General features: G+C 46.5%; 49 protein-coding genes (1 of these 49 running past the window's edge). 16 read left to right on the top strand and 33 right to left on the bottom strand.

Annotated elements, in window-relative coordinates:
* From EKO24_RS00435 to EKO24_RS00380, 12 genes are all read right to left on the bottom strand, one after another.
* Nucleotides 1-1,315, bottom strand: the beginning of a protein-coding gene (locus EKO24_RS00435) for a glycosyltransferase (RefSeq protein ID WP_127027677.1). Its footprint begins 1,319 nt before the window's first position; 1,315 of the gene's 2,634 nt are visible here — the first part of the coding sequence; the start codon lies at nucleotides 1,313-1,315; its stop codon lies off the left edge, out of view.
* A gap of 11 nt (nucleotides 1,316-1,326) precedes the next feature.
* Nucleotides 1,327-2,082 (bottom strand): cellulose biosynthesis protein BcsQ, encoded by a 756-nt coding sequence (bcsQ, locus tag EKO24_RS00430; protein WP_127027678.1) that lies wholly within the window; start codon nucleotides 2,080-2,082, stop codon nucleotides 1,327-1,329.
* Entirely contained in the window at nucleotides 2,083-2,265 is a 183-nt protein-coding gene (locus EKO24_RS00425; protein ID WP_127027679.1) for a hypothetical protein, read from the bottom strand.
* Nucleotides 2,266-2,289: 24 nt separating this feature from the next.
* Complete coding sequence (gene bcsG / locus EKO24_RS00420) at nucleotides 2,290-3,879, bottom strand: cellulose biosynthesis protein BcsG (protein WP_127027680.1); 1,590 nt, start codon at nucleotides 3,877-3,879, stop codon at nucleotides 2,290-2,292.
* Nucleotides 3,876-4,064: a hypothetical protein gene (locus tag EKO24_RS00415; protein WP_127027681.1), complete on the bottom strand. Its 189-nt coding sequence runs from the start codon at nucleotides 4,062-4,064 to the stop codon at nucleotides 3,876-3,878. Before EKO24_RS00415 ends, bcsG begins: the two co-directional genes overlap by 4 nt.
* Before the next feature lies 1 nt (nucleotide 4,065).
* A complete protein-coding gene (locus EKO24_RS00410) occupies nucleotides 4,066-5,646 on the bottom strand; it encodes a BcsE family c-di-GMP-binding protein (protein ID WP_127027682.1) in 1,581 nt (526 codons plus the stop codon).
* A 29-nt stretch (nucleotides 5,647-5,675) separates the two neighbouring features.
* Entirely contained in the window at nucleotides 5,676-6,284 is a 609-nt protein-coding gene (locus EKO24_RS00405; RefSeq protein WP_127027683.1) for a tetratricopeptide repeat protein, read from the bottom strand.
* Nucleotides 6,271-10,338, bottom strand: coding sequence for a cellulose synthase subunit BcsC-related outer membrane protein (locus EKO24_RS00400; RefSeq protein WP_127027684.1), 4,068 nt, complete (start codon nucleotides 10,336-10,338; stop codon nucleotides 6,271-6,273). Before EKO24_RS00400 ends, EKO24_RS00405 begins: the two co-directional genes overlap by 14 nt.
* Before the next feature lie 702 nt (nucleotides 10,339-11,040).
* Nucleotides 11,041-11,397: a hypothetical protein gene (locus EKO24_RS00395; protein ID WP_127027685.1), complete on the bottom strand. Its 357-nt coding sequence runs from the start codon at nucleotides 11,395-11,397 to the stop codon at nucleotides 11,041-11,043.
* Between the two features lie 325 nt (nucleotides 11,398-11,722).
* Nucleotides 11,723-12,955 carry a tetratricopeptide repeat protein gene (locus EKO24_RS00390; protein ID WP_127027686.1) on the bottom strand — a complete coding sequence of 411 codons (1,233 nt, stop codon included), beginning with the start codon at nucleotides 12,953-12,955 and terminating at the stop codon, nucleotides 11,723-11,725.
* Between the two features lie 99 nt (nucleotides 12,956-13,054).
* On the bottom strand, nucleotides 13,055-14,149 hold the full coding sequence (locus EKO24_RS00385; protein ID WP_127027687.1) for a family 8 glycosyl hydrolase: 1,095 nt from the start codon (nucleotides 14,147-14,149) through the stop codon (nucleotides 13,055-13,057).
* Nucleotides 14,136-16,343, bottom strand: a complete 2,208-nt coding sequence (locus EKO24_RS00380) for a cellulose biosynthesis cyclic di-GMP-binding regulatory protein BcsB (protein ID WP_161990535.1) — start codon at nucleotides 16,341-16,343, stop codon at nucleotides 14,136-14,138. Before EKO24_RS00380 ends, EKO24_RS00385 begins: the two co-directional genes overlap by 14 nt.
* A gap of 229 nt (nucleotides 16,344-16,572) precedes the next feature.
* Here EKO24_RS00380 and argB point away from each other — a divergent pair, with 229 nt between their 5' ends.
* Nucleotides 16,573-17,460 (top strand): acetylglutamate kinase, encoded by an 888-nt coding sequence (argB, locus tag EKO24_RS00375; RefSeq protein WP_127027689.1) that lies wholly within the window; start codon nucleotides 16,573-16,575, stop codon nucleotides 17,458-17,460.
* A gap of 389 nt (nucleotides 17,461-17,849) precedes the next feature.
* The gene (locus EKO24_RS00370; protein WP_127027690.1) at nucleotides 17,850-18,185 is read left to right on the top strand and encodes a phage holin family protein; all 336 of its coding nucleotides are present in this window, start codon (nucleotides 17,850-17,852) and stop codon (nucleotides 18,183-18,185) included.
* Nucleotides 18,186-18,256: 71 nt separating this feature from the next.
* Here the strand turns inward: EKO24_RS00370 and EKO24_RS00365 are convergent, their stop codons facing one another.
* The 4 genes from EKO24_RS00365 to EKO24_RS00350 are packed head-to-tail and all read right to left on the bottom strand — an operon-like array spanning nucleotide 18,257 to nucleotide 23,770.
* Complete coding sequence (locus tag EKO24_RS00365; protein ID WP_127027691.1) at nucleotides 18,257-20,845, bottom strand: EAL domain-containing protein; 2,589 nt, start codon at nucleotides 20,843-20,845, stop codon at nucleotides 18,257-18,259.
* Entirely contained in the window at nucleotides 20,842-21,306 is a 465-nt protein-coding gene (locus EKO24_RS00360) for a hydrogenase maturation protease (RefSeq protein ID WP_127027692.1), read from the bottom strand. The genes EKO24_RS00365 and EKO24_RS00360 overlap by 4 nt, the downstream gene beginning before the upstream one ends.
* Complete coding sequence (locus tag EKO24_RS00355) at nucleotides 21,297-22,826, bottom strand: nickel-dependent hydrogenase large subunit (protein WP_127027693.1); 1,530 nt, start codon at nucleotides 22,824-22,826, stop codon at nucleotides 21,297-21,299. The genes EKO24_RS00360 and EKO24_RS00355 overlap by 10 nt, the downstream gene beginning before the upstream one ends.
* 2 nt (nucleotides 22,827-22,828) lie before the next feature.
* Nucleotides 22,829-23,770, bottom strand: coding sequence for an NADH-quinone oxidoreductase subunit B family protein (locus EKO24_RS00350; protein WP_127027694.1), 942 nt, complete (start codon nucleotides 23,768-23,770; stop codon nucleotides 22,829-22,831).
* Nucleotides 23,771-24,243: 473 nt separating this feature from the next.
* Between EKO24_RS00350 and EKO24_RS00345 the strand changes: the two genes are divergently transcribed.
* Nucleotides 24,244-28,077, top strand: a complete 3,834-nt coding sequence (locus EKO24_RS00345; RefSeq protein ID WP_127027695.1) for an EAL domain-containing protein — start codon at nucleotides 24,244-24,246, stop codon at nucleotides 28,075-28,077.
* A 93-nt stretch (nucleotides 28,078-28,170) separates the two neighbouring features.
* Here EKO24_RS00345 and EKO24_RS00340 read toward each other — a convergent pair whose 3' ends face one another.
* The 5 genes from EKO24_RS00340 to EKO24_RS00315 all read right to left on the bottom strand — a co-directional run bounded on the left by EKO24_RS00340 (nucleotide 28,171) and on the right by EKO24_RS00315 (nucleotide 38,586).
* The gene (locus tag EKO24_RS00340; protein WP_127027696.1) at nucleotides 28,171-28,503 is read right to left on the bottom strand and encodes a hypothetical protein; all 333 of its coding nucleotides are present in this window, start codon (nucleotides 28,501-28,503) and stop codon (nucleotides 28,171-28,173) included.
* Nucleotides 28,504-29,024: 521 nt separating this feature from the next.
* The gene (locus tag EKO24_RS00335) at nucleotides 29,025-29,396 is read right to left on the bottom strand and encodes a transposase (protein ID WP_206667181.1); all 372 of its coding nucleotides are present in this window, start codon (nucleotides 29,394-29,396) and stop codon (nucleotides 29,025-29,027) included.
* Nucleotides 29,397-29,784: 388 nt separating this feature from the next.
* Complete coding sequence (locus EKO24_RS00330) at nucleotides 29,785-30,228, bottom strand: hypothetical protein (protein WP_127027697.1); 444 nt, start codon at nucleotides 30,226-30,228, stop codon at nucleotides 29,785-29,787.
* Nucleotides 30,229-30,757: 529 nt separating this feature from the next.
* Complete coding sequence (locus EKO24_RS00320; protein ID WP_127027699.1) at nucleotides 30,758-31,120, bottom strand: hypothetical protein; 363 nt, start codon at nucleotides 31,118-31,120, stop codon at nucleotides 30,758-30,760.
* 17 nt (nucleotides 31,121-31,137) lie between these two features.
* A complete protein-coding gene (locus EKO24_RS00315) occupies nucleotides 31,138-38,586 on the bottom strand; it encodes an NHL domain-containing protein (RefSeq protein WP_143733128.1) in 7,449 nt (2,482 codons plus the stop codon).
* Nucleotides 38,587-39,101: 515 nt separating this feature from the next.
* Between EKO24_RS00315 and rdgC the strand changes: the two genes are divergently transcribed.
* The 3 genes from rdgC (at nucleotide 39,102) to EKO24_RS00300 (ending at nucleotide 41,528) form a co-directional block, all read left to right on the top strand.
* Entirely contained in the window at nucleotides 39,102-40,010 is a 909-nt protein-coding gene (gene rdgC / locus EKO24_RS00310; protein WP_127027701.1) for a recombination-associated protein RdgC, read from the top strand.
* 658 nt (nucleotides 40,011-40,668) lie between these two features.
* The gene (locus EKO24_RS00305) at nucleotides 40,669-41,133 is read left to right on the top strand and encodes a peroxiredoxin (protein ID WP_127027702.1); all 465 of its coding nucleotides are present in this window, start codon (nucleotides 40,669-40,671) and stop codon (nucleotides 41,131-41,133) included.
* 20 nt (nucleotides 41,134-41,153) lie between these two features.
* A complete protein-coding gene (locus EKO24_RS00300; RefSeq protein WP_127027703.1) occupies nucleotides 41,154-41,528 on the top strand; it encodes a VOC family protein in 375 nt (124 codons plus the stop codon).
* An 89-nt stretch (nucleotides 41,529-41,617) separates the two neighbouring features.
* Here EKO24_RS00300 and EKO24_RS00295 read toward each other — a convergent pair whose 3' ends face one another.
* The 3 genes from EKO24_RS00295 to EKO24_RS00285 all read right to left on the bottom strand — a co-directional run bounded on the left by EKO24_RS00295 (nucleotide 41,618) and on the right by EKO24_RS00285 (nucleotide 43,955).
* Nucleotides 41,618-41,893: a SemiSWEET transporter gene (locus tag EKO24_RS00295; protein WP_127027704.1), complete on the bottom strand. Its 276-nt coding sequence runs from the start codon at nucleotides 41,891-41,893 to the stop codon at nucleotides 41,618-41,620.
* Between the two features lie 21 nt (nucleotides 41,894-41,914).
* The gene (locus EKO24_RS00290) at nucleotides 41,915-42,130 is read right to left on the bottom strand and encodes a DUF1289 domain-containing protein (protein ID WP_127027705.1); all 216 of its coding nucleotides are present in this window, start codon (nucleotides 42,128-42,130) and stop codon (nucleotides 41,915-41,917) included.
* A gap of 145 nt (nucleotides 42,131-42,275) precedes the next feature.
* The gene (locus EKO24_RS00285; protein WP_127027706.1) at nucleotides 42,276-43,955 is read right to left on the bottom strand and encodes a DUF342 domain-containing protein; all 1,680 of its coding nucleotides are present in this window, start codon (nucleotides 43,953-43,955) and stop codon (nucleotides 42,276-42,278) included.
* Nucleotides 43,956-44,545: 590 nt separating this feature from the next.
* Between EKO24_RS00285 and hisB the strand changes: the two genes are divergently transcribed.
* From hisB to EKO24_RS00235, 10 genes are all read left to right on the top strand, one after another.
* Complete coding sequence (hisB, locus tag EKO24_RS00280; RefSeq protein WP_127027707.1) at nucleotides 44,546-45,139, top strand: imidazoleglycerol-phosphate dehydratase HisB; 594 nt, start codon at nucleotides 44,546-44,548, stop codon at nucleotides 45,137-45,139.
* A gap of 40 nt (nucleotides 45,140-45,179) precedes the next feature.
* Nucleotides 45,180-45,824 carry an imidazole glycerol phosphate synthase subunit HisH gene (gene hisH / locus EKO24_RS00275; RefSeq protein WP_127027708.1) on the top strand — a complete coding sequence of 215 codons (645 nt, stop codon included), beginning with the start codon at nucleotides 45,180-45,182 and terminating at the stop codon, nucleotides 45,822-45,824.
* Nucleotides 45,825-45,920: 96 nt separating this feature from the next.
* Entirely contained in the window at nucleotides 45,921-46,655 is a 735-nt protein-coding gene (gene hisA, locus EKO24_RS00270; RefSeq protein WP_127027709.1) for a 1-(5-phosphoribosyl)-5-[(5-phosphoribosylamino)methylideneamino]imidazole-4-carboxamide isomerase, read from the top strand.
* Nucleotides 46,656-46,657: 2 nt separating this feature from the next.
* A complete protein-coding gene (hisF, locus tag EKO24_RS00265; protein WP_127027710.1) occupies nucleotides 46,658-47,431 on the top strand; it encodes an imidazole glycerol phosphate synthase subunit HisF in 774 nt (257 codons plus the stop codon).
* On the top strand, nucleotides 47,428-47,820 hold the full coding sequence (hisI, locus tag EKO24_RS00260) for a phosphoribosyl-AMP cyclohydrolase (RefSeq protein ID WP_127027711.1): 393 nt from the start codon (nucleotides 47,428-47,430) through the stop codon (nucleotides 47,818-47,820). Before hisF ends, hisI begins: the two co-directional genes overlap by 4 nt.
* Nucleotides 47,817-48,134 carry a phosphoribosyl-ATP diphosphatase gene (locus tag EKO24_RS00255; protein ID WP_127027712.1) on the top strand — a complete coding sequence of 106 codons (318 nt, stop codon included), beginning with the start codon at nucleotides 47,817-47,819 and terminating at the stop codon, nucleotides 48,132-48,134. The genes hisI and EKO24_RS00255 overlap by 4 nt, the downstream gene beginning before the upstream one ends.
* Before the next feature lie 67 nt (nucleotides 48,135-48,201).
* A complete protein-coding gene (gene tatA / locus EKO24_RS00250) occupies nucleotides 48,202-48,417 on the top strand; it encodes a Sec-independent protein translocase subunit TatA (protein WP_127027713.1) in 216 nt (71 codons plus the stop codon).
* A gap of 5 nt (nucleotides 48,418-48,422) precedes the next feature.
* On the top strand, nucleotides 48,423-48,794 hold the full coding sequence (gene tatB, locus EKO24_RS00245; protein ID WP_127027714.1) for a Sec-independent protein translocase protein TatB: 372 nt from the start codon (nucleotides 48,423-48,425) through the stop codon (nucleotides 48,792-48,794).
* On the top strand, nucleotides 48,781-49,593 hold the full coding sequence (gene tatC, locus EKO24_RS00240; RefSeq protein WP_127027715.1) for a twin-arginine translocase subunit TatC: 813 nt from the start codon (nucleotides 48,781-48,783) through the stop codon (nucleotides 49,591-49,593). Before tatB ends, tatC begins: the two co-directional genes overlap by 14 nt.
* 304 nt (nucleotides 49,594-49,897) lie before the next feature.
* Entirely contained in the window at nucleotides 49,898-50,101 is a 204-nt protein-coding gene (locus EKO24_RS00235) for a cold-shock protein (RefSeq protein WP_127027716.1), read from the top strand.
* 70 nt (nucleotides 50,102-50,171) lie between these two features.
* Here the strand turns inward: EKO24_RS00235 and EKO24_RS00230 are convergent, their stop codons facing one another.
* From EKO24_RS00230 to EKO24_RS00190, 9 genes are all read right to left on the bottom strand, one after another.
* Nucleotides 50,172-50,600 (bottom strand): NINE protein, encoded by a 429-nt coding sequence (locus tag EKO24_RS00230; RefSeq protein ID WP_127027717.1) that lies wholly within the window; start codon nucleotides 50,598-50,600, stop codon nucleotides 50,172-50,174.
* A 72-nt stretch (nucleotides 50,601-50,672) separates the two neighbouring features.
* Entirely contained in the window at nucleotides 50,673-51,116 is a 444-nt protein-coding gene (locus EKO24_RS00225; RefSeq protein ID WP_127027718.1) for a universal stress protein, read from the bottom strand.
* Nucleotides 51,117-51,124: 8 nt separating this feature from the next.
* A complete protein-coding gene (locus tag EKO24_RS00220) occupies nucleotides 51,125-51,637 on the bottom strand; it encodes a hypothetical protein (protein WP_127027719.1) in 513 nt (170 codons plus the stop codon).
* Between the two features lie 66 nt (nucleotides 51,638-51,703).
* Complete coding sequence (locus tag EKO24_RS00215; RefSeq protein WP_127027720.1) at nucleotides 51,704-53,587, bottom strand: ATP-binding cassette domain-containing protein; 1,884 nt, start codon at nucleotides 53,585-53,587, stop codon at nucleotides 51,704-51,706.
* Nucleotides 53,588-53,679: 92 nt separating this feature from the next.
* Nucleotides 53,680-54,072: an MAPEG family protein gene (locus EKO24_RS00210; RefSeq protein WP_127027721.1), complete on the bottom strand. Its 393-nt coding sequence runs from the start codon at nucleotides 54,070-54,072 to the stop codon at nucleotides 53,680-53,682.
* Between the two features lie 93 nt (nucleotides 54,073-54,165).
* Nucleotides 54,166-54,696: a YcxB family protein gene (locus EKO24_RS00205; protein WP_127027722.1), complete on the bottom strand. Its 531-nt coding sequence runs from the start codon at nucleotides 54,694-54,696 to the stop codon at nucleotides 54,166-54,168.
* Nucleotides 54,697-54,764: 68 nt separating this feature from the next.
* Complete coding sequence (locus tag EKO24_RS00200) at nucleotides 54,765-56,066, bottom strand: NAD(P)/FAD-dependent oxidoreductase (RefSeq protein WP_127027723.1); 1,302 nt, start codon at nucleotides 56,064-56,066, stop codon at nucleotides 54,765-54,767.
* Nucleotides 56,067-56,469: 403 nt separating this feature from the next.
* Entirely contained in the window at nucleotides 56,470-56,715 is a 246-nt protein-coding gene (locus tag EKO24_RS00195; RefSeq protein WP_127027724.1) for a hypothetical protein, read from the bottom strand.
* A 264-nt stretch (nucleotides 56,716-56,979) separates the two neighbouring features.
* Nucleotides 56,980-57,363 (bottom strand): hypothetical protein, encoded by a 384-nt coding sequence (locus tag EKO24_RS00190; protein ID WP_127027725.1) that lies wholly within the window; start codon nucleotides 57,361-57,363, stop codon nucleotides 56,980-56,982.
* Nucleotides 57,364-57,671 lie beyond the last annotated feature (308 nt).

The raw sequence follows: 57,671 nt of genomic DNA, 5'->3' as shown, positions 1-57,671 counted from the left end.
AAGACGCATCCCAGATATCGTTATCATCCTGAACCGCCCCATAAAACAAACTGCTTTCAGCCTTAATACGGCCAAGATTGCGTTCAACTCGATCAGGAAAATAGCAGTGATGATGTGGCGTCTGAATAATGGCGAGATTTTTATCCCTTAAAAACCATCCCATCGTCAATTGTAAAAAAGATCGTGCTGGAATATGTCCGCAATCAAAAACTGCCACATACTCGCTTTTGGTTAACGTTAAAGCTTGGTTAATATTACCGGCTTTTCCATGAAGATTATTATCCCGCGCAAGATAGCCTACGCCTATTTGCTCTGCAAGCTCTTGAATCGGAGAGCGTTTACCGTCATCGAGAATAAAAACGTTAAGCTTATCTTCCGGCCAATCAATACTTAACGCAGCCAAAACCGTTGTTCTAACGATATTGATATCTTCGCGATACGTTGGGATAAAAACATCCACACTAGGCCAAAAATATAAATCACCAGGTAGCGATACTGGTTTCCGCTGCAACGGCCATACAATTTGAAAAAAGCCGGCCAATAATACAAACCAAGTATAAGTTTCGGCACAGATTAAAATAACGCCAAAGAAAATATCAACGCTGCTATCGATATTTAATGTAGAAGTATATCGCCACCACAAGTAACGAGAAGAAACAATTATTGACAGGCTAACCAGCATCAATTTAGGTAAATAACCAAAAATAGAATGGGCCGCTATCGCAACAAACCATAAAGAAAAAATAAAGGCAATTTGAGCAGAAACATCAAACGGTATCGTAATAGCAATACACGCAAAAAGAAAAACGAAGAGCACGTAAATATAAGGCTCGAATTTCACATCATAATTCTCAATTAACCGATCAATTTCTCCGAGCAGCCACTTGGCCGCCTTGCTAAGCCCTGCAAATGGTAAGAGAACTGCATCCTTAATAATATTTAAAAAACGAAAAATACGGTTTAAGTTGAATAAAAAAACATCACAGGCCGTTTTTGTCTGAATGGTTGCCAGCCACAATGTTTGAATAATAAAGCGAACGGCATCCGCGAATGTTGGCGTTGCCCAATTAATATGGGGAAATAATTTTTTCAGGGAATGAAAAGCTTTTACCCTTTGCGACTGATGGCAAAAAAGCAACACTGAAATAAAAACGGCCAATCCTATCCATGTTCCAATAAACTGATTTCTATCATTAAAAAACAGCTTTTTGAACGCTAACCATTCTTTAACAATAATTGGCTGAAAAATAATAGATAGAAAAATCACATCTACAGGTGACTTTATTATCTTGTTGAATGGGTTAGCCGCGAGCATAAGTTTTAGATCTAATGATTAAAATAACTCATCAACCAGATCGATATCCTTCTAAATTCTTTTGCTGACGCGGAATCCGGTGCATGCAACGTCACTGTCGTTTTATGTGCGAATGCTTCTTTAACATTCTCATCGAAATGAATACTGACGGGAATTATTTTATCTACGAGTATATTTTTCAATACCAGCGCCATTTCTTGATCTATTTCACTATCCGCCATTAACTTACTTATTAAATAAAATGACTTATTACTGAGCGATAAATCATCACCGATATAATCCGATTGTATCGAATTAATCAACTGTGAAAAACAAGCGACACTTGGCTCGAGTACTCTTAAAATAATATCGCTGTTATTTAATGCTTGAGTGCTTAAAGTATTTAGCTCGCTTGCAATATTTAAAATAATCCAAGTATTATCCGGCAAATCAAGCGCATTTAGTTGGTCAATTAGCCAATTTTCATTAATGCAATTCGTTAGTAAAGATTGATAACTCTGATAATTAATTTGACCAAAGGGAATAAAGCGGACGCCCTGTTCGCACTGGAACCCTGCGCTATTCCATGATCTTTGCTCGACCATATTCAATGCCCAGCCTGAAGCATCTTCCCAATCCATATTAAAATGCAACCGTAACAAATTACTTGGATTTAAATCAAAAACGAGAACATTTTGATCTAAATCCTGAAGAATCCGCGATACATTAGCGACAATTGTTGATACGCCCACGCCTGAACGCATACCTTGAACACACAAAATAGACATTTAGATAGTTCTATCTTTCCGGTTAGCTGAATTTTTGACTACAAACGACATAATTTGATCTACAAGCGGCCATTTTTTTTTGATCTTTGTAACAGCTTCATTTTCTTTAATTTCAATATAATTATTAGCTTTAATATTTGCGCTTTTGAGTAATTCATTAGCGTCATTATTTTCCCATTTCATAACCTCTCCATTGCCGCTTATCGGTTATTCTGTATATTTAACCCATTCATCATTATTAAATGAGTAGTAATAGTTTTTATTATATTGCATAACTATTGAACCTTCATTTTCTGAAAGCATAGGAGTTTCGGGAAGATTATTAAGCATTTTTTCAGGATCAAATTCATTTTTACCATACACATCATTTTCAAGCAGTTGATTTACAAGATGAGTAATTGCGAAGAAACTGGTTTGTTGAGTAACATGTTTTTGTTCCCCGATTCGCTTCATATTATTACCGATCACCTTCAAACCGACAGGCACATTGGTCACAGCAGGGCTAGGTAATTCCCGCATTCCGGAAATCTGCATCTTATCCCCACGAATATTCGCGCCATGTTCCGGCACAAATAAAACCACAACCGGACGATTGGATTTTTTTAATCCATCCAAAATTTCATACATATCGTCGAGCAATGTAACCAACCTTTGTTCATAGGTTTCAGGCGACTTCAACTGCGTGTTACTCACAAGACTAATACCATCATGCAGGCTGATCGTATTATAGAAAGTGAATTTTTTGTTTTCCTTATGTTGTTCGCGCTCTTGCAACCAACGGGAAAGAATCTCTTTATCCCGATAAATAGGCGAGCTATCAAAGTTTAATAGATAAGGATTTAACTTATATTGAATAGGGCTGGCATCCATCCCGCCTTTGTCTTTAATCAGCGATAAGAAATTATCAAACATACCGTCGTGGTTCAGCATTAGCTCGATATCAAATCCCACACTTTTCAGATTTTCCAGCAACGAACATTGCGGGTCCAGCTTGTTAGTTAAAAGATCTGCATGTGATTTTTGCCCGCAGTTTGCTTGAAATAAACGGACAATTGCAGGCCCGCTATAGGACGTAGCAGAATTAAAATGATCAAAAACAATATCAAACTCTTTAAACAGTTTATGGTTTTCCTGCTTGAAATACTTAACATCGTCCCACGCCAATGAACAGATACTTAAAACTAGAATATCAAACTCACTTTTAACTGCTATATCCTTATTTAGCGATGCTTTTAAATTAGATTGTTTTTCAAAAAATTCTTTTTTATAACTGTTGAGCTGCTCTGTTATCGTTGCACTTGATGGACTGGCGGCATTTGTTTCACCAGCGGCCGCATTATCAACAGTTTTATTTATAGGAGAAAATGATAGATGGCTATTTATGAACTGCAAATACACGATTGCAGCGATTACCAATACGTTAATTCGCAGTATTTTATAGAATGTAAAATAAAATACCGTAGTAATAAAAAATATTAACAGAAAATTTAACGACACAAACCGCGTGAGCAGCTCAAACAGATAGCCTGTATCGAATTGTGAAAGCTGGTCGGCCTGGGCCAAGGCACGTGACAAAGGCGGCAAATAAGAATCATCATAAAAAAGATAACTCCCTATCAGAATAGCAGCGATTTGCTGAAAAACAGATAGAACTTTATTTCGCGCAGGAATAATTAAAAAAGCGATGAAGGCAATATTTCTTAAGAAATTAAACTCAATAACACCGCCGATAAATAGAACCAGTTTGACGATAAAATATATATTCCAAACACCTAAATTAACTTCACTCGGTTTCACTTGCTTTCCTCGTTATGATTACCGAAGAAATATGAAAAATCGACGGTTTGCACTACCTTTGGCTCTCTATTAAATTTCTCTATTATTTTTAATAGAAAAGATCCTATTTCTTTTATAGTTAAACCCAGGCCAACGCCAGCCAATAGCGAGATAATAATGGTGATAATAAAATCGTTAATATTCATGTTAGTTAATTTTCAAAGAAAGCGGTAACGATATAGCCTGCTTCCTGCCTAATTGGCTTCTTGATTCTAAAATATTTATCACTGGCTGAAAATATTCGCTGGTTTCTTGTTGATCGTACTTCTCTGCAGAAATATTTATCAGTTCATTCCTAATTTCATCACCATACAGAAATAATTTCTCCTCTAAAAACAAGTCGGCAATAGGCAGTAAAAACAATTGAGATAATAGGTTTTTTATTTCACCCTGCTCGCATTGAAATAAGAATAAATATAGATAACTTTTAGTATACGTAAATATATCACCGCTACGGTTTATTTTTATCTGCGCAATTATCTCATCAATCGGGATAGCTTTATTCAATGATAATTTAAGCAATGATGGAGCTATTTGCATTTGTTCAGCACAATCGACTAAAGTCTTTACCTGCCCAACAAAGTCCACAATAGTTAGATAACCTTTCCCATATCTATTCAAATTAACTTGAAAAACGTCTTCTATTTTATTCGGAAAATCACGAATTAAATAACTTCCTTGTATAGCATAAACAATAGCAATGAACCTTGAAAATGAGACATTATAAGGAACGACTAAATTTGCCCCCGAATTGATAACAAACTTCTCTTCGATACTCCTTAGACACGGCTCCGTTTCCCTTAAAATAATCTTTAATCCTCCGCCATGGTTCCGCCTTAAACTAATAACATAGGCAGCAAGAAAACTAACATCCATATTAGTATCGATATAAACAATAATTGTAGCTCCGCCACTATCTCCTATAATAAGATTATCTAATATATCAAATGAATGTATAACTTCCCATTTGCGTGGGAATATCTCATGCACTGCATCTTCAGATTTGACAACCACAACATGGTTACTAACTTGCGATAGCGTTAAAGTATTTTTCTTTATATCCGGTTTTAACTGATTAGCCTCTGCGACAGATATTAGATTATTTGCTTCGTCAAACAACAAATCCAAAAAAACATTTGCCTGCACGGATGAACATAAGTGCCAGAACGCTAGCTCATATTTAATTTTAAAAACATCAATCTCTATATTGGCCAAGCCATTCAAGATATGGTTCGACTTTAAAAACTTATCTTTTATAAAGCCACCAGCCATATCGCCATGAACAACCCAAATACATGTCTTTTTATGCTGTATTAACCAGCTCTGCCATATCAATAAAATGGCTGATAATTCATCATTCGTAACAGCTTTAAAAACCTCTTGATCAATATCAATCAAGATTAGACCGACAGCCCCGAATATTTCTTTTTCCATATTACGTCTAATCTTTCTAAATAAATCTTTACTATCACGCATGCGGACAACATTCAGGAGCAGATTTCCCGAGTCGTAAATATTAGATATTTTTCGATTAATTTCAGGCTCCACATTAAACAACTGGCTTCTTTCCTCAAAAGAAATCAAGGCTGTTTTTGCGCTGGAATTATGAACAACAGTCTGCAGTAAAACCGACTTAGCAAAAGAAAATGTTGGCACTGTTACTACAAATAAACCAGGCAAATCTATTGCTCCATAACACGAATCCAAGCCTCTAATTCCAATCAACATGCGCCTTACTCCGGATTAATCAATACGAATTATTTTTCTGACAACGGAGCATACGCTGATGGCGTTGTGCTAATAGATGTTGGAGAAACTACCTTTTCGTTTGTATTTTCTATAGAGTTGATATTATCTTTGTCAGCAGCCTTAATTACCGTAGTAATCTTGTTTTCAGTTTTATCAAATAGATGATCAATTATGTACAAATTTTTTAACGGTTCTCGGTTGCTATCTTTTGCTCCAAGCTCTTTTTCATAAATACCTCGTGCAATTTCGGCATAAATAGCGTTTAAATTTTCATAAACTAATGCATAGCTGGGATTATTTTTGAACGCCGATTGCAATATATCTTGCGCTTTAATGTAATTGCCTTGCACGGCATAAATATATGCCAAGTTATTATATGGTTCGGGAAAGGTCGGATATTCTTTAGTTAATTTAGAAAAAACGGCGGTTGCCTGTACATAGTTTTTATCGTGAATCAATGCTAAGCCTTGGGCAAATTGCCCCTGCATTTCTTTGTCGATGGCAAAAACGCTTGTACTATGCAATAAAATTAAAACAAGAAAAAACTTTCTTAGTGACATTGTTATTAATATATTTTCTAAATTAAATGGAGCGACGGTTATTCTAATAGCTGGCAAAAGTTTCAGGTACTATCGGCGGTGTTTCAATCGACTTCCAATGCTCATTAAAATCATACTTCATATACAAGCCTATATTGCTTGGATTATAGAAAGGCGAACGTTGTATTTGAATCTTTGCGCCAATTGACCAATGATCAGTCAGTCGTTTTTCTACGATTGAGCTAATACCATAGCTTGTCGCATTACTGCTTCCGCCAACATAAACCGGAGATATGCCTGTTATGCCCTGTTGTGATTCGGCCAACAGTTGTAAATCGGGGTTATTCGGGTAGTAAGGCGCGTCGTCGACCTTTGATACTGAGTACGCTCCCGATAGTCTTACTGAATAAGACCATCCGCTGTATCGTCCATAAACCGTTATAGGCAGCGAAATAGACGCGTATGATTGCGGACTGAAATATCCTCCATGCCCAAAAGTAAGCTCATCCTGAAAGGACTTGTAGCTCATGTAAAGCGTATTCAAACCTAAATCAACGTTAGCCATATTGCTTGGATCTTTCCATACTCCCCAATACGTTCCAATCTGCCCCATGAATTTAGTATTATCTTGAATATTTTCGCCTGTAATTTTGTGGTACTGCCAACTTGACCAAACGCCTATTGGACTGCCGTTATCAAAACCTAAATTGAAGCCCACACCTGTCTGCCTGGCACCACCCCATACTTTCTTAGTATTAGGATCGACAAGTCCCGCATAAGATAACGTGGTATTCGTTACCGGCCTTCTGGACGCAACAACCGCCCATGAAAAAGCATCAATATCACCGTCTAGGCGCACGCCACCGACAACATCCGTCACCAAAAAATTCTCGGGCGTTCTGCCAATATCAACTTTCCAGTTACTGCCTATCCAACCTATGTTGTAACCTACTCCCTGCGCTTGCATCGTGGCCTGCTGTTGACCGCAGTTAGGAAAACAAAATTGAGAACTTCCGTAATTTTTAGCATTATTGAGCGTACTCAAGTCCTGATCGGCAGCATCCAGCGATATGGGTTCAACCCTAACCAGAAAATGCCCTAATTTCTTAAACGGCACTTTCACTTCAACAGGAATGCTCGTGCTCGTAGTATTTGTACCAAACCGATAATCGGGAGCAACCGTCACATAACCATCGGTTTTCTTCCGCAAAACGTCAATATCGGACTTGGCGTTTTTCGCTAACCAATCATCATCCTTTGTCAAATAAAGCTGCTTTTTGTCATTATCGTCTAACTCAACAGGTGCGTTTGAGTTAGCGCTATTTTTAGCGTCTTCAATTGCATTTTTAGTTTTATTTTTTTTCAACGCGATAAAACTTAGTTTTTCAGCCGTGTCCCATTTTTTTATAGTCAAAGCTATCTGCGATGCATCATATAAGGCACGCTCCTCGTTCGATTCATCGTTCGCCATTTCTTGTAACATTTTATCAGCCACTTCCAATTGCCCATACGTCAGCAATATTTGTATTTTTTTTATTATTGGAAAGTCAGAATATGCATCAGGATTGGCTAATTGCTGAATGTGATTTTCAACCCAGCTCTTAGGTAACGCTTTAGCATTTTTATCCGAAGCATTTTCTGTTAATTTTGCAAGCTGGTTATAAACAGAAATGAACATGGGATCTTCCTGCATAACTGCAAAATAGAGCTGATTTGCCGCTATTTTATTACCCTGATCTAAATACTGCTTTGCCTTGGCTGTTTTGTATTTGAGCAGTAATTTACGGTACTGCAATTGTTGATCAATTGACGCGGACGACAAATCAATTTTTGTCTCTAAATTGGATAATTTCTCAAAATCTTTGAGCTTAAAAGCCAGCTCAGCATAGGCTAATGTGGTATCTAATGGCCATGTTGCATCTTGGGCCAATGCATTAAATATCTTCTTTGCATGCTCCGAATCGTCCATATCAAGCCAATAGTTTGCCACTTTAATCAGGCGCTCGGGATCACCGCTAACTTCGGGCTCTATTGCCTTTAAATGTACAACCGCCTGTTTTTTATCATGTTTTATCAAGCTATCCAATAACCCGAATTGATACTCTAGCCATATCCTTTGCTGATTTCTAATAACGCCAGGCGAGCGCTCAGATACATCGATTTTATCCATCTCAAGCAAAGCTTCGCGTAACTTGTTGTGCTTAGCCAAATAAAGCGCGGAAGCAAAATAAAGATCTGGGGAGGACTGGGAGTTTTCCAATAATTGACTGACAAATCGATCCGCATCGTCTCGTCTGTTAAGGCTGTTCAATATATTAGCGACTTGATAGGCCAGCCAAGGATTCTGTGTGCTTAAAGAAAGCGCCTGGTTGATTTTACTGTTAGCCTCTTTCAAATCATTATTATTTAAAGCGGCTTCCGAAGCGTTCACAAACGCGCCGATTTTTACGTCAGCAATCTCGTCGGCAATAAGTTTTCTTTGCTCAGCCGGTAACTGATCCGCTAATAACAGAGCTTCCGCAATATTACCGTTATCAGCTCTTAAATTAATCCTACCCAACAGTGCTTCACGATTATTGTTTTCAATGTTAAGAGCTCTAATAAAAAAGGCATCCGCCTCATTAATTGCTTTATCTTTCGCTAGAATTTTTGCAATCGTTATATAGGGGGTAACCTCTTTAGGGTTAAGTTCAATACCCTGTTTATATAGAGAAATCGCCTCCGCCTTATTGGATTCTACTAACTTATCCGCGCGATTGATTAAGGTCCAATATTTCGCTGTTGAAATAAGCCCGCTCCATTCCGCGTCGTTATCTGTATTGGTATCAAGTTGCTTTCCCTTCATGAAAAAGACTAATGCCTCTTCATGTTTCGACTGATTAAGACAAGCCCGCCCCAAACCATTATAAAGTTGAGGATCATTAAAACGACTCGTTTTAGCAGATAAAAAAGCTTTTTCAGCCAATTCAAACTTTCCTTCATCCAAGAGCTTAAAGCCTCTTAATTGTGCTTGATAGGCTGGGTCATTCATGAGTTTCTTATAGCTTTCCAGCGCGGTTCTTAGTTCCTTTGTTTTAGAATCCACGGATACATCATCGGGATAAGCCGTAACTAAATTATCAATTTCCTCCTTTGTTAGCTTTTCAATCGGAATATTCGAGAGAGCCTTTTTCCATGAAGAAGAAACCTGCTTTTTATACAAATCGATATGTGACAGCTGTTCGTATACCGCCAACGATTCTTTATCGTCAGGTGTTTTTTGAGTGATGATATCCGCCAATGCCAATTTAAATTCCGGATTCTCGGGATATTGAATATCCCGTTCTTGAATTAACTTTTTAGCACTTTCATGATCGCTATCGCTTCTTTTTGAAATCAAAGTTAAATATTCAATTTCAATGGCTGTTGTCGGCATGCCATACGGAAACAAACTTTCATAAATAGCGATAGCTTCATTAAGGCGACGATTACCGGCCAAAAAATGTGCTTGCTGAAGCTGGAGTTTTTTAGGTCCCACTGTCTCGAATAAACTTTTCAGTTTATTCAGTTGCGGATGGTTAGGATGCTTTTTTTCAAACTCGAGTATGTTTTTTTTAGCCTGCTCACTGTCACCTTTTAGAAAATTAACTCGAGCTTGTAAAAATAATGCTTCAGGATCATTTCTATCAATAGATAACCAACGTTCCAGCGCCGACTCGGCAATATCGTAACGTTGGCTGGATTCTGCCAGTACAATCTGTTGTTTTAATAAATATTCCGGCTTTACCGAGCCGGCCTGCAATTGCGGACCGAATCCCACATTGGCAGCTTTGGCTTTATCCTCGCTAACGGCTTTAGCTAATTCAGCTTCTTTCGCGACTGTTTCCTGTGCCGTTCCTGCTTCGTCCGTTTTATCCGCTGATGATTTAGCCACATCATCCTCTTTACCTAATGCCGCTTTAGCCCCGCCTATCTTATGCAATACCTCTTTAGGAACCCCGACCGCCTTAGCTACCGCATCCACTGACTTTTCCAAGTCTTCCACTGCTTTTTCAATGTCCGAAATTGCGTAAACCGGCATCGGATAACTTGCTATTCCTGCTGTCAGCAACTCACTTATCCCTAGAATCAATATTTTTCTTTTTGTTTTCATTGCATTCTAATTATTAGAAATAATTGTTACCTGATGTTACACAGTCTTTATTTGTTGCACTAGCTCAAGACACGCCATTTGGATTGCTTTACTGAGAATTTTGGCGGCTAGAGCGATCCGTTTGACTTCGCATACGTGGCATCGCAAACTTGCATCGGCCTATAAGCGGATTCCAAGAACAACTGAACCGAGCACTCGCCGCTACAATACAGAACCACAAACCGGTTAATGCCCTATCCTCCAGCCCGAAGTAGATAATGATATTGGCCCATTTATCAGGCGAACCGGCTTAAAAGTTTCGCTCCGATAGATTTTTGGAACTGCCGGCAATAATTATGTGTGTTTGGACTTTATTGAAAATAGGCCTGTGGACCAGTTTAATAGTCCCCACGAAAAACCAATGCTTGGCGATCTATCCATATGCCCACTGGAAATCTTTGTTTACATCGCCATGATTAATCTGGTGTTGAAGCGGCTTAACTAAACAGATGATTGAAACACTCTCTTTAGCCAGACAATGCCGCTATAACGACTGATGAAATGAAGGGAGATAAAATCTTGTAAATAATGCGCGGGTACGGACGAGTAAGCCATCTATTGTTATTGTGCCAATCAACTACCCCCCGAATTCGACCTGAGCCAAAGCTGAACCGGCAATACCGACCGCAGCTTTGCATAATTACCGGCTCAAGGACTTTTTTATTATAAGGTCTCTTCTTTTTGTTGCTTATTTTTTATAAGAAGTAATTTTCTTGATATAGCGTCGGTCTTCCTGTTGATGGCAGTCAACTTACTAGCTATTCTTCCAAGAACCAGATCAAGGTTATTCTGAGTAGAATCAATGTGCTCAGTCTTAGCTCTAAGTGCTTTAATCTCACCATCGACATGAGATTTTTCAGCAATTTGCTGATCCAGAATGCTTTCCGTCTTAATGGATAGCTTCGTTAGTTCACTTTGAAGCACATCAACCTTATTATCAACCACTTGAAGGCTGTTTTTGGACGCGCAACCATAAATCAATGTTAAGCAAAGTATTAGTGCGATTTTAAAAATTGGCATATTGTAAAGTCTTTTTATTAAGTTAAATTAAGCGGTGTATTTAAAAACATTTTCTCACGGCTTCGTCGGCCCGCTAAAGAAAACAACAGCTTATATGACGTAACACACCACCCTCTGAAAAACGCACGTATAAGTCATATTTTTTAATAGTAATATCAAAAAACGAAAAAATCAATGCTTAGCATCTTAAAAAACAGACACCTAGATAGTGCAAATCAGGATGCGGCGCCAAAATAAAATACTGCTCATGAAGCAACCGGTTAAATTTGCCCCCACCTAAATTAAAGTGAGTTGCGCAACCGGCGCGACACCAACCTTTTAATAACTACTTAAATTTATCGCCTTTAACAGGCAACTGTTTAGCATCATTTTTAGATTTATCTATAGCTCTATCTTTGGACTTGCCTAATCCAAATTTAACAGCACCGGCGAGAAGTTTTTCGCGATAGTCGAACGGCAGGTTTATACGTTCTAATTCTCTATCGATACGAGGACTCATCATTTCCGGGGGCAAAATTTGCATTAAGCCAGTGAAAGCAGAGAGCTTGACATCCCAATGTCCAGCGCAGGAATCGAGCAGCTGTTCTAAAATACGCGCGGCGGCTTCATTCTTTACGGCCATTAGATCTTTAGCGGCGGCAAGGAAAGTGTCCGAAAGAAGACACTGATCCATATATGATTGATACTTCGTTACGAAAGCCTCCGGATTTTTCGGATCATAGAGTTTTTTTACGCGCGCCAACTCAATATCCCTTTTAGCCGTAGAAATAAGGCCTCTCCACTGCCGAGCCTGCATCTCCTCCAAGTGATCAGCCTCTTCCTGCGCGGAATCCAATTTATTTGCCTTAAACAAAGCTTCCACCAGAAGGACGCGGTTTTCTTCAGGTCTTATCCCCTTTTCAATAAGCCAGCTGAAAAGAGTTATGGCCTGATCATAATTCCCCATGCGTAAAAAACAGTGAGCAAGCCCTCGCAATGCCTCTTGCTCTACTCCGGGAAGCTTTTGTACGCTTTCGAATAATTCGCAAGCATCGACAATTGAGCCATGATGGAGAGCTTCCCAGGCGCGCTGAATAAGCACGCTACTTTCTCCAGGCTGTTCCTTGTCCATTGCGTCTCTTAGCCGGATTAACCGCGAAATCTCAATTTCTGCGGGAAACAGCTCACCCATGCGCCTTTCCACTTTCGGCAACGCCTCTTGCCTCGATTGCAGCAGATATGGCTGATAGTGCCGCTGAGTCTGGCTCGCGGATTCCGGCAACTCAGGACTGATAACTTTAACAAGCTCTTCCGTGTCCGTGTGTACATCGAGCATGCTTACAGCCCAAAATCCAACTGAATTCAGGGAGGGAATGTGAGCTTCCAGCTCATCGCTTCGAAGAGACTTGCCGATTCGTATGACATAATTGCCCCCATCTTTGACGATACGCGTTCTTAAGGAAAGCAGCCGAGCAACATAACGAGCTGTTTTTTCCAGCGTTGCTAAGTCGCCTTCCTGTTCGATTTGTAAAGTGTAGAAAGAGCCGGACTCTTTCGCCACGGCTTGCGTGGAAGCCAAGCCGGACTCCGGCTGAGCCGCGACGGAAGCAGTTGTCCAACTTAACAGTATCAACACCGCGATTAGCACACCTGCGCGCACATTCCGTCCTAAAGTCAATTACTTACTGGCAAGCAGATAGAGGGCATGAGAGTAATAATCGTTTGCCTCGTTCCGCAAGCGTTGCTTTGCGTCTTCATAAAGACGAGCCGCTAAACTGCCATCACCAAGCTGCTCTGCTGCGCAAGCAAAAACCGCATAGAATCCGGCGGAAGCCGTTTCATTGGCAATATCTTCTTTTGTTAAATCGAACCATACCGGGATACGCCCATGTTTTTGATAATAATCAAGAACGTTTTTAACTCCGTCAGGCTGTGGAAGCTTTGCCCATGCTGAATATAAAAGCACTCGGATGGCCTCGTAGCCAAAACGGGTGCTTTTGGCCGAGTAAATCTTGATGTTACCGCTGGGTTCAGCCAGCGCCCAATCCGCCGGCAAGCTTACTGAATTTCGGCCGGCCTCAACCAGTAAATACTGGGCGTCCTTGTAGATTTTTTCCCAAAACTGCCCTTCATCGACTTTAGCGAAAGCTTGATAAGCGGAAAGTATCTGGTAAGCCGGATTCAGAACCAATCCTTTAGCATCGGAAAATCCGTAATAACCGGAAAGCAAAAATGTACGATCATTGAGCTTGACTGCCAAATGCGTGCGCAGGCTTTTGATAATGACACTCGCATGCTTTATATAAGTCTTTTCATTCCATTTTTGTCCGGCCTGGATCAACGCATAGGCAATTAAAACATCCCCATCCGTAGCGTTGTTATAGTCGATAACGGTCCATTCTTCATTAGGCCTTTTCCCCCAACCCCAGGCACTAAGCGAATCACGCCTTACTTGCAAATTATTAGCAGTCCATTGGCGCAACTTGTCAAATAGCGGCCTGTCCTCGAATTTTACAGCCAATAACATTCCATAACCTTGACCTTCGGAATGACTCATGTCGTTTTGGAACGAATCGATGACGCGTCCGTCGCCACTGATAAAATGCTCTTTGAAATATTTCCACTCGCCGCCTTCAGTCGATGCGGCAGGCGCAGCAAAGAGTAATGAGCTGAACGTGAACAAGCAAAAGAACAATATAATAAATCGATAAATCCCGTTATTTGCAAACGCAGATACAACGGGAATATAGTGCATGAACTTACTCGCTCTCATTGGGACTTAACCTCTGTTTTCTTCGATGCCTCAGGATGAAGTAAGTGATGACGGCGATAGTTAATATCATGGCGCTAATTAAAAGCCAGTATAGCCACGGATAAGACGACAAATAGTAACTTACCGCTGAAATGTTGCCTCCCTTACCGGTAACGAAACTGGTGCCTGCATTCAGTGCTGTAATTTTGAAATCGGCACCATTCCCGAATTTTACTTGATTGAATTTATTTATCACATACTCCACAAACACGAGGTCGCCTTTGACAACAGCCTGCACGGTAGGATCAAGCAGCGCATTTCCTAGACGCTCAACCCCCTCGTCGGTGGTCGCGGTAAACAAAGTTACCGCGTGCCCTTCCTCAAAGGGCGATGCGAACTGCATGATAATGCCTTTTTCGCTATTCATGCCGCTGGCTTGCTGGCTCCATGACATGCCTTTATGGATGTCCCAATTTTGATACACAGGATAAGGCACTTTATTTATATCGCCCAGTTGGAGAGGCGCTTTTGCATAATATTCGGACGGAATCGTATCTGCCCGGCCGACCAGAATGATCTCTTTGTCCCATTTTTCTTGAATATCGGTGCTCACCCTGATGCCGAACAATGGATAACCGTTTTTCTGGGTCATCATACCGATAAGATTGAGAGCAGCGTTTGCAGAAGCCGAGTTCGCTTCGCTTAGGATGAGCAAAGTATCGAAGCCGTCCGGCCAACGGGTGTATGGAAAACCGTTGAGAAATAATAAATCGAGCCTGGGCAGTTCGATACGATGGGGCATCGGCGGAAACTCCAGAAACGATGTATCGAAGAGAGATGCCTGCAAATTCCCGGTCTGTAAAAAATGGCAGTGCTCTGCAAACAGCGGCGTCATTTTGGGCCTGAACGAGAGAACATTGGTGCCGCCTTTGAACAAGAACGTGGGGAGAGATAACAGGTAATTAGAAATAAGCCCTCCGTTTGGATTATCCAAGCGGGCCGTAGCAACGAACACACCATTAAGAAGTATATTTATTGCCGAATCCGACTTCATCCCCGCTCCGAACGAAAAGTCCAGTGAAAGCGTAGCTTGCTGGTTCTGTTTAATCAAAAAGTCCGGCGGCAAGCGGAAAGTGATGTCTTCCGGAGCAGGATCCAATCCGGCAAAAGTACGATTTTTAAAGTTCATCTTTTTGAACGGATACTTTTCGCCTGCCGTTACCATCTGCTTGCCTTCGTAGAGATCAATTTCCGGCAGAGCAAATTCGTTTACTTTCATTTCATCAGTATCAGGGAAAGGAATGGTCAAGATACTCATTGTTTCCGCCGCCAACTTGATTTCGTCGGCATTACGCCCGGTAACCACCAATAACACATGGCGCGAATCAAGAGTTAACTCCCCTTTTTCAGATTTAATGGGAAGATGTACAAGCTTTAACGTAGGTCCCTCTACTGTCATGCTTACCCCGAGGTCCTTCAAAAAGCCCTCCACGAAGCCTTTTTCACCGACTAAGATATTGTCCATTCCTTCAGTAACCTGATTCGATAGAGTAAACACCGTTTTGCGATAGTCAAAGCGCAACGCAGCGCCTGAGGCAACAATGCTCGCCGGAGTCAGTGTGCCTTCATCCTTAATATTCTCGGTAATCAGGTGTAGATGGGCCTCATTCATGATCTTAGGATCAAAAATCAGTTCGGACAGTTCCGACAATCTGAGCGGGACAGTATCCCATTCGTACTCAAAACTAAGCGACGCCTCATCCAGCTTCAACCGGGTCCATAATTCGGATGCGCAAGGCTGCTCACAACCCTGCGTATAATGCTGGGTTGCACTGAAATTCAGCGTGTTATAACCTGGAGGCAGCAGGGTAACCGGAAGCTCAACCTCCGCGAAGCCGTTGGGAGCTAGAGGGTCGAGCTTAAGTTGAGCCAGAGGGGTATTATTTAAAGAAACAGTCAGTTGTGAGTTTTGTTTGAGCAGCGACGAAGAATTAGTGTAATCGAAGCGCAACACTGCTTTTTTGATTTGCCAGCGCTTGGGTATGGCTATCTGCATTTGATACTCAGAGGCATTGCAGTGCAAATCAACCGCCTTGATTCCGGGAGCAACTTTGTAAAGTGGCAGGTTTAACGTCTCAGCATATACCGGAAAGCTAAATAAAATGGATGCCAGAGCGGCAAGAACCAAGAATTTGATTTTTATTAAATTATACACTTCGACGCCTACCCATCGGCTAATTTATCAGCTCACACTACTGTTAAAAAAAACAACGATTACTTCACATATTGCATAAATTCTTTAAGCTTATTTTAAGGTTAATGTAAGCATTTTACCAATACAACATAAAACCAATAAACGATTGTCTTCGAATTCAATCATAGGCCGCTTTTATTCGTTGAATTACAATAACAAGCAACATCTTAAATAACGGGAAAATCACAACATGATACAAAAAAGAACAGCCCACCAAATAGCCGATGTGTTAATTGAGGCTTTACCCTATATCCAGCGTTTTAAAGGCAAAACCATTGTCGTTAAATTCGGCGGCAACGCAATGGTCGATAATGAGCTCAAACACAGCTTCGCACGAGACATCGTCTTAATGAAACTGGTTGGGTTAAACCCGATTGTAGTGCACGGCGGCGGCCCTCAGATCGGTCAGTTGCTGGAAAAATTGGGTAAAACCACGGGCTTTATTGACGGCATGCGCATCACCGACAGCGAAACCATGGACGTGGTTGAAATGGTGCTGGGCGGGCTGGTAAACAAGGAAATCGTTAACCTGATTAACATGCACGGCGGTAAAGCGGTCGGTTTGACCGGCAAGGACGGAAATTTTATTCGCGCCAAAAAACTGCATCTGTCGCCTCGCGACAGCCTCCCCTCCGAGATCATCGACCTGGGCCATGTCGGTGAAGTGAGCTCGATAGATCCGGCCGTTCTCAATATGCTTGGAAGCAGCGATTTTATTCCTGTTATTGCGCCAATCGGCGTCGGCGAAGACGGGCATTCATACAACATCAATGCCGACCTGGTTGCCGGGAAAGTTGCCGAACAGCTAAAAGCCGAGAAACTGATTTTACTGACCAATATACCCGGCATTCTGGATAAGCAGGGAGCGCTACTGACTGGCTTATCAATCAAAAAAACCGAGGAACTGATCGCCAACGGCACTATTTCGGGCGGCATGATTCCAAAGACTCAGTGCGCCACCGACGCAATAAAAGGCGGCGTCACCAGCGTACATATCATTGACGGCCGCGTCGATCACGCGGTGCTGCTGGAATTGTTTACCGACCAGGGGGTTGGAACTTTATTGATCAATGAATAGATCATTGAAGATTTTTATCAGCTAAATTAAAAGAAAATACGGATGCCACGAATTTTTACGGATTAACACGGGTAAGAAATTAAACCCGTAAGAATCCGGGCTAATCCGCCGCATCCGTGTCTTCCTGGTTCCTTCCTTAAGATCATTAGCAGCAATCGGTACGGGTAGAGGGCCAACATTCATTAGGTTTGGATTTTTCTTGCTTTTCAATCCATTCCAGCCAGCCCGTAAACAGATGAAAATATGTTTTGCCATGCCTAAATCAAGTACGTTATTGTCCGCTTCAGACTTCTCATTACAACACTAAACAATTAATTGGCGTATTGTCCGCGCCAAACGAGGAGTCTATATCATCCCTTACACTTTAAATAATGTGATTGGAGGTATTTATGTTCGCGTTTCTGGCACATCTTGTTTTGACAGCAGGTTTATTGCTGCTGATGGCCCATCTCGTCCGCGGCGTTCAAGTGGAAGGATGGGGAGCCGCACTGATCGGCGCAATTGTCCTCGGTTTAGTGAATGCAATTGTGCGGCCGCTGATGGTTATACTCACATTGCCGTTTACGATTTTCAGCTTTGGACTCTTTCTGCTGGTCATCAACGCGCTGATGCTATGGTTAGTGGCCGCACTGGTTCCGGGCATCCGCATTCAAGGTTTTATCTCGGCACTGGTAGGAAGCCTAGTATTGACATTACTTAATCTTGTCGTCGAACTAATCACATAGCATCATTGATCGGGCGGCATTTTTCGTTGCCCGATCTTCCGGCTCCCAACGATACAAACCTATCCTTCGATTCATCCAATAATGCCGCAGTCAAGCCAACGTTTCCGGAACTCATCCGCAAGCAGCGGAGGCGATAGATAATATCCTTGAATCTCATGGCAGCCGTAAGACTGCAACAACCTTAATTGAGGCTCGGTCTCGACGCCTTCTGCGACTACTTTCATATTTAAAACCTGCCCCAAAGATACGATAGTTTTGATAAACGCCGCTTCTTTCGAATCGGGATCATCGCTATAAGCCACAATAAAAGATCGGTCGATTTTAAGCGTCTGGATAGGCAGTTTTTGCAAATAAGACAACGATGAATAACCGGTACCGAAGTCGTCCATAGCGATGCGAATACCGCGCGCCCGGATTTGCTGCAAACGTTCGCTCGCCTTATCGATGTCATGCATGACCAGCCCTTCGGTGACTTCCAGCTCAATGGCTTCCGGATCGGCACGGGTTTCAGCCAAAATATCGTCAAGAATAGCAATAAAATCCTCGGACAGAAGTTGCAAAGGCGACAAATTAATGGCAATTCGAAATCCCGGCCGCTGCTCAGCCCATTCCCTGGCTTGTAAAAAAGCTGTTTTCAATATCCATTTTCCTAAGGGAATGATTAACGCCGTTTCCTCGGCGATCGCGATAAAGCGGTCCGGCGGAATCATTCCAAAACCGGGACGTATCCAGCGGATCAACGCCTCCGCTCCAGTCACGCGACTTAAAGTATTATCGGCTTTGGGTTGATAATAAAGTTGGAACTCCTCCCTTTCTATCGCTAAGCGCAATGCATTTTCCAGCGATAGCCTCTGGTGCGCGGCCTCGTTCATACCCGCTTCGAAATATTGAAATATCCCCCGACCTTTTGCTTTTGCCGCATACATAGCGGTATCGGCATGCTTGGTAAGCGTATCGAAATCGTCGCCGTCATCGGGAAAAATAGCGATGCCGATACTGACGCCGACAAAAACCGTATGCTCATTGATCTGCACCGGCTCGGTCATTGCATTGACCAGCTTCCTGGCTAGTTCGGTGACATCGGTGATGCCGCTTAGGCCGGGCAGAATAATAGTAAATTCGTCTCCGCCCATACGAGCGACAGTGTCCGATTTGCGCAGACAACTTTGAATGCGTGCTGCAACGATCTGTAATAAGCTGTCGCCAGCCCAATGCCCCAGCGTATCGTTAACGTTTTTAAAGCGATCCAAGTCAAGAAAAAACAACGCCAGCCGGGTATTATTGCGTTGCGCCAAGCTGATTTCATGTTCAAACCTATCCTTGAACAGAAAGCGGTTGGGAATACTGGTCAGCACATCGTAGTACGCCAGCTGTTTGAGTTCCTGTTCGGTCTGTTTCTGGTGGCTGATATCCGTGGAAATCGCCACATAATGAGTCAACTGGCCCGATTTATCCGTCACCGCATTGATGCTAAGCAGCATAGGGCAGAATTCACCGTTCTTCCGGCGGTCCCAAATTTCTCCTTTCCACTCTCCTTTAGTCAATAAGGATTGCCACAATCTTCTATAAAATACCTGATCGTGCAATTTTGACTTTAACATCCGAGGATTTTGGCCCAGCACTTCAGAGCGCGCATAGCCGGTCATTACGCAGAATGCGGTATTGACTTCCAATATAGTTCCCTGCGGATCGGTAATGAAAATTGCCTCGCTACTATTATCGAAAACTTTGGCGCTCAGGCGCAGCCGGATTTCCCTATTTTTGAATTCAGTAATGTTCAAGGCGGTCACGACCGCGCCTTCAAGCTTGCCCTGCTCCGAATGCAACAAACTGCTTTTAAGCCAATAGATCGCTTTGGAAGCGTCCCGATTTTTGCCTAAAAGCTGATGTTCGCCCGCGTAGTAGCCGCTAAGGCGAACCGTTTCGAATAATGCGGACTGCACATGCCAAGGCAAAGCCGGCAGCCGCCCGGCAAGCGCCTGCCGCTCGTCCGGAGACAGCAAGCTGTCGATACCGATACCCAATAACTCGGCTTCGTTAAATCCAAGTTCGCGCTCCACAGCCGTATTCAACCTGCGGATTTGGCCGTCGCTGCCAATGACGAACAGGAGATCGTCAATGGTATCCATGATGCGATCGACAAAGCGGCTGAGACCTTGCTGCTGGTTGGCCCTATCCCGGAGTTTTGCTTTTTGCTGTTCGGATTCACTAAGCATCGCATCCATGCTTTCAGTAATGACATGGATCTGTCTTTGCTGTTTCAGATTGGCCAGCCGTAGTTTATCGATCTCTTCCCGCAGTTGCAGTATGGTTTCGGAGCCCTCGCCGGCAATCGTATTGTCGTCGATAGACAGCAGAAATTGACCGTCGTGTTGGCGGACCTTAAATTTTGAAGCGCTCAAATCGGTATGTTGCCCGTGTGCGGGACAAACAAGCGTATTTTCATTAATAAGCTCGCAATGCGTCAGCTCGTAGCCTTCATGAGGGCATCGTGCGGGCACTGCCTGAAACCGGCCCCGGATATTAAAAATCAGAATATCGACGGCAGGATGCTCAGCCGATAATCGAAAACTGCCTTTCCAGCGCGGAGGGTCAACGGCATCGAGAAATACCAACGATTCGACGATGACGTTGGAAAAATGTTGATCCTGACGGTTCATGCCGACACAAGACCTCTTATTAATTGAACGGTTTTGGCTACGGCCTGCGCGGTTTTATCCGATAAGCCGGGAGAAAACGGAGTGACGGCGGCTATTTCAACACCGACAATCAAAATATCCGGCAACGGATTCCTGATTGCATTAAGAGCTTCCAATAAATAAGGAATGCCCTGGCCGTGACCGGTGGGCTGTTGAAGTCTGTCGGCCAAATCTTCCGGCCGCAGCAGGCAGACCTCCCCGACATTGCCGAAATTGACCAACGCATCGACCAGGATCGCCCGGCTGCAATCGTCAAAAAACCGGAGCGCATTCAGTCCGGAAATACCGGCGTTGAATACCTTAACATCCTCAGGCCAAATCAACCGGCAAAGCTGGGCATAAACGTAACTACCAAAACCGTCATCGCCATGTAATTCATTACCAAAACAAACGATATGGCGCGAGCTGCAACTTAAGGCCATAACGTGATGCGTTTGCCCGTGTCGAGTACGTGCACGGTACACACCAGGCAGGGATCGTGGGAGCGGATAATATGGCCGATTTCCACCGGATCGTCGGGATTGTCGACAGTTAAGCCCAGCAAACTGCTTTCCCAATGACCGTGCCGGCCTTCGCTGTCTTTCGGCGACGCGTTCCAGGCCGTGGGCGTAACAACTTGATAGCGGCTAACTACGCCGTCAGTAACTTGCAGCCAATGCCCCAGCGCTCCGCGCGCCGCCGTGACCAGTCCAAAGCCTTCGCCGTCGGGGATGTCTTGCCGATCGGGAGGAATCATATGCGGATCGTTAGGACGTGCGGCCAGCTCATGCAAGGTTTCGCGCATTTGCCGCAGCAGCCTGGCGGTGCGGCGTAAGCGGGCGAATTGACGCAGCCAGGCATTGCCGCCTTCCGCTTGGTATAACGAGCAGATCAGTGCTTCGCCGTCGATTAATGCATCGGCCAAAGGACCGGTTTGCACGACTTTATCCTGGTAGCGCGGCGCTTTGCACCAGGTATAGCGGTCGGAATGGGGTTGATAATCCGGGATGGTTTGCCCTTTAAACGGATGGCGGCCGCCCTGATAAGGTTGAAACCAGGAATAGCGCACATGTTCAGTAATCCCGGCTTGCTCGAAAGCCTCAATGCCGCCGGTATCGCCGTTCAGGAAACCGGACCTGAACAAGCGCTTGCGTTGCGAAGGCAAAGCCCCCGCATCGGCCGGGTCGTCGTAAGAACCGTAACTGAGCATATGCGGCGTGCCAAAACCGACATTGTGCAAGCCGATGGCCCGGCTCATCGTTGTCAGCAGACCAACGGTACTGTCCGGATGAGCGTCCAGCCAATTGAAGAATTCTTCGGCCGATGCCAAAGCCAGCCAAGCATCCAGATCGATGCCGATAACGCGCTGCTCGAACCAGCGCGTCAGTTTGTTCAGGATCGACAAGCAGTCGATAATATGGCGGTTGTCGGCTGGCGTCGTCACCCCGCCCGGCAGCATATAAGACGAGTGCGGCCATTGTCCGCCGAACAGCGCGACAATTTCGACGGTATGGCGCGAATGTTCAAGCGCATCGCGATAAATCGAACCTTGGAACGGCAGAAAAGCCGAACGCGCTTGTTGATAAAACGCCCGCCCGGCATATTTAGGATGGCAAAAGTCGGCGGTAAAAAACAAAAAAGATTGCCGCAAATCGCTTTGCACCGTTTCGGCCATCAAACAAAGGTTGCGAATGCGAATGGCCGCCGGCGGCACCGGGATGCCGCCAAGCTGTTCCAGCGCCAGCACCGCCGCGTTCAATTGCGCGGTACCGCAGATGCCGCAAATACGCGGCGTAATGACCAGCGAATCTTTCGGTTTGCGGCCGATCATGATTTGCTCGAAGCCTCTATACATCGAGCCGATACAACGGGCGTCTACGACTTTGCCGTTTTCGATTTCCAACTGGAAATCGAGATCGCCTTCAACCCGGTTAAGGTCGATTTGGATAATTCTTTTGGACATGCTTAAGTATCCATAGTCTTGTTCAACACCCGCTCGGGCGCCGCTTCATGGGCCAGGCTCTTATAAGCCATGTAATTGGCCCGTTCCACGCCCAGCGGCAAATGTAGCGGAATAGTACCGATTTTTTCGGTACGGAACAGATCCCGGGTCAGTGGAAATTCCGGCGACGTGCAGCCGAAACACGGCACGCCGGCCCGCGTCTTGCTGCTGCGATTGTTCCAAAGCTCGGTATTGCAAGTCGCCATTGTAACCGGCCCTTGGCAGCCCAGATTAAAAAACATGCAGGCCTTGCCGCCGAACGCCGTGTCTTCTACATCGTACTCATGATATTCATTGCGAGTACAACCCTGATGCACCGTACTATTAAAAAAGGTCTTGGGACGATTGACGTGATCGAGTTCCACCGGAAGCCCGGAAGCCAGCATAGCCAATGTTTTAGTCATCGTATTGGGATGAGCGGGACAGCCGGAGATATTGATAACCGGCACGCCTTTACGCGAACGCCACTCGATCGGCAACAACCCGCCGGGGGAATCTTTATCGAACTGCAAACCGAGACAATCGGTTGGGTTAGGCGGAGCGGCATGAACCCCGCCGTAAGATGCGCAAGTGCCAAGAGCGACCACGTATTCAGCCTTTTCAACCAATTGCCGGATCAGGCTCATTTTGGAACTTCCGCGATACGGATCGTACATGCCGGAGCCATGCGGCCCGGTGATAATACTGCCCTCGACGCATAAAATGTCGAGGACTTGCCGACCAGCGATGATCGCGTCAACCACGGCATCCAGCCGCCTGGCGGGCTCTATCGAAAGAGAAGGTTGCCAAAGCATCTCGATACCGTAGTCATTGACGAGCTCTTCCAGAGACGGACTATCCGCACACAGAATCGACATGGTATCGCCACCGCAGGAGCCGGTTTGTAGCCAAAGTAACGTCGTCATAGAAGTCCCTAAATACATATTCTATAAAATACCACGATAAATCAGTGGCTTTCACCTCATCGAAGCATAGCGGCAAGGGTTGTATGTTTTACTCTATCTGTTGAGTTGCCGTCAATTCGCCGTTGAACTTTGTAAGCTTAACGCACCCTATTACTCGGTATTCTATCGCTCCGCGCTTATCGTTATCTTAGCAAGCGCGAAAGGCCCTCGCTTAGGGCATGTCTTGGGAGCCTTCTTCGGGAGCTACGCATGCAAATCGACTATCCTGCCGATTTGTCCCGCGCTCCTCGCTTTTGCCGAAGATCGGCAAAAGGGGGTCCTGCCCACCCTGACGGGCTATTATCGACAAAAGCTACGGTGCCGCAACATGGAAGGATGATTAGTTATTTGAATAGGCTTGCGAAAGTCCTATAAATATTGAAAATAGCAGTTTTCGATTACTCCATAATCGTATAAATCAGGTATTACAACCGATGACTAAAAGACTAGACTTCCGGCTCCTGTTTGAATCCGCCCCCGACTTTTATTTAGTCTTGAGCCCGTCGTTTGCAATTGTTGCAGTAAGCGACGCTTACGCGAAAGCCACCTTGACCTTACGCGAGGACATCTTAGACAAAATAATTTTCGAGGTATTTCCCGATAATCCGAGCGATCCGGGCGCTGAAGGGGTACATAATTTATGCGCATCACTTCAGCGTGTAGTGCAAACGCTTAAACCCGACTCGATGCCGATACAGAAATACGACATTCCCAGACCGGCGCATTTGGGCGGTGGTTTCGAAGAGCGGTATTGGAGTCCTTTAAATTGCCCGGTCTTGGGCGCGGACGGCAAACTGCTCTACATTATTCACCGCGTTGAAGATGTTACCGAATTCGTTCGCATCAAACAGCAAGGCGTCGAACAAGACAAACTCAACGACAGCTTACAAAAACATGCCCTGAAAATGGAGGTAGAGCTGTTTGCCCGCGCTCAACAAGTGGCGGCTACTAGCGCCGAACTGAAAACGGCCAATGAAGAACTGGCTAGGCTTTATGCTAAATCCTTGGAACTCGATACGCTAAAAAGCAATTTTTTTGCCACTATCAGCCATGAGTTACGCACGCCGTTGACGTTGATTCTAAATCCGATATTGAAGTATTTAGCGGAAAACGGTCTTGACCCCGTGAGGCGGCAAGAGCTCGAAATGATTGAGCGTAATGCCCGCATGCTGTACCGCCATGTCTGCGACTTACTGGACGTCGCCAAGATAGAGGCCCAGCAAATGTCGCTATTTCTGCAAGCTGCCGATCTTGCTTATTGGGTACGCACCGTATGCTCCAACTTTGAATCGTCTGCGCATAATCGAGCCATCAGCTTGACGATCTCTACTCCTGACACGCTATACACACAAATTGATATTGAAAAAGTACAGCGTATTCTGCTGAACCTGCTATCCAATGCCATCAAATTTACCCCGGACGGCGGTGCAATCAACGTTGAATTACGCGTGGAGAACGAGCAAGCGGTCATTCGGGTTCAAGACACCGGCCCCGGCATACCGGAGTCGATGCGGGAAGCCATTTTCGAACGATTCAGGCAAATCGACGGTGGCGCGTCAAGACGATTTAGCGGCACCGGTTTAGGCCTGGCGATCATTAATGATTTTGTAAAACTGCATCAAGGTCAAGTCACGGTAACCAATGCCTCGGCCGACGGAGGCGCATTATTCACTATCTATCTGCCATTACTGGCAATCGATAAGTCGGCAACATTAATTGATACCGAAACAACCAATAGGCTTGATCCGCTGCTGCAACAGCAAGCATTAGATGAACTATGGGCTTCGCCTGCCATAGCGATCGAAACATCGGCAGGGCTTGATTCTCAGTTAATTTTGATTGTTGAAGACAATGTCGATATGGCGGCTTATCTAACCAACCTCCTAAAGAAAAATTACCGGGCTGCAATCGCCAAGACTGGGCACGAAGGTTTGGAAAAAGCTTTAGCGCTCCGGCCCGATTTGATAGTTAGCGATGTGATGATGCCTGGGATGAGTGGCGATGAAATGGTCAAGTCGTTAAGGAACAGCCCCGATTTACTGGACATACCCATCGTCATGCTGACAGCGAAAGACGACGACGCACTTCGCCTGAAACTACTGAAAGTGGGCGTACAAAACTACTTCGTCAAACCGTTCAATGCGAACGATCTGTTGGCACGCATCGGCAACCTACTAAAGGAACGTCAACGCTTTAGTCAAAAGTACCAAGATAGCGAAACCCGCTTTCAAGCGACTTTCGAGCAAGCCCCGGTCGGCATCGCGATGGTCGCGCCCGATGGACGCTGGCTTCGAGTCAACCGCCAGTTATGCACTATGCTGGGTTATAGCCACGACGAGTTATTACAAAAAACTTTCCAGAATATTACTTATCCGGAAGATTTGGCCGCTGATCTATCCCTTGTGCAGCAAACGCTGGCAGGAACGTTGCTGAATTACGATCTTGAAAAACGCTTTATTTGCAAAGACGGCTCGCCGATTTGGATTAACCTTACGGTATCGCTGATCAGAAAACCGGATAACTCGCCCGATTATTTCATCTCAATCATCGAAAATATTACTCAACGTAAGCAAGCTGAGCGAGAATTACAGCTGGCTGCGACAGTTTATCGGGCCATCGGCGAAGCCATTATGGTCTGCGACGAAAACAAGATCATTGTTGCCACCAATCCGGCGTTCACTGAATTGACAGGCTATAGCGAGCAAGAAGCTATTGGAAAAAAATCCAATCTGCTTAAATCGGGCCATCACAATCAGCAGTTTTATCGGCATATGTGGGAAATTATCCATAAAACCGGCCATTGGCAAGGAGAGATATGGAACCGGCGCAAAAATGGCGAAATCTATCTGGAATGGCTAACGATAAGCGCGGTCTATGACAGCCAAGGGAAAATACAACAGTATGTCTCGATGTTTTCCGATATAACCGAGCAAAAACAAGCCGAACAAACGATCTGGCAACAAGCCAACTTTGATCCACTAACCGGATTGCCTAATCGCAATATGTTTCATGAGCGCCTGCGCCAGGAAATCAAGCGCGCCGAAAGAAACGAGACACTGTTTGCGCTGATGTTTCTTGATCTGGACTTTTTTAAAGAGGTTAACGATACCTTAGGACATGACAACGGGGATTTGTTGCTGCAAGAGACGGCACTGCGGTTGAAAGAATGCGTTCGAGAAATGGACACCATTTCCCGCTTAGGTGGCGACGAATTTACCATTATTGCGGTTAATTTGGATCGCAATACAGTCATTGTTGAGAATATGGCGCAGCGAATTGTAAAGCGATTGGCCGAGCCTTTTACGCTAGGTAAAGAAATTGTCCATATCTCTACCAGCGTCGGTATTTCGATTTATCCCAACGATACCCGGAATGAAATCGAATTGATCAAGAACGCGGATCAGGCTATGTACGCAGCTAAACACGAAGGCCGTAATCGCCATCATTATTTCACGTCCGAGTTACAGCAAGCGGCAACAACACGCTTACATTTGATTAGCGATTTGCATAAAGCCGTAGAGGAGCATCAGTTCGCGCTTTATTACCAGCCAATCGTCGATTTGAGGAATAACGAAATTTACAAAGCGGAAGCGCTTATTCGCTGGCAACATCCTGAGCGCGGCTTAGTAAATCCAGTCGAATTTATTCCATTAACCGAAGAGACCGGGTTAATCAACTCGATTGGCGATTGGTTATTTCGAACGGTCGTCCAACAATTACGCGAGTGGCGGCAAACAATCCATCCCGATTTTCAAATCAGCATCAATAAATCGCCAGTCCAATTCCGCAATGAGATTAACGACTGCAATTCATTATGGGTAGATGAATTACGGAATGCCAACCTTTCAGGCCAAAGCATTGTTATCGAAATAACCGAAGGATTATTAATGGATTCGAATCAAAATATCGCGAATAAACTGCTGGATTTCCGCGATGCCGGCATTCAAGTCGCCATTGATGATTTTGGCACCGGCTACTCGTCACTGGCTTATCTTAAAAAATTCGATATCGATTATTTAAAGATCGATCAATCGTTTACCAGAGGCTTGGCTGACAATTCGAACGACTTCGTGCTCTGCGAAGCTATTATTACAATGGCCCATAAGCTCGGGTTAAAAGTCATTGCCGAAGGCGTTGAAACAAAAGAACAATACCAACTTTTAGTAAAAATGGGATGCGACTATGGGCAAGGGTATTGGTTTTCGAAACCCTTACCGGTCTTTGAATTTGAAAGTCTATTGGAAAACAAAAAGGTTGGTTCTTTTTAGAAGAATCGTCGCCCGGCAAGTAATGCAGCAAGGCTTTGTACCGTAGCTCCGATTACGCTTTGCTAATCGGAGCTACGCTACGGTACAACTGCCCTATTCCGCCAACAATGCAGCAATAGCCGACTTAGCATTACACTGTGCTATTGCTTCCGCTAGCTGCGATTCATTCAATTTATGTTTGATAGCTTCCGTATCGTTGAACTCAAACGCTTGATAATCTTTTTTGGCAAAGGTCACGATTTGGCATTTTTTAAATGGCTGATTTTCAAACGGCATTTTTGTAGCATTCAGATTTAACGGCGCAGTTCCTTCCAAACCGGGCGCATAAATCAAAAATTCGCCTTTCACCGCAAGCACGGCACGATATTGATTTGCAGTGGTCAAATATAAATAGCCTGCTTCAACCTCTTTTTCTTTTAATTTCATCTTTTTAAATTCCTTGGTTTATTTCACTTTTTGTCCTGAGCCGGCGCTTAATTCGGTCTTCTTATCGACTTGCTTTTTGAACGATTTCTACATTGTTTATTGGTGAACTTTATCTTTCCGGTAAGATGTTTTTAAATCGCACTTCAATATTAGTAACTGATGTTACGCAGTTAGTCGCATTAATTAATGTGTCGCTAGCGCGACGGCAGCAAGGGCGGACGTTTCCGGCAACCGGAACTGGCGTTATGCGGAGAACAGTCCGATAGACAGACCTTCCAGGTTTTACGACTGCCATGGATGGCGGAAGTGTTGGAGCTGCCGGGAGCAGCTCCAGTAAAAACCTGGAAGGTCTAACCGGCAGCAAGCGGCCAATCCACGGCTGATATTTTTCGTGCCTTTCGTGGACGGTGCGTAACATCAGTTAGTAATAACGCCTGGGTAAATTTTACCATTTAGACACTCCGGCAAATATACAATCCATAGTCATGTTGCTGTTCCCCGACGCTGGTTTTAGCGTTAATTTATTCCGCGTATCCACGGATACAGGTCAGCAAGTACGCTTTGCTGTCAATCAGCGCCGCCTTGTAACGGCCCTCCCAAAGCGTACCGGTGCGCTGGTAACAGTAATTAAAATATTGCACATAATACCGTCCCAGCATTTGCAGGGTTTTGCTCAAACCGATTTCAGTGAAAGGCGTTATCAGCAAATGAACATGATTGGTCATCAGCACATAAGCATGGACCTGACAATCATGCTTTTTGCAGGCTGCCTGAAGTTTTTCCAGATAAAAGCGATAATCCGCATCGCAGCAGAAAATCTCGGAACGATTGTTACCCCGGACGATAACATGCTGCGGTTGACCAGGAATGATTATTCTCGGGAGACGAGCCATAGACTTAACTCTAAAAACTAAAGCCGATAGATTAAACGATTTGAATTCAAAGAATCAATTTAATCCGACCCCATTGATTCATCAGCCCTTTCCAACGCGGTCTTTTCGGGACTCTACACCTTCACGGTCGGCTTTATCCGTTACCATTGCTCCTCGCCTGTTTTCGTACCTACACATCAAGCAGCCTGTTACCATACTGCCTGCAAGGTTCGATACCCGGCCTGTGGCTAGCAGTTACCGAGGCGTGATTTCCACCCGCTAGAATTTGCGACATTGCCCAGCCGCAACTAAGGCCTGACCCCATCTTTCTGCTTGAGCTAAGCTGGTCGGTATTCCACCTTCAATAGTTCCACCTGCATTAATTCCAAGTCCGTAGAGTCCATTCGGATCAGTGTATTTCAGAAGATTGTATAAACATAAGTATTAATTCCCCCCCTGTAGTCGCAGCTGTGGCAATCCACATCACACCACCATTGAGGGCTAGGGGATTAGGGAAAAACTTTACTAAATCAGGATGCTCTTTTATCAAAGACTGAATCTTACTTTCGTCCCATTCTGGCTGATCAACTTCAACGTACAAAAACCATTTAGTTCTAGTAGCTTGAATAATCAAATACAGCTCATTTTTTTCAATTAAATAAGGAGAATCCACCTCGTTATCTTTTATAATCAATGATTTACTCCGCGACTCATTCCACTTCTGTTCAGCTTTTACGCTTTGGTAGAGAACTGATTGATCGGCAATTGCAGGTGCCGAAAATATAGAGGATATAAGCACCACAAGCATTATAAAAAAAGAATGAACAAAATTTTTTCTAGGCATCATAGTCATAGCTTTAATTAGTAGGCCCAGGTGATGAAATCCAAACACCAGTATCAGTCGTAGGTGCACCTGTAGAGCCGCCCGGTAACGAACCAGGCTCTGTTGGCACCCTCTCTGGAATAGGGGATGACTGTGGATCAATAGGGTCAGATTGAATTGATTTTAAATTGAGCCGATTTTCGATCACCGCCTCTCGCTATAAAAAATCAATTTAATTTGACCCCATTGATTCTCCGTTGGCATCGTAGTTGAACACGATTTCGCGGTTGTCCGGCAAGGTCTGCTTGGTGACTCTTCCGGCCAGGTCGTATTGGTATTTGACTTGCCGCCCGACCGGGTCGGTGATGCTGTCGAGATAGCCCAATAACAGGGGGCAGAAATTAAGTTTACCCTGCCCCTGTTATTTATCGAACATAAAAAATCTCCGCTTGGAAAATCCGAGCGAGGAGCAACTTTGATCATCCCGATCATGGCGGATTGCTAGCGCGAATCCGCCCTACGGCCCTACCGGGCTGACCCCGTCTGCGTTTACACCCTCTTATGGTGATACCCAATGACTATTATTTATCACTTTGCCATTTTTATCTATTTCAAATGACCAAGCTTCTATCCCAAGAATTAACGGATTTTCAAACCACAACCTTTCGACACATGGGTCGTTGCACTGATGTGTTGCATATCGGGAAAACAAAATGCCTGATTGTTCGATGTGTGAAGGTTTCCCTAATCTATCAATAACCGTATTTTTTGTATCACCCACTTTTATAAGTTCAAACGCAGCTGACTTATTTTCAGAGATATAAGAACATGTAGCCACATACAAAACAGGACTTAAAAGCAACAACCACGTTAACACTTTTTTACTAATCCAACCCGCAATACAATATTTTTTGATAGTCATTTTTCTTTATCCAATCGTCACTGGGGATTGAATTTTGGAATAGCGTTCTGTAAAGGTGCCGGAATAATTCCATCTTGTGGAATGATGTAAGTTGTTGCTCCTGGAATCGATTGCACATCTCTTGCGGTTCCACCTGGAAACGGTATGCCACTTGTAGTAACTCCTGCAGCATTAAGAATCTGATTTGTCCGAACGGCACAATTATCAAATATACCAACATCATTTTTTTTAGGGTGACTACTATTGATGAATGCTATTGCAGCAGCATTCTGCACGGGAGTAGTAGGAATGATAGTAACTTGCTGAACACGTTTATCACTTTGACTTGCAAGGTAATCACTAACAGAACTCCCTAAATTTGTGTCGTTTCCATAGCTAGCCATGCCGTAACCCTCAATCGCACTTGCGACATGACCAAAAACATTCGGGCTACCATCATTTACCCCGCCAGTGATTACCATGACATCTAACCCTTTAGGATCGATATACCTCAGCGGGTTATTTAGAACATAGCCATACAAATTAGTATCCCCGCCCCCAAACCCAATCGGGTCTTTAACCGTCCACCTCCCGGTTTCCGCATCATAATCCCTGGCCCCGAATCGTACCAGCCCGGTATCGCGGTCGTACAGTCCGCCGGCATAGCCGAACGGCTGGAAGCCGGGGTTGCTGTCCTGGATGACCTTGCCCCAGACATCGTAATCCAACTGCTGGATGACGGTGTTGCTGACAATATCGACGACCAGCCGGGGAGAGCCGAGATGATCCTTGATAATGCGGTAAGTCGCGCCGCCTTTTATCATGAAGTCCGGCACGTTGGCTCCGGTGGCGTAGATGAAACGGCTGACGATTTGGTTGTTGCCGTCCAGTTCGGCAATCGGCTTGAGTTGATCCTGGTACAGGAAGCTCTGTTCCAGCACGTTGTTGCGCTTTTTTCCGATGCGCCGGTTTTGGCCGTCGATAATATAGTCGATGGCGCTGCCGTTGGGTAAGGTGACATGTCTCAGGTTGCCCAGCACGTCGTAGCTGTAGCGTGTCACCGCAGTACCGACGGTCTTGGTTTTCAGTTCGCCATTGGCGGTGTAGTCATAGGTCGCGTTGTTGTAGTCGAGCAGCCGGTCTTGGGCGTCGTAATGGGCAACCAGTACGCCGTTCAGGTCGGTGCGGTTGCCGTTGCTGTCGTAGCCGTAACTGGACTGCACGATGCCGTTTTGTTTCACTTCGGCCAGACGCCCGGCAATGTCGTAAGCGTAGTCGTAGGTATTGCTGTTGCCGCCTGTCGTTTCTACTTTTTGCGTAATTCGCCCCAGCTTGTCGCGGCTGAAACTGGTTTTATACAGGTCTGACGTTGCGTATTTCGCTGCATATTGACTGACTTCGCCGAAGCCGTTGTAGCTGTAGCTATCGGTCAGGCTGCCGAGGACAGTGCCGGTCAGCAAGCCGTTCTGGGCGTCACGCGTCAGAGTGAAGTTGATGCCGAGAGTAGCGTTGTTAACCACCGTCAGCAGGCTGTCGTTGTCGTACTGGTAGCTGAACGGGTTGGCGCCGTTCACGCTAACGGTACTAACGCGGAAGTCGTTGTCATAGGTTTTGTCGACGCTGCCGGTTACGATTCCTGTCCAGTTGGTCTGGGTCGGCAAGGCGCCGCTAAAGGTGACATTCAGTCCTAGCCCATCCGGCGTGGTGATACCGGCGAGTTTGCCGGTCGTTGGGTTGTAGCTATAGCTGTAGTTGCCTTCGGAAACGGTAATGCTGCCAGTGCGCCCGGCGCTATCATAGCTGTAGTCTATCGACTGGCCGTCGGGGCGCTGTACCTGGGTCAATTGCTTGTCGAGGTTGTAACGGTACAGGGTGCTGTTGGTACCTGCCGCGACATCCGGCGGCACGGTAGACTCGGTTAGGTTGACCGGCGTGTAAGTAAAGTTGTGTCCGGGTCTGCCGGGCGGCAATAGTGAGGTCAGGTTGCCGTTGGCATCGTAGCTAAACACGATTTCGCGGTTGTCCGGCAAGGTCTGCTTGGTCACCCTTCCGGCCAGGTCGTATTGGTATTTGACTTGACGCCCGACCGGGTCGGTGACGCTGTCGAGATAGCCTTGCGGGTTGTAGGCAACGCTGATTAAGCGTTCGTCGGCGCCGCTGCCTTGGGTGAGAGTGGACAGACGGCCTTGGGAGTCGTAAGTATTGTTGACGACCAGTAAGCCGGTAGTTTGCGTTTGGGTGACACGGCCCAAGCTGTCGATCACCGCCTTACTTTTCCGGGCTGCAGCGCTGGTGGCGGTGAAGGTCTTGCTGGCGGCATCGTAGACGGTGGTCTGGGTGCGACCGTTGACAGTGACGGAGTCCGTCAGTGTCGTCAGAGTGAACGGCTTGTTCGGATCAGCCAGCACGGCGTTGCGTTGATTAGCCAGATTGGCGGTCAAGCCGCCGGTACTAATTTGCAGGCTTTTGGCGATAGATGACAGCATCGAAAAGCGCGGGTCGGGGCCTTTGAGCAACGTGGCCACGGTACCGTCCGCTTCAGTGGTGATCACGGTGCCGTCGGTTTTTTCCAGTGTCGTCGACGTGGTGTTATCCGGCTGGGTGTGTTGCCGTTCCCGGTCCCCGGTGCTGAGGTTGCGCACCGCATGGGCTGTGACCCGATTCAGTACGCTAGTCACCGTCGCGATATGGCCGTCAGCCAAGCCGGTACGGGACAAGGAGACGCCGCCGATGGCGTTGGTATCGGTCAACAAGCGGCCTAAGGTATCGTAGGTAAACGTGGAGCTATGGCCGTTGGGGTCTTTAAACGACGTCAGCAAGCCGTCGGCCGAGTAAGCCATTTCGTGGCTTTCGCCGGCGGAGTTGGTAACTTTGGCGAGATAGCCATTTGCATCCAACGACAGGGTGGTGCGTTGGCCGAAAGGCGCGACGATGGCACTTGGATTACCCAACGCATCGCGTTCGATGTGGGTGACTAAGCCGTCGCCGTCGGTGATTTGGCTGAGACGGCCTTCCGCATCGTAGCTAAAACTGAGCAGCGCGGCACCGGTCAGCGCGTTTAGCGTGGACAAATGGCGGCCTGTGGCATCGAAGCGGTAAAGTTCTGAGCCGTCTTCCGAAGGAATTGCAATTTCTTCAGAGCTAAAACCAGGCAATGTAGAAGAAACTTGGCGAATCCTATGGTTACCGGCATCACTGATATAGAAGCTGTCATCATTTCCGAATGCGATACTAGTGGGCGAATCAAGTAATGCTTGTGTCGCAAACCCGCCATCACCGCTGAATCCAGATATCAAGTCACCACCTGATGTTAAGACATTAGCCTTGCCCGCGACTGTAGTTATAATGCCCGATGAACTTATTTGGCGAATCCTATTACTATCACAGATATATAAATTACCATTTGCCGCCATCGCTATACCGCTAGTAGGCATAAGCCAAGCTTTGGTAGCTATCTCACCTTCACCGATGCTGTATTGTGATCCGTCCCCTGCTATTGTAGTGATAATGCCATCCGGAGTTACCCGACGGATTATGCCTGAAGCTTGGTCTCCAGCATCGTGACTGATGTACAAGCTACCATCTTTCCCTAATACAATCCCGTCCGGTGCCCCAATTACTGCCTGAGTTGCTAATCCACCATCTCCAAGACCGAATCCATAATTTCCGTTACCTGCGACCGTGGAAATAATACCGTTTGGATCAACGCGACGAATTCTATGATTACCCCAATCGCTGATATACAAACTGCCTTCTGATCCGAGCGCGATATTATAAGGCTGATTAATTGAAGCTTGGGATGCAAGCCCACCATCGCCGCTGAAACCCTGCGTTCCATTACCCGCTACAGTGCTGATAATGCCGTCAGGACCTATCCGGCGAATTCTATGATTTTCAGTATCACTTATATATAAGCTACCATCTGCTGCGATAGCAATTCCTCTTGGAATGTTTAACATCGCATTAACCGCTAGCCCGCCATCGCCATTGAACCCTCGAGTACCATTACCTGCTACAGTAGTGATAATGCCGTTTGGGTTTACTCGACGAATTCTATGATTATAACTGTCACTAATATATAAACTATTATCTGGTCCAACTGTGGTACCCATAGGCAAAGAAAGGGTAGCTTGAGTAGCAGGTCCCCCATCACCGCTAAACTTAGCAAACCCATTACCAGCTATAGTTTTGATGATAGTGCTAGCGGCTGTGTTTATTGAACTACGCTGACGACCATCTCCTTGATAGAGTACTCGATTAATTGGATCGTAGGCGTGGTGTTCATTCAGACTCCATGCGCCCAAGTTAGCGCTACGATTAGTCCATGTTCCCAACCGTGCAGTCTGTTCCTGCCATATCCGTAATTCCTGGCGCGCTTCACCACCATCAATCATCACGCCCGAAAAACGCCCGAAGGCGGCCGATACCTCCGCCGGGGTGGCATAGAACATGGGGTAAGCATAGCCAATCTTGATGACCGCCGGTTGCGTCCCCTGAACCGGGCGGCCAAACGCATCAAATCCATCCCATTCAATCGAAGCGGTTTGATTCGGTGCCGGCGGAAAACTTTGCTCAAAGCGGCGGCCCGCGATTTCCACAATCAGGTCAATCCGCTTTAGCGAACTCGGGAGCGTAGCCCCGCTTACCGGAATCTGAATGGTATTGGTCTTTCTACCCGGTACTCTGGCGCTACGGTAGTTGAGACTGTGCTGCGTACCGGCGATCGGCAGGGTTTCGCCCAACACCTGATTTTCGCATTCGATAATGGAGCCTGCGACTTCACAGGGATCATCCACTTTTTTGTCAACCACGGGCGGCGAGTTTTTCGGTTGCACTGCATCGTCCGGCATTTTGTAGGGCCAGTTGCAATCCCAGGTGGACAAATGCGTAACTTGTACCCGCCACAGCGTTTTGCCGGCTTGGTAAAGGCTGGCAAGCTGGGTTCTTTCTTCAAGGGTAATGCCTAAAGCCGATAATTTGGCGGCATTGTCCGCCAGGTTGTCGTTGTCGCTGTCGATGTCGGCGACGCCGTTATTGATGGCGAAAATCTTGATGACTTTGCCGTTGTCGGAAGGTATCCAAGCCGCTTTGGCTCGATCGTAGTAGCCCACCGGGACAATGGTGCCGACCGGAAAACTCAGGAAGTTGTCGATGTAAAACGGTACCGGTCTGTCGAATAACACATCCTTGCCGTCGACTTTGACGTCGCTCTCGTCCGCTTTCATTTCGAAGGCGTAGGTATAGGCGCTGCTGGGCGGCAAAGGGCCGGGCATCGATTCAGGACCGTTTGCGCCAACGGTATATTCGGTCAGGCGAAGATTGAGTGTGGTAATGGATTTTGTACTGCCATCCGGGTTATAAATCTGTGCCTGGGTGCCTTTTGGAATCAGTAACGTAGCCTGCCGGACGCCATCCTGATCGGTGATTTGGCTGCCCTGAGCTACTTGAAAATTCTGGGTATTGTCGTTCAAATTGATGGTGGTAACGTTGGCGTCTTGTTGAATCAGGATTGCGGTCTCAGCAAAGGCGTAATTCTGCCAAGGAGCAAGGATTTGACGCTGAACCGGCAAGTAACCGGCTTTTCCATAGTTGACGGTCAACAATCCGCCGCCATTCACGGCCATATCGAACATACCATCCGCCCGGCTCAAAGTCTGGCCGAATTCCGGATGACTTTTGATTGTGATCGTTACGCCAGACAACGGATTATTTTGCTTATCCAAGATTTTGCCGCGAATCACTGCCGCGCGTTTGGCTTCAATCGTGCCGGGCGTCACGCCGGTCTGGATCGGATTGCTGCCGGTATACAGGAACTCGGACGAAGCCGACACGGTGGTCGCAACAGTGGGATCGTTCTTGGGCGCGATGCCGGCAGGATCAGGGGGAAGCACCGGCGTGGAGACAACTGTCGGCGTTACGGTAAAACTTTGGCTATCGCTGCCGCCTTTGCCGTCGCTGACGGTGACGTTAACGGCCTGAGCGCCGGTTTGACCGGTTTCCGGCGTCCAGTTGATCAGGCCGCTTTGCGCATTGACGGTCATGCCGGAAGGATAGACGCTAAGACTATAAGTCAGCGTATCGTTATCCGGGTCGGCGGCATTCACGTCGTAACTGTAGAGACTGCCCACGGTTGCGGTCAATACCGGGCTGGTGGTGATTTTCGGCGGATGATTGACCGTCGCTACGGCGGATACGGTCACCAGCGCCGTAGCCGGATCGCTGGCCAGTTGGCCGTCGCTGACAATCAGTTGGCCGACATAATCGCCGGTTTTATCGGGCGTAAAGGCGGCTTTAACCTGGTCGGCTTGCTGGATCACGGCGCTACTGCCCGCCGGCTGATGCAGTAAGGACCAGATATAAGTCAGCGCATCGCCGTCGACGTCGGAAGACAGGCTGCCGTCCAGTTCCACCGGAATGCCGACGGTTTTATCGGCTTGGTCCGGCCCGGCATTGGCGACCGGTTTGGAATTGTCGGTATCGATAGCGACCAGGTCGGCTTCGCTGTCCAGCTCGCCGTCGTTAACGATCAGTTGGGCAACATAATGGCCGGGCTTGTCGATCGCGATACGGCATTGCTGGAGGCGATCATCCACCAGTGCGGCGCTGCTATCGCTGGGGTTTTCAACCAAGCTCCAGCGGTAGCTCAAGGTGTTGCCGTCGACATCGTGCGACAAACCGCCGTTGAACACGACAGTCGTGCCGACGAAGGCGCGCTGGTCCGCGCCGGCGTTCGCAACCGGCGCGGAGTTGCGGGTATCGATGGCGACGGTGTCCGGAACGCTATCCACAAAACCATCGTTAACAATTAGCTCTGCCTGATAATGGCCGTAGGCGTCAATCGGCCATTCAGGGCGCATCGCGGTGTTGTCGCTGAGCTGGCTGAGGCTGTTTGCCGGCTTGTCGGTGATTCGCCAGCGATAACTCAAGGCGTCGCCATTGCCGTCGGTCGAGGCGCTGCCGTCGAGTTTGGCCGCGTCGCCGACGTAAAGTGTTTGGTCGTTGCCGGCGTGGGCAATCGGCGCTTGGTTGCCGCGCAGCAATTGCACGGTGATACTGCTGCCGGGCTTGCCTTGCAATTCGACCGTTAAGGTATTGGATGCGCGTGCGAGGACGGGAACAGTCAGGGTCGTGATTTTCTGGTTAAAATTGGAAGGACCTGCTACCCAACTACCGTTCCAATACAGAGTTCCAGAACTGACCGCTTTGCCGGTTTGAGCCGTTCCTTGCTGGCCGCCATTGACGATACGAAGCAGGTAGGAGGCGGCGGGATTGGTCACGGCGACGGTTTGCTGGACTCGCTCCGGTTTACCGGTGCTACGGGTAAATTGCACAGGACCATAAACCCCGGCATCTTCCGCCAAAACTGGGTGGCTTAAAAAAGCCAATATAAATAACCACATAATCGTACAAGCCGATAAGCGCCAACGAACAATCGTAGTTTTATTACCTGAATGGATGTCTTTGCCGTAGAACTGCAACAGTACCATAAATATTATCCTAACGCCTAAAATAATTGTTTATTGCCAATCTAACATATCAAAGTCAGCCTCAATATTCTTTATGCGTTTTCTTTGATCTACTTCTCAAAAAATAATAATCATGACTCGCTTTATTTGCCTTCACTCATGAGTAGTATCGCCGTGTGATTTCTTTCACTCTCTTGCGGACATAAAACCAGTGCAATCGCTTGATTGTAAAATAGGCGGTAGCAGATGCGGGGGCATTTTTCGCCCCGCATTAGTCTGCTATAGTCAAGCCGTTCCGTGCTAATCCTTCGACAAGCTCATGACAGGCTTCGATAAGGCCTTTAGCCCTGAGCGTAGTCGAAGGCTCAACGCGAACGGAAAAATTTTATCCGCTCCATATCCGAAAGTTATTAATGACCGTATTCTTAGCAACCGTATTCCATTCATCACCCTATTTGAGACGCACAAAATTTATTTGTACTCCGCCAAATTTGCGATAATGCCCGACCATTTTATTTACAAGGGTTCCATCGCACATGTGGTTTAAAAATCTAAGCATTTTTCGTCTTACTGAAGAGTTCACTTTGGCTCCGGCAGAGCTGGAACAAAAACTTGCACAAATGGCTTTTCGTCCTTGCGGCAGTCATGAGGAATTTACTTTTGGCTGGACGTCGCCGCTGGGCAAATCGTCCGAGCAATTGGTGCATAGCGCGAACGGCTTTTTGATGGTCTGCTTGAAAAAAGAAGAAAGAGTCCTGCCGGCGTCTGTCGTTAATGAAATGTTGCAGGAAAAAATCGCTGAAACCGAGGAACAGCAAGGCCGTAAGTTAGCCAAAAAAGAACGCACCGCGCTGAAGGATGAGCTGATCTTTGAACTGTTGCCCAGGGCTTTCACGTTCTCAAACAAGACTTACGCTTATATCGACCCTAAAGGCGGTTTTTTGGTTGTTGATGCGGCTTCTGCCAAGAAGGCCGAGGATTTGCTGAGCTGTTTGCGTAAATGCCTGGGTTCGTTAGCGGCCGTTCCGCTCAATACGATTGAGAAGCCGGTTAAAGTCATGACCGAGTGGCTAGTTAACAATCAAGCGCCGGACGACATTATTATTGAAGACGAATGCGAATTGCGCGCGCCCGAAGAAGAAGGCGGTATTGTCCGCTGCAAGCGCCACGACTTGAGTCTGCCGGAAATTAAAAATCATTTGGATACCGGCAAGGAAGTGATCAAGCTGGCCGTCAGTTGGGCCGACCGTTTGGCTTTTATTATCGATGAAAACCTGGCCGTTAAGCGCTTGAAGTTTCTTGATTTGATCCAGGATCAGGTGGCCGACATCGACACTAACTCTGAAGCCGAACAGTTCGACGTGGATTTTTCGATTATGTCGCTGGAATTGGCAAATTTCCTGCCGCGTTTGCTGGAGTTATTCGGCGGCGAGAATAAGGCGTAATTGGCTTTATCGCGTCTGCTCTAAACGTTGCGAGCTAGAGCATTTCTTCGTTAGTTAAAGAGTCGCTCACGCGACGGATTATTTTAATCGAGGTCTCGCCCCCGATGGCGAGATACTTTCTTTTGCTCCGCCTCGGCAACTGCTCCTGCGTTGCTCTTGATCACTGTTCCAGACGCGATTCTACCTCCCCCATCCGTGGGGTCGTACCTCCTGCATCCTTGTAGTCGAAAAGAAAGTATCCAAAGACCAATCCGCCGGGAGCGGATTGGGACATCAACGGCGCACGAAGTGCGAGCGCCGGGAGGGCACGAGTCAGCAGGCGGCCCGTTACCGCTTCAATCACTCGGCACATCCATGTACCTCGCCCTTTCGGGTGCTGCGCATGCAAATCGGCTATCCTGCCGATTTGTCCCGGCGAAAGCTCCGGTGCTCGGCGCAGCAAACGGGACTTAATTCGTGCTCTTGCAAACACCTATTGCCCAACAAATAGCGTGCAATCATCAGGATTGATCTTAAGTAATCAAGAATTGCTCTAAACCTTCCAGGTTTTTAAAACCTGGAAGGTCTGCGCATAGGCATGGCCGGCTTGCAAGAAAAATATGATGCGCTTACACTGCAATATCATGTTTATAATCCGCGAATATTCAAGGAGTTTACCATGTTAGAAAAACACCAACCTGCCCCGCTGTTCAGCGCAAAAAATCAATTCGATGAAACGGTTAGCTTGTCCGACTATCTGGAAAAGAAGAATGTCGTGTTGTATTTCTATCCAAAGGACGACACGCCCGGCTGCACGATTGAAGCGAACCAGTTTACTCAACTTATCGATGAATTTGCCAAGGCCGATACCGTGGTTATCGGTGTAAGCAAGGACACTTGCGCCAGTCATATGGATTTCATCAAAAAGTTCGACCTGAAAGTGGATTTACTGGCCGACGTCGGCGGCGAGCTCTGCGAGAGCTACGACGTATGGCGTGAACGGGAAAAGAACGGCGTCAAAAGCATGGCGATTCTTCGTTCCACATTCATTATCAATAAAGAAGGCATCTTGGAGGACGTGGCTTACGGCGTTACGCCCGAGGGCCATGCCCAGAAAGTGCTGGAAAAAGTAAAACAACTGTAACCCGGATTTGGATTCGTTTCATGTCAAAATTTAATTTCACGATGCACCATGCCAGCCTCGTTGTTGCCGACACTGCCGCATCGTTGCGGTTTTATTGCGACGTTCTCGGCATGCCGCAAACGGACAGACCCGATTTGGGCTTTCCGGGCGCCTGGTTGCAGTTAGGCGCTCAGCAGATTCATTTGCTGGAATTGGAAACCCAGGATCCCAAAACAGGACGTCCCGAACATGGCGGACGGGATCGGCATATTGCGTTAAGCGTGCCGGAACTCGCGCCGGTTCGGGAAACGTTGGATCAAAACGGCATTGCCTATACCTTGAGTAAATCAGGGCGGCAAGCGCTGTTTTGCCGTGATCCGGACGGAAATGCGCTGGAAATCCTCCAGCGGGTATAAAGCTGAGTTGAGCAGCTTGCCTGCTCAAACGAAACTTATGCCCTCTGGGTATAAAGCTGAGTTGAGCGGCTCGTCCGCTCAACCGAAACTTATGCCCTTTTCCTGTAGACTACGTTATAGATCTTGAAACAAAGTATCGAAGCAGCCAGCAGCAGTGTTATTGCATTAGCAAAAATAATGGCTTTATCGTCGAGATAAATGCCGTAAATGAGCCAACACAGCACACCCAGGGTAAAGGTGCTGTACATGCCCAACGAAAGGGATTCGGTATCCCTGGTTCTTATCGTTAGGATTGCCTGGGGTACAAACGAAGCGGTAGTCAGTGTGGCAGCCAAATAGCCGATTATTTCAGGTGTGAATGTCATAACTGCTTTGCTATAGAACCGCTATTTTCCTGCCGCTGCTTTCTTGAGTTTCTTCAGTACGCTCTGTCCGAAAGCGTTCGCAAACTCTTCAATATTTTCATACTCCTGCTCTTGCGCAAAATTCACGACTTCCATAACCAACTTTTTATTTGCGGCTATTTCCGCATGCGTTCGGCCGCAACCTTCGCAGTGAGTTCCTTCGTAAGTACATTTATCAACGCAAGGACTAAATTTCATGATGTTTCCTCTAAATTTTTATTCATAACGATAACATAGCAGGCAAAATACCCGCCCTGGCTTTCTTCCGAGGAATTTTACCACACCGAAAATAAGCGGTTACACGTCTTAACGATAATCAAGCTTGGAAATCAGCTTTTCTATCTCAATGCGATTCGCAGACGCTCAACATGGTATTATCAAAACTAATCTCACCGTCAACGATTTGAAAAACGCCCTTGCCGCGTTCTTCGTTATTTTTCCAGATACAATTTCCAATCTGGATTTCGGCTCCGCAATGAACGGCTTCTTCCACTATCACTTGAACATGTTCGGCAAGAATCATTTCGGACAACAGTTTCATTCGCTCTGCGTGAAGCCGAGTGCAATCCGTTTCGAGCTTATCTCTGGTATGGAGCAGCTTATTCAGCAAACCGTTCTTGTCTTTTTCGGGATGCAGCGAAATAAAAGCAATAATCTTGTTAATGTCTTCCTGCTCTTTTTCGTCCGCATCGATCTCAAGCTTGAGCTTGTCTATCTGCGTTTGCAGATAAGGGTTGAATCCCGCCCTGATCTTGGTGACAAAGCCTGCGTTTGAGCCGATTATTGCTGTTTTAATCAACGCCGATGCGCGAGCAATGCCGCCGATGATACGGCCCTTTTTGCCGCCGGACTTTCCCACCAATATGCGGTTAAGTGCAGTTAAATGATTATGCATGGAAAATTCTTCAATAATAATGTCGATCCCGGCTTCCATGAAGACATTTTCGGCAAAATGCACGCTGATTGAACCTTTGCTGATAATTTTCGCGTTAAAGACCGGGGCATCATTCGGATCACTGCTCTGTTCGCTGTGACCTATTACGCCGCCTTTTATAACAACATTGCCGCCGGCTTCAATTACCGCAGCTTCAACGGTCCCGCCGACAAACACGTCTCCGGTCACCTGTATTCTCATACCCTCCGTGACGTCGCCTTTAATATTAATGGTGCCGTCGAAATTCATATTTCCGGTTGAAATATCCACCTTTGGTAGATCGAGAGTAGGCTCCACCACAACGCCATAAGGAACTAATTTCGGCTGCCCCGAGATAGCGGCCAACAGCAGGCTGTTATGATCGGGATCACGCTCGGCCTCCGGGTCCAGCTCTACACCGTATAAATCCAGGACAAACGGTATGTCCTGCCCCGGTTCAGGCATAAGCGCTTGCCCGGTAACGTCCCAACCTTGTTTACCCTCGGTGGGCGGCGTGCGGAACATTAACGGATCGCCCGGCTTTACAACAATCAATTGCCCAAGATCACGGTAATTAACCATACCTCGCTCGTCTATCCGGGGTTTACGTTCTCTTATTTGCGGTATCAAACTTTGAAAGCGTGCATCAATGCCTCTCACAGGAAGCAATCCGCGAGCGATGACTCGTTCAGTCGCGCAACCGTCTTTTAAGGCCGCCTCAATTTCGCTTTTGATGATGCCTTTGATGATTCCTTTCTCCTGCAAAGCCTTCTGAATTTGCAATAGATCAACCGGAGCACCGCCATAAGGAGGGGTTAAAGTGAGTCTGGCAGCCATTTTATCTTCATCTATCATGATTATGCAGCCGCCATCGCGGCGTTCGCCGATTTCCAGCGTAAAACTCTCACTGGCCTCACTGTACTTTTTTACCAGATTTGAAAGCGCATTTTCATGCAGAAACAAACCGGACAAATTCTGTTTAGCCAAAGCCTCATTGATCATTGCCTCATCGAGCGGAGGGCGGCATTCGGATACTTCGCACACTGCAAGCAATTTGCCTTCATCGCTGAGCTTAAATGTCAGTACATCGGTAAGCGACACATCATTCACAGCCTTGCTCCTTGTAAAGTTATGACGACTTTCTAAAGCTGAGTTGAGCAGCTTGTCTGCTCAAACGAAACTTATGCCCTTTGAGTATAAGAATAAAATATTGCGCCTGATCAGGTGCTTTATATTTAGATTACTGGCTTGAAAGGTAGCATATTATTAGAACAACGCTTAATAATATCGGCAGCCGGAAAGAAAATTTTACCTACATCGGCCTATGTAGATAATAAGCAGGGGCCGTAAAAATTTTTGAACGCTAAAAAAAGTCCCAAGACACAGTGGCACTGTGCTGGGACTAAAATCGCCTGCTTGATTGGCATTCAATCCATCCTTGGCAACATCCTGTTGAAGTTTTTTAAAATCCGTTTCCTTGTTCGGCGACACTGTCATTGTCTCAGAAAATAACCTCAAAAAAAGCCAGCTAAAACTTAAAATTATGTAGGCTCAAAATTACGCCGATATCTTAAATTTGCATGGTTTGTCTGCCGCACCTTCGTAGCCTTAGATCATCCAAGCAGAATGAATAACAAACGCTGCAAAATCTTGCTTGTCATAGTAAGATATTGCCAGTCTTTAATATAAGTAATCTCAACATGGATCAACGTACTGCAGAAGTAGAGCGAAATACGCTTGAAACTCAAATTAAAATCAAAATTAACCTGGACGGTTCGGGTAAATCCTCGTTTTCAACCGGCGTACCTTTCCTCGAACATATGCTCGACCAGATTGCCAGGCACGGCTTGATTGACTTGGATATTGAAGCGAAAGGCGATTTGGAGATCGATGATCACCACACCGTTGAAGACATCGGTATTACCTTAGGCCAAGCGTTTGCCAAAGCGACGGCAGACAAAAAAGGTATTTATCGTTACGGGCATGCTTACGTACCCCTGGATGAAGCCTTGTCGCGAGTTGTGATTGATTTTTCCGGACGCCCCGGCCTGTTTTATGACGTTAAATACCCTAAGGCCATGATCGGCAGTTTCGATGTTGATTTATTCCGCGAATTCTTCCAAGGCTTTGTCAATCATGCCGGCGTGACATTACATATCGACAGTTTGAAAGGCGCCAACGCCCATCACGTTGCTGAAACCATCTTTAAAGCCATGGGCCGCGCCATACGCATGGCGATTACCGCCGACCCGCGTATGGCAGGCATGATGCCATCAACCAAGGGTAGCCTTTAGCCTTGTACCTTTAACTTTGCACCTTTAGTCTGTATTTCTTATGTCTTCTGTCGCTGTAATTGATTACGGAATGGGTAACCTGCATTCCATCGTAAAGGCCCTGCAACATGCGGCACCTGAAGCGGATGTTGTTTGCGTGTCCGATGCCGATGTCATTCTTAACGCCGACCGCGTGGTTTTTCCGGGTGTCGGCGCAATACGGGATTGTATGCAGGCGCTCAACCAATCCGGCTTATCCGATGTTATCCAACAGGTTGCCAAAACCAAACCGTTATTGGGAATCTGCCTGGGCATGCAAGCCTTATTAACCGACAGTGAAGAAAACGGCGGCACACCTTGCCTGGACGTTTTCTCCGGGCACGTGGTCCATTTCTCCGAACCGTTAAAAGACGGCAACGGTAATTCACTTAAAATTCCGCACATGGGCTGGAATCAAGTCCATCAACTGCAACAGCATCCGTTATGGGAGAACATCCCCCAAGACAGCCGCTTTTACTTTGTGCATAGTTATTATGCCAAGCCGGATAATGCCGCAATCATGGCCGCAACAACGCAGTACCCGGAAGCATTTACTTGTGCGTTGACGCAAGATAATGTTTTTGCCGTACAATTTCATCCCGAAAAAAGCCAGGCAGTCGGTTTGCAGCTACTGAAGAACTTTTTGCATTGGGACGGGCAAGCGTAGGGATGCATTCACTTATACCCAAAGGGTATTTCGTCGTCTTTGGGCAGATAAATCCGCCCCTATAATAATTACACGCCGTTGAGGATTTTATAATTTATGTTACTGATACCAGCAATCGATTTAAAAGAGGGAAAGTGTGTTCGCTTGCGTCAAGGACGAATGGATGATGATACGGTCTTTTCCGACGATCCTGTCGCTGTAGCAGGCAAGTGGGTTGCCGCCGGCGCAAAAAGGATCCACCTGGTTGACCTGGACGGCGCATTTGCCGGAAAGCCGAGAAATGCCGAAGTCATTCATGCTATTGTCGAAGCCTACCCTAATGTACCTATACAGATAGGCGGCGGTATTCGTGACGAAGAAACAATCCAGGCTTATCTTAATGCCGGCGTGGAATATGTCATTATCGGCACCAAAGCCGTTAATGAACCGCATTTTGTCCGGGATATGGCTCTGGAGTACCCGCGCCGCATCATCGTTGGCCTGGATGCAAAAGACGGCAAGGTAGCTATTGACGGCTGGTCCAAATTATCCAAACATGACGTGATCGACATGGCCCAACATTTTGAGGAAGACGGCGTCGAAGCGATCATTTATACCGACATTTCCAGGGACGGCATGATGTCCGGCGTCAATGTCGAAGCGACGGCAAAACTGGCCCGCGCGATCAGGATTCCGGTTATCGCTTCCGGCGGCATTACTAATATCGATGACATCAAAGCCTTGGGCACTGTCGCAGGCGACGGCATTATGGGCGCGATTACCGGCAGGGCCATTTACGAAGGCACGCTGGACTTTGAGGCGGCCGAAAAATTAGCGGAATCATTTGAATAACCATGAGTTTAGCCAAACGCATCATCCCTTGCCTGGACGTCGATAACGGCCGCGTCGTTAAGGGCGTAAAATTTGTCGATATTCGCGATGCCGGCGACCCGGTAGAAATCGCCAGGCGTTATGACCGCGAAGGCGCCGATGAAATCACCTTTCTGGACATTACCGCCACGCATGATAACCGCGATACGATTGTTCATGTCGTCGAGCAGGTAGCCAGCGAAGTCTTCATTCCGCTAACGGTAGGCGGCGGCATCAGGACTTTGGACGATATTCGCCGCATGCTGAATGCAGGCGCGGACAAGGTCGGTATTAACAGCGCGGCGGTATTTAATCCGGATTTTGTCCGTGAAGCTGCAGAGCGCTTTGGTTCTCAATGTATTGTCGTAGCGATAGACGCCAAGAAAGTCAGCGCTCCTGGTGAACCGAGCCGATGGGAAATTTTTACTCACGGCGGCCGTAAACCGGCAGGCATCGACGCAATTGCATGGGCGAAGAAAATGGTTGATTTCGGTGCCGGCGAAATTTTGTTAACCAGCATGGACAGGGACGGAACGCGTGAAGGCTTTGATTTGCCGTTAACTCGCGCCATCAGCGAGGCCGTCACAGTACCGGTCATTGCGTCCGGCGGCGTCGGCAATCTCGATCATCTGGCCGACGGCATTATTGACGGTAAAGCCGATGCGGTATTGGCGGCCAGTATTTTTCATTTTGCCGAATACACCATTGGCCAAGCCAAACAACAGATGGCCTCGCGCGGCATAGAGGTACGCCTATGAGTTCTTCCTGGCTGGATGCGATACGCTGGACCGAAGACGGACTAGTCCCGGTTATTGCGCAACAGGCGAAAAGCGGGAAAGTAATCATGTTCGCCTGGATGAATCGTGAATCGTTAAGTTTAACGGTCGCCGAAGGTTACGCCGTTTATTGGTCAAGATCACGCGGAAGATTGTGGCGTAAAGGCGAGGAATCGGGGCACCGGCAAAAAGTTTTAGGTATATCCCTGGATTGCGATGAAGACGTTATTCTGCTAAAAGTCGAACAAGAAGGGGGCATCGCCTGCCATACCGGCCGGGAAAGCTGTTTTTACCGCAACTTAATTGACGGGCAATGGCAAAGTGTTGAGCCGGTTTTAAAAAATCCTGAAGCTATTTATAAAAAATCATGAGCGACGTACTACAACAACTGGCGCAAATCCTGGAACAGCGTAAACTGGAATCTGCCGATAAGTCCTATGTCGCCAGCCTATATGCTAAAGGACTGGATACGATACTGAAAAAAATCGGCGAAGAAGCCACGGAAACCGTTATTGCCGCCAAAGGCGGCGATAAAAAACAGATTATCTATGAAACTGCCGATTTGTGGTTTCATTGCATGGTGTTGCTGGCCGATCAAGGACTGGGGCCGGATGATGTGTTGCAGGAACTGCAACGTCGTTTTGGCTTATCCGGTCTGGAAGAAAAGGCGCAACGTAACAAGTAAAGATCTTGCGATGTAAGATCTCAAGCAAACAAAACGTTGCTCAGCAACGTCACCATTGGAGTTTAAAATGGGTCTCAGCGTTACTCACTTATTAGTTGTATTAGCCATTGTCGTGGTTGTTTTCGGCACCAAGCGTCTACGTAATATTGGCGCCGATCTGGGCGGAGCCATCAAAGGCTTTCGTAACGCCATCAAGGAAGGCGAGGAAGATAATAAACCCGCCGGAGATAAAAGCGAAGCCATTGAAGGCGAAGTCACAACCAAAAAAACCGATAAAGATTAACCGTTATGTTTGATGTAGGGTTCTCAGAGCTTTGTTTGATCGGTTTGGTCAGCTTGCTGGTAATCGGTCCTGAAAAACTCCCCAAAGTGGCCAGACTTGCAGGATTCTGGCTTGGTAAAACACGAAGTATGGTGGCTTCCGTCAAGGAAGAAATTAAGCTGGAACTTCATGCCGAAGAAATGCGCCAAATGTTTAAGGAGCAATCCGGTTTGCCGGAAGTTCAGCAAATACTTGACGAAACCTCCAATACGCTCAAATCTACCATTGAACCGTTATCGATGATACAGAATGACTTGGATACAGAGACCGTTGACAAGGTAAACCAGCATAAGGAGCCGTTACCGATAGAGAAAGCCGTACAACATGAGCCAAAATAGTTTTAACGAGGCTGGAGAGCAATCCTTTATCAGCCATTTGATTGAATTACGTAACCGGCTACTGCGAGCGGTTTTGTGCGTATTAGTTGTATTTTTGGGGCTGGCTTCTTACGCCAATGAAATTTACAGCCTATTAGCCGGCCCTTTGTTAAAGCACATGCCTAAAAATAGCACGATGATTGCTATCGATGTGGCTTCCCCTTTCTTCACACCGTTTAAATTGGCGCTGATAGCGGCAATTTTTATTTCCGTTCCTTACATTCTTTATCAGTTCTGGGCATTTGTAGCGCCCGGCTTGTATAAGCGCGAAAGGCGCATGATATTGCCACTGCTGATTGCCAGTACATTACTGTTTTATCTGGGAGTCGCTTTCGCCTATTTTGTGGTCTTTCCGCTGGTATTTGGTTTCTTGACCGCCGCCGCGCCTGAAGGCGTGGCCGTCATGACCGATATCGCCAAGTATCTCGATTTTGTTTTGGCAATGTTTTTTGCGTTTGGCGTTTGTTTTGAAGTACCGGTATTCACGATCGTGTTGGTCTGGACCGGAGTCATAAGCCCCGAAGGTCTTGCCGAAAAACGCCCGTATGTGATCGTCGGTGCGTTTATCGTAGGTGCCGTATTAACGCCCCCCGACGCTCTCTCGCAAACATTGCTTGCAGTACCGATGTGGATGCTTTTTGAACTGGGTCTGTTGTGTTCCCGGCTTTTTGCCCCCGAACCCGATAGCGATTACCAAGCGCCCGATGATAGAGAAATGGAAGCCCGGCTGGATAGAATTGAGCACCAAGAAGACGATTGATTAAGGCCCCGTACGCGCACCATGCCCATTAATAAAGCGTGCTTTTGTCTTGAATTTTTCATGTTTAGACTTTATCCGCCACGCTTTCTTGCTACGCCTTTACAGCTTTATTATTCAGCCCTGACCGCCATCAATACCCTGCTTTTTGTATAATCTGCTGATGACAATATCATAAAAAAAACAGTACAATACCCCAAATCAGAAGACAGATGTTGAGTTAAGGGATTCCTAAATTATTAGGTTGTCCGGTTATCAATGTTGTAATTCTGTGTTAACCGTAAGTTTTTATTTTAGGAGTTTCAAAATGGCAACAGGCACCGTAAAGTGGTTTAACAACACAAAAGGTTTTGGTTTTATTGCACCTGCTGATGGCGGTGAAGACGTTTTTGTTCATCATTCAGTTATTCAGGGCGAAGGTTTCAAAACCCTGACTGAAGGCGAAACAGTCACTTTTGACATCGAATCAGGTCCAAAAGGCTTAACTGCTGCCAATGTTTGTTCCAAGTAAGGAATAACCAGTTTTAAAAAAAGCCCTTGTATCATTCAAGGGCTTTTTTTTGTCTTACTGTTTTAGAAAACTATTTTAAAGGCCGGCCTTTAGCATCTTTAACGATATGCCCGCCAACAAGCAGCACGAACTCTATGAACCCCCACAGGGCCGCAAATCCGGGCAGCCCGACTACATAAAGTATCGCCGTCAGTCCTATCTGCATGAAGGCCAGTTTGTAAAAGCCCAGATAAAGCCTATGTACGCCCAGCCACCCCAACAATAACGCCAGCACAGCCGCCAAGTACTTGTATTTAACCGCTTTAGGCGGTTCCAAATAGGCACCTACCAAATTAATATTGCCGGCAATTGTCCCTTCGGCATCAAAACTAACGTCATCGCCTTCATCGGGCGGCACGTCGGCGACCCAATCCTCTAAATGAAACGTAAACGCCCCCCCTTCACTTTTTATCACCCCGGTTTGTGTATCGGGATCATAACTTTCAACTTGTCCAATCATTAACTCTCTACCTTTAAAATTAGGACGCCCTAATGGCCGCCATTTATAAATCCTAGACTCGCAAGTAGCCTGTCACTCATCCTGCAAACGCACAGCTAACACATCGCATTGAGCATGATGCAGCACGCCGTTTGCCGTCGAACCGAGCAGCAGCGCGAAACCATGACGGCCATGAGAACCCAGCACGATTAAATCCACCTCGTTTTCTTCGGCCACCCTGATTATTTCCAATTTAGGACTCCCTGTTTCCATCCATCGGCAATCTTCGGCGATATTTAGTTTTTCCGCCAAAACAGCCAGTCTTTTTTTTGCCGCCGCCATTAACTCGGCAGTTAAATCGAGATCAAAAGGAATGGTGGACCCGTAAGCCGCGTCGGTAATCAGCAAATTGTCCATCACATGCACAATACTCAGTTTTGCCTGGTACTTCTCGGCCAAGTCTTTTGCCCTATTGGCTACCGCTTCGCCATGCTCTGAAAAATCCGCCGCGAGCAATATATGTTTATAGCTTTCCATAATCTCTCCTATTTAACGCCGGTAACTTCAGGAAATAATAAAGCCATCACCTGATAAGATCCCAGTATGTACAAAAACGCCAAACCTAAACTAAAAGTCCAACTTTGTTCAAGCGCATTGCGAAAAATATATCCCGTAACAAGCCAATGCCAGATCATTAAAGCGATTGTTATCGCAAATGCCAGCCAAGCACCCACCCCAATCGACATTGAGGCCATTCCCGGCAACGCAAGAAAACTGATCATTGCATCGGTGCCTAGTAAGGCGCTGGCGGTCTGATAAAACCGCCCCCATTTTCGAGCAACGTACAACATCAGCCAGCTAAAGCCGACAAGCAGCAAAGCTCCGGCAACCGCTTGCAACAATGATACAGCCCAGCCTGCATGGAGGCTTATCATTAAAAAACTAACAATAACGTCAATAACAATCAATAGCCGCAACAGCCATACGGAATACGGCAAATCCTGCGGGCTTTTTTTAAACAGACAAATGTCGAATAATAGCATTATGACTTCAAACATGATTTTTCCTGTTTACGTCAACCTCGGTCGCACTACTGCCCTCAGCGGTCTATCGAATAGAGACCGCTATCTAACGGCTTCAACTTTTTCCTCTGCTTCCATCCAAGCCGCTTCGGCCTCATCCAAAGCCTTATCGACTTGTACTTTCCGCTCCATCAGCTTTTTTAACCGCTCCTTCTCCGATTCCGCATAAATGGCAGGATCGGCTAACTGAAGCTCCAATTGCCTTTGTTCATTATGATATTTTTCAACCGCAATTTCAGCTTTTTTCAAGGCATCGAATAAAGGTTTATGTTTTTGTCTGCGCTCTGCATCCAGCTTTCGCTGGTCTTTTCTCGATACCGTCTCGGTACTACTAACGACGGGCTTTTCTTCGGTTTTTTTCTGCTCTGCCAGCCATAGACGGTAATCGTCGAGATCGCCGTCGAAAGCTTGGACCTTGCCGCCCGACACCAATAATAACTGATCGGTCACCGAGCGCAATAAGTGCCGGTCATGCGAGACCACGACTATCGCGCCTTCGTAATCCTGCAAGGCCACGCTCAACGCATGGCGCATTTCCAAGTCCAGGTGATTAGTCGGCTCATCAAGCAATAATAGATTGGGGTTTTGATAAACCAATAGCGCCAATACCAAACGCGCTTTTTCGCCGCCGGAGAAAGGTTTTACAGTTTCCAAGACCTTGTCGCCGCAAAAATCGAAACCGCCGAGGAAATTGCGTAAATCCTTCTCGGTCGCCTGCTTATCCAACTGCTGCAAGTGCCACAAAGGACTCTCATCAACGCGTAACTGCTCCAGTTGATGCTGGGCGAAATAACCGATTTTTAACGCTTCCGCTTCGTTTCTTTTACCGGATAACGGCTGCATATCGCCGGCCAACACTTTAATCAAGCTGGACTTACCGGCGCCGTTCGGCCCGAGCAGCCCAATACGATCGCCCGGCGATATAGACAATCCGGCCTGCTTGATCACGCAAGTCTGCCCATAGCCAATATCGGCCTTATCCAGCGTTAACAATGGATTCGGCATTCTTCCAGGCTTTGCGAAACAGAAATCGAACGGCGAATCGACATGCGCCTGCGCAATCAGCTCCATACGCTCCAAGGCTTTGATCCGGCTTTGCGCTTGCCGGGCTTTGGTCGCTTGCGCTTTAAAGCGATTAACGAAACTCTGCATATGAGCGATTTCGCGCTGCTGCTTAAGATAGGAGGCCTGTTGTTGGGCCAGTTTTTCCGCGCGCATCCGTTCGAATGCCGAATAATTGCCGGTATAAATTTCAGCCTTATTTTGTTCGATATGAACGATATGATCGGTAATCGTATCCAGAAAATCCCGGTCATGAGAAATCAACAACAAGGTGCCGGGATACTTACATAACCAATCCTGCAACCAAATCACCGCATCCAAATCCAGATGGTTGGTCGGCTCGTCCAACAGCAATACATCCGAACGGCACATCAAAGCTTGAGCCAGATTAAGCCGCATCCGCCAGCCGCCTGAAAACGAATTAACCGCATTGATTTCCTGTCCTGAGCTAAAACCCAAACCGTTCATTAAACGCGAAGCCCTGGCCTGAGCGGTATAACCGCCGATAACGTCCAGAGCGGCGTGCAACTCGGCCTGTTTCAAGCCGTCATCGGTCTGTTCGGCAACAAGCAATTGCTGTTGTAAATGCCTTAGCGGCCGGTCTCCATCAATGACATAATCGATAGCGGCACGGTCGACGCCCGGCGTTTCCTGAGCAACATGAGCGATTTCCAAGCCCGGCGGCATCGAGAACTCGCCCTCGTCCAAATGCAGCTCGTCCCTGACCAACGCAAAAAAGCTGGACTTGCCGACGCCGTTTGCGCCGGTAAAGCCTACTTTTTGGCCTTTGTGGATAGTGAAAGAAGAGTTCGCAAACAATACCCGAGCTCCGCGGCGCAGGGTTATATTTCTAAAATTTAACATTAAGGTTCAAGGTAAAAGTTTCAAGCTGAAAAACATTACGCTAATTCGAATATCGTAAGACGGGCAGAGCGCAACGAAACCCATTCAACACGCTAAAATTTCAGCGGCCCGGTAAATGCGAAGAATGCTATGTTCAATATCGCCAAGCCAATTAGCAAATAAATTGTTATCTGCATGCCCAGCACCCGTTTCCGGAAATCTTTTGCCGGAAGCCCTATCGCATGCAATATTCGCCCAACTAACAGCATAACGCCAAGAATATAGATCAGCATCTTCGGCGCTCCGTTTAACTCCAACGTTAATAAAAGCAACAGCGTTATCGGAATGTATTCGACCGCATTTGCATGAGCGCGGATTGCCAATTGTAACTCTTCATTTCCGCCGTCTCCGACACTTACCCGGTTTTTCCTGCGAAGTTTTATAACCGAAAGCGTCAGTTTTACGATTAATAAAGCTGACAACGAAGCATAGAGTGACGTAATCATGATGACTCTCTGTCTGAAGATTCAAATAGCCAAGGGTAAAGCGAGCAGGACAGCGGTCAGTAATCCCTGCCCTTCTGCCTAGCTCTACTTAAGTTAAGCAGCCCGCTCAATCATCTTATCCGCCTGCTCGGCGAATTGCTCCAGGTTGCCTTTTTTAACCGTATCGACCGGAATGACCAGCGCGGTATTCAAATTGATGAAGATATAAACATAGCGTTTGCCGTATTCGACCCTGACTAAATCGCTCCAGGCCATTTTATGTTTGCCGCTGGGCGATTTTTCCAATAGGTAATTAGGATTGGCCGGATCGATTGTCAGCGTATAAGTGCCGAACATATTAACTTTTTCTTTATCGGTATAATTCTTAAGTATCTGCCTATGCAAATCCAGCATCATTATTTTAGGCGACAAGAACGCCCAGAGTACGGCAATAACAAAGATATAAGCCGACGACTTGAAATCGGCATAATAAAAATAATAAAACGAGCCGATCAGAGCCATGATACCCGGCACTATCCAGCGGTTTTTCTTGATATTGTTTTGTATCTCTTCATTTCTCATGAATTGCATTTCATTAAAATGGATTAAATCTTGTTCGCGGAATTCGTATTCAATTTCAAACATGTCTTTGGTCTTTGTAAATAATTATAAAAAAGTAACTATGCAGCTGTAGCTACAGCTGTATAAAAAATCTAATGCATTTTTATTGTCGCATGAACGCTACGCCTGAATAGATTAGAAAGAGTCAACATCGCTGTCCTGAAATAGCCGTGTATAGCTATCTGATGCATTTTGTACAGAGACAGATAAACCACCTTGGCGATAAAGCCGCCGATACTGACCGATCCCATCAAATTGCCCATCAGGTTGCCGACTGTGGTGTATTTGCCGAGTGCAACCAACGACCCGTAATCGAGATAATCATATTTGACCAACTGGCCGCCTTGTAAGCGATTGACAATCGATTTGCTTAACGTGGTTGCCTGCTGATGCGCCGCCTGCGCTCGCGGCGGCACATTGCCGTCATGGCCGGGCCACGGACAAGCCGCACAATCGCCCATCGCAAAAATATCGTCGTCATTGGTCTTCAAGGTTTCGTCGACGACCAACTGGTTGATCCTGTTAACTTCCAGGCCATCCAGGTTTTGCATCCAGTCCGGCGCTTTAATGCCAGCCGACCAGACTTTAAGGTCCGCCGGAATCATCTCGCCGTCATGGGTATGAACGCCTTCTCTAGTCACCTCAACCACCCGCCGGCCCAGCTTAAGGTCAATGCCCAGTTTGACCAATTGTTGCTGCGTGGCGTGGGCTAATTTGGTCGGCAATGCAGGTAACAGTTGAGTAGCGGCCTCAATAATCGTCAACTTCACGTCGCTGGATTCATCCAAGCCGTAAACCGCCAACAAATCGGTCACCTCGTGCAATTGCGCCGACAGCTCAACGCCGGTAGCGCCCGCACCGATGATAACGATCGATAAGCTCTTGCCGGCAGCTTTACCGGCATGACTCTTGATGTAAGATTCAACCAACTGTTTTTGAAACTTGAAAGCCTGCGCAGTGGTATCCAGGAACAGGCAGTGTTCGGCCACGCCTTTAATGTTAAACGTGTTGCTGATACTGCCGACCGACATCACCAGCGTATCGTAACTGAACGTGCGTCTGGGGATTAATTCTTCGCCGCTGTCGCTCAGCGTGGGACTGACGTAAATTTCCTTTGCCTGCCGGTTCAAACCTTCCATCCTGCCCAGCCTGAAACGGAAATGATTCCGGTGCGCCTGGGCCAGGTATTCGATCTGCTCGGATTCATCCAATGTACCTGCCGCGACCTCATGCAGCAACGGCTTCCAGATATGCGTCGGCGACGCGTCCAGCAACGTAACCTCAGCCGCGCCTTTCTTGCCTAATTTTTTACCCAAACTGGTAGCAAGCTCCAACCCCGAAGCTCCTCCGCCAACAATCACTATCTTGTGTTTTTTATTATTGTTATCAGTCATTGTTCCCCCTCAAAAAAATATTCTCTTTCTGTACTATAGCATTATATCGAATCGGCCCGATTGTGACCGATTTAGCTGAGAATATACTGACGGATCGACAAGAACTTTGCGTATTTCAAGAAAGACGCAACGTATTACGATGATTATCCTGACACTGAGGAAACGGGCTCGGGGTCACGCAACAGCTAACCGGCGCGAAATAACGGTGGAGCACCATAAAGAAAGGACATCATTGATGAGATCCCTGGCGTTTACAAAGGCATAAGCGCTACGATGGAAAGCCAAAGCGATTTAGGGCTACCTTGAAACAGGCGCGTTGCGATTTGCTACCAGGTCAATGCAGGCAAACACAATCTGTTTGCCTGCACTGTTTTTTTCAACAGAGAATGAAGCGCTTTTTGTTTTAGGCTATAAGGGAAATGCAATATTCAGGAATGTCAAAGCGGGTTTCACTAATCGGTTTGTCATGCTGGAGCATAATGGCTTTTTTACTGCCGTTGGGCTGGTACAACGTAATTTCTCCATAAACAGTATGGCTACCTGAAAAGAACGTTTCTCCTTCCAAATCTTTTCGCACCAGATTGGTCATTTCTTGATAGATTTTAGAGAAATCATCCAGGCTTATTTCCGAGAACTTTAACTCTTTCATTGTTTTCCCTTTTGTTTTAAGTGGAGCGAAACTTTAAATCAATATTTTCGACATTTTTCCACAAAAAAATATAAATTCAACAATAACTTAATAAAAATAAGTAATGTAGTCCCTTAACAAGAACGGGCGCATTATATTTCAACGAGTTACAACCATTAAAAACGGCAATTTAAATATCGGTTTAGAAAAAACTGCGGAGAAACTATCAGCCGGTAAAAACCGGACTCATATCCTCAGCCTGAGGAACCCTCATTAAATACAATCTCAACCAACGGCAGTTCCCACTGACGCAACCAAATCACGGTTTAACGCGGCCAGCAATTCCTCAATGGAAAACTCGACCAATAAATCGGCGGATGGCTTGGCTTGCACGGGTATGTGCTGGATGATGCCGTCCAACACCACCTTTGCCACCGCTTGGCGTATGTCCACGGTGGCGATCAGCGCCGCCCAGCCCCGGTTAAGCTTGACGGCATACTGGTCCAAGCCTTTGTGCCTGAGCTTCAGGCTGCCTTTTTTTCCGGCCAGTCCTTTACCGTCCTTGGACAGAGTGCCTAGCAACAGGCGCAAGATTTCAGGATTACTGTCGACGTTGCCGTCGTCGAGCAGTTCTTGGTTCAGGTGGCGTAAGGTCGTTAAAGACCGCACCTATCGCAAAGATCTCGCCGTTTTCGTTAGTCTCTAAATCCAGGCTACAGCAGTGGGTTTGAAAGGTTTGCCAGTCCATTGTGTGATTATTTTGCCGGAGGGTTGTTTAAGGGGGGGTCATCGTATCAGGCTTGAGAAGAGGGTATGCTATTTATTGCTGGTGGTTGGATGATATTGAATTATCGCGCCATATTGAAACATGAGAATGTCAGCATTCTTTAGTGCGTGTTTTAAAAGTAGCCATTGAGTTGCAAAACCTGCAAAATTTAAAATTTGCAATGGCTAAAAGAAAACACCGCAAGCGCTAC

The sequence above is a fragment of the Candidatus Methylobacter oryzae genome, assembly GCF_003994235.2.
Taxonomy (GTDB): domain Bacteria; phylum Pseudomonadota; class Gammaproteobacteria; order Methylococcales; family Methylomonadaceae; genus Methylobacter_A; species Methylobacter_A oryzae.
The sequence above is the reverse complement of the archived record's forward strand: the minus strand, read 5'-3'. Positions and strand labels throughout refer to the sequence as shown.

Coding starts and splice junctions, on each gene's coding strand:
- bcsQ (WP_127027678.1), bottom strand. CDS start 2,082: ATGTCTATTTTGTGTGTTCAAGGTATGCGTTCAGGCGTGGGCGTATCA.
- EKO24_RS00425 (WP_127027679.1), bottom strand. CDS start 2,265: ATGAAATGGGAAAATAATGACGCTAATGAATTACTCAAAAGCGCAAAT.
- EKO24_RS00415 (WP_127027681.1), bottom strand. CDS start 4,064: ATGAATATTAACGATTTTATTATCACCATTATTATCTCGCTATTGGCT.
- EKO24_RS00410 (WP_127027682.1), bottom strand. CDS start 5,646: ATGTTGATTGGAATTAGAGGCTTGGATTCGTGTTATGGAGCAATAGAT.
- EKO24_RS00400 (WP_127027684.1), bottom strand. CDS start 10,338: ATGAAAACAAAAAGAAAAATATTGATTCTAGGGATAAGTGAGTTGCTG.
- EKO24_RS00395 (WP_127027685.1), bottom strand. CDS start 11,397: ATGCCAATTTTTAAAATCGCACTAATACTTTGCTTAACATTGATTTAT.
- EKO24_RS00385 (WP_127027687.1), bottom strand. CDS start 14,149: ATGAGAGCGAGTAAGTTCATGCACTATATTCCCGTTGTATCTGCGTTT.
- argB (WP_127027689.1), top strand. CDS start 16,573: ATGATACAAAAAAGAACAGCCCACCAAATAGCCGATGTGTTAATTGAG.
- EKO24_RS00370 (WP_127027690.1), top strand. CDS start 17,850: ATGTTCGCGTTTCTGGCACATCTTGTTTTGACAGCAGGTTTATTGCTG.
- EKO24_RS00365 (WP_127027691.1), bottom strand. CDS start 20,845: ATGAACCGTCAGGATCAACATTTTTCCAACGTCATCGTCGAATCGTTG.
- EKO24_RS00360 (WP_127027692.1), bottom strand. CDS start 21,306: ATGGCCTTAAGTTGCAGCTCGCGCCATATCGTTTGTTTTGGTAATGAA.
- EKO24_RS00355 (WP_127027693.1), bottom strand. CDS start 22,826: ATGTCCAAAAGAATTATCCAAATCGACCTTAACCGGGTTGAAGGCGAT.
- EKO24_RS00350 (WP_127027694.1), bottom strand. CDS start 23,770: ATGACGACGTTACTTTGGCTACAAACCGGCTCCTGCGGTGGCGATACC.
- EKO24_RS00345 (WP_127027695.1), top strand. CDS start 24,244: ATGACTAAAAGACTAGACTTCCGGCTCCTGTTTGAATCCGCCCCCGAC.
- EKO24_RS00340 (WP_127027696.1), bottom strand. CDS start 28,503: ATGAAATTAAAAGAAAAAGAGGTTGAAGCAGGCTATTTATATTTGACC.
- EKO24_RS00335 (WP_206667181.1), bottom strand. CDS start 29,396: ATGGCTCGTCTCCCGAGAATAATCATTCCTGGTCAACCGCAGCATGTT.
- EKO24_RS00330 (WP_127027697.1), bottom strand. CDS start 30,228: ATGACTATGATGCCTAGAAAAAATTTTGTTCATTCTTTTTTTATAATG.
- EKO24_RS00320 (WP_127027699.1), bottom strand. CDS start 31,120: ATGACTATCAAAAAATATTGTATTGCGGGTTGGATTAGTAAAAAAGTG.
- EKO24_RS00315 (WP_143733128.1), bottom strand. CDS start 38,586: ATGGTACTGTTGCAGTTCTACGGCAAAGACATCCATTCAGGTAATAAA.
- rdgC (WP_127027701.1), top strand. CDS start 39,102: ATGTGGTTTAAAAATCTAAGCATTTTTCGTCTTACTGAAGAGTTCACT.
- EKO24_RS00305 (WP_127027702.1), top strand. CDS start 40,669: ATGTTAGAAAAACACCAACCTGCCCCGCTGTTCAGCGCAAAAAATCAA.
- EKO24_RS00300 (WP_127027703.1), top strand. CDS start 41,154: ATGTCAAAATTTAATTTCACGATGCACCATGCCAGCCTCGTTGTTGCC.
- EKO24_RS00295 (WP_127027704.1), bottom strand. CDS start 41,893: ATGACATTCACACCTGAAATAATCGGCTATTTGGCTGCCACACTGACT.
- EKO24_RS00290 (WP_127027705.1), bottom strand. CDS start 42,130: ATGAAATTTAGTCCTTGCGTTGATAAATGTACTTACGAAGGAACTCAC.
- hisB (WP_127027707.1), top strand. CDS start 44,546: ATGGATCAACGTACTGCAGAAGTAGAGCGAAATACGCTTGAAACTCAA.
- hisH (WP_127027708.1), top strand. CDS start 45,180: ATGTCTTCTGTCGCTGTAATTGATTACGGAATGGGTAACCTGCATTCC.
- hisA (WP_127027709.1), top strand. CDS start 45,921: ATGTTACTGATACCAGCAATCGATTTAAAAGAGGGAAAGTGTGTTCGC.
- hisF (WP_127027710.1), top strand. CDS start 46,658: ATGAGTTTAGCCAAACGCATCATCCCTTGCCTGGACGTCGATAACGGC.
- hisI (WP_127027711.1), top strand. CDS start 47,428: ATGAGTTCTTCCTGGCTGGATGCGATACGCTGGACCGAAGACGGACTA.
- EKO24_RS00255 (WP_127027712.1), top strand. CDS start 47,817: ATGAGCGACGTACTACAACAACTGGCGCAAATCCTGGAACAGCGTAAA.
- tatA (WP_127027713.1), top strand. CDS start 48,202: ATGGGTCTCAGCGTTACTCACTTATTAGTTGTATTAGCCATTGTCGTG.
- tatB (WP_127027714.1), top strand. CDS start 48,423: ATGTTTGATGTAGGGTTCTCAGAGCTTTGTTTGATCGGTTTGGTCAGC.
- tatC (WP_127027715.1), top strand. CDS start 48,781: ATGAGCCAAAATAGTTTTAACGAGGCTGGAGAGCAATCCTTTATCAGC.
- EKO24_RS00235 (WP_127027716.1), top strand. CDS start 49,898: ATGGCAACAGGCACCGTAAAGTGGTTTAACAACACAAAAGGTTTTGGT.
- EKO24_RS00230 (WP_127027717.1), bottom strand. CDS start 50,600: ATGATTGGACAAGTTGAAAGTTATGATCCCGATACACAAACCGGGGTG.
- EKO24_RS00225 (WP_127027718.1), bottom strand. CDS start 51,116: ATGGAAAGCTATAAACATATATTGCTCGCGGCGGATTTTTCAGAGCAT.
- EKO24_RS00220 (WP_127027719.1), bottom strand. CDS start 51,637: ATGTTTGAAGTCATAATGCTATTATTCGACATTTGTCTGTTTAAAAAA.
- EKO24_RS00215 (WP_127027720.1), bottom strand. CDS start 53,587: ATGTTAAATTTTAGAAATATAACCCTGCGCCGCGGAGCTCGGGTATTG.
- EKO24_RS00210 (WP_127027721.1), bottom strand. CDS start 54,072: ATGATTACGTCACTCTATGCTTCGTTGTCAGCTTTATTAATCGTAAAA.
- EKO24_RS00205 (WP_127027722.1), bottom strand. CDS start 54,696: ATGTTTGAAATTGAATACGAATTCCGCGAACAAGATTTAATCCATTTT.
- EKO24_RS00200 (WP_127027723.1), bottom strand. CDS start 56,066: ATGACTGATAACAATAATAAAAAACACAAGATAGTGATTGTTGGCGGA.
- EKO24_RS00195 (WP_127027724.1), bottom strand. CDS start 56,715: ATGAAAGAGTTAAAGTTCTCGGAAATAAGCCTGGATGATTTCTCTAAA.